The sequence below is a fragment of the Blautia coccoides genome (assembly GCF_034355335.1).
In the GTDB taxonomy this organism is placed as follows: domain Bacteria; phylum Bacillota; class Clostridia; order Lachnospirales; family Lachnospiraceae; genus Blautia; species Blautia producta.
Genome location: NZ_CP136422.1, coordinates 5,045,515 through 5,103,185, shown reverse-complemented (window position 1 = coordinate 5,103,185; position 57,671 = coordinate 5,045,515). Strand labels below are relative to the sequence as shown.

Here is a 57,671-nt window from a genome sequence, read left to right as displayed (position 1 = left end):
AAAAATTTTGGGTATCTTCCAATGACGATTCACCACTATGAGAAGTGCCATAATATGGTGAAAGCGTATCAATATAAGATTAAATATCTGAAAGAGTATTATACGATTGTCAATGAAAACTTTCCTGTTCTTCATTGGGAGATGGAATATGGCGACGACAATTATGGAGTGACCTTTGAGGCCAATGAGCTTCTTGAACTGGCGCAGAAGGTAATCCAGTTTGACGAGGATTCTCATCAGCTGCAGGAAATGAAAAAGGAAATGTATTATGTCAAGGGCCGTTTTGACATAGCTGTGGGGGAATACGCATCCGGTATCCACAATATTGAGGAGAGCATGAAGCTGGCCGAGGTATTGGAGGATAAGAAGTCTCTTCTGAATAATTTTAAGCAGATGATCTTCTATGGGATACAGGTTGAGGACCTGCAGTTGGTGAAAAAATATGTGGATGAGGGCCTGTCTCTGATCAATGTACAGGAACCGGACGAAAGAGGCGCCTTCATGAGACTGAAGGGGTGGTACCTGCTCCACGAGGGCAGATATGAGGAGGCCCGTCAAACACTCACAGAGGCCCGCCAGATATTTGAGGATTACAGTGGAAGAGATTCCCGCTATATTATGAGTATTGCCGCATGTTACAATTATATAGGAGATGCCTGCCGTGCTACCGGTGACTATCAGTCAGCGCTTTCCTATTATAAGATAGCCATAGAAAAGGGCACCGGTAAGGTGGTGACCAACGGGCTGGGACAGTTCTATTCCAATGCAGGACAGATTTATTATCTTCTGGGAAAGATAAAACTTGCGCAGGAATATCTGGAACAGGCTGTTGCGTGTTTTGAAAGACATGGGTATTACTGGGGATTGGAACGTGCGGAGGCGTATATGGCTCTTGTCCTTTTGGAAAAAGGAGAGACTGAACAGGCGAAGAAGCATTACAAAAAAGGAGTGCAGCTCTCAGAAAAGATGAATAACCCAACAACTGTGAAGGTGTTGAAGGAGATCAAGAATAAGGCGGGATTCTGATGCAAGGTTCCCGCCTTAAAAAAATAATTTAATTTAGCCTGATAACACGAAAAAATATTGTTCGTCAATGGCGGAATAATGACCGCGATACGAAGAATTTGACGATGGAAGACAATTGTCTGACAATTGCGTTTGTGAAAATTGACATTTATTGACGCTTTTTTGACACGTGGGTCTGTATAATTGCACTATAAAATATAAGGAAAAGAGGGTGCGATATGAGCAATATTGTAATTACTGGTAAAGACCTCACACTGGAACAGATTGCTTTAATTTGTCGTGAGAATGCAAAAATTGAGTTAGCCGAGGAGGCAAAACAGAACATTATCGAATCAAGAAAAGTGGTTGATGACCTTGTTGCGGAAGAGAAGGTTGTCTATGGGATCACAACTGGATTTGGTAAATTCAGCGATGTTGTAATTTCTCAGGATCAGTGCAAGGCTCTTCAGAAAAACCTGATCATCACTCATGCGGTAGGTGCTGGTGATCCATTCCCCGTTGATGTTGCAAGAGGTATTATGCTGCTTAGGATCAACAACCTGGTAAAAGGATTTTCAGGCATTCGTCTGGAGACTGTCCAGACCATGATCGATATGCTGAATAAAGGTGTTACCGCGTTTATTCCAGAGAAAGGTTCCCTTGGAGCTTCCGGAGACCTGGCACCGTTATCCCACATGGTTCTGCCCATGCTGGGCCTGGGTATGGCTTATTATGAAGGAGAACTCCTTCCGGGCGCAGAGGCTATGAAGCGTGCAGGAATTCCTACAATTGAATTGTCTGCAAAAGAAGGCCTGGCTCTGAACAACGGTACACAGGCTATGACAAGCGCCGGCTCCCTGGCACTGTACGACGCACTGCAGCTTCTGAAGGTTGCAGATATCGCGGACTCTCTGTGCTTTGAGGCTCAGAACGGTGTTGTGAGTGCTTTAGACCATCGTCTGCACGATGTTCGTCCTCATTCCGGACAGCTCGCAACAGCCAGAAACCTGTTAAGACTTCTAGACGGCAGCAAGAATACTACTGTTCAGGGTGAAATCCGTGTACAGGATGCTTATTCCCTGCGCTGCTCACCGCAGATCCACGGCGCCAGCAAGGATGCAGTGAATTATGTACTTGACCATGTAAATATTGAAATAAACTCTGTAACAGATAATCCGATCATCTTCAAAGAAGATAAGAACGGAATCTCCGGCGGTAACTTCCACGGACAGCCTATGGCATTGAGCTTTGACTTCCTGGGAATCGCAGTTTCTGAGCTGGCTAACGTATCTGAGAGACGTATTGAACGTCTGGTCAACCCGGCATATAGTGAACTGCCTGCATTCCTGACACCGCACGGCGGCGTTTGCTCCGGATTCATGATCGTTCAGTATTCCGCAGCAGCATTAGTATCTGAGAACAAAGTTCTTGCGCATCCGGCATCAGTTGACAGTATCCCGTCATCCGCTGGTCAGGAAGACCACGTATCCATGGGTACGATCGCTGCCAGAAAAGCAGGAGAGATCGCTAAGAATGTAAGACGTGTTCTGGCTATGGAACTTATGGTTGCATGCCAGGGTATTGATATGCGCGGCAATAAAGGCCTGGGCAAAGGAACACAGGCTGCTTATGACTTAGTCCGCAAAGAAGTAGCCACATTAGATGAGGACCGCGAATTATACGGTGATATCAACTATTGTGAAGCAATCATTAAGGATGGCTCTCTCGTCAAAGCGGTAGAGGAGGCCCTTGGCGGAGCTATAGAAACAAAATAAATTTTTAACTGTCCTGCGAAAAATAAAATTAAGAAAAGAGGGGTAAGTCTTAATGGGAAAGAACGAAAAGAAAGAACGTACAGTTCGGCTTCCAAATTTTATTGAAGCTATTATTCCGATTGTAGTCATGATGGCTCTGATGCTTTATGGCTTCGTAGGAGGAAGCGGATACAGTGATGCCCATATGCCGTTACTGGTATCTATCGTAGTGGCTTGTATCATCGGCTGTCTCTGCGGACACAGCTTTTCCGACATGCTGGCTGGTATGCTGGATAGGCTGAATGCTACAATGGAAGCGATACTGATTCTTTGTACAGTTGGTATCCTCGTGGCATCTTTCATTATGTCCGGTACAATTCCGGCCCTGATCTATTACGGCCTGGATTTACTGACACCTAAGCTTTTCCTGCCAATCGGCTGTATTATGTGTGCTGTTGTTGGTCTGGCATGCGGTTCTTCATGGACTGCTACTGCTACCATAGGTATTGCCTTTTTAGGTATTGGTGCAGGCCTTGGAATCAACCCTGCTATCACTGCAGGTATGATCATCTCAGGAGCTTATGTTGGAGATAAATTTTCACCGCTTTCTGATACTACAAACCTGGCAGCAGCTGTTTCTGAAACCGGCTTGTTTGACCACGTTACGGCGATGGTCTCCACCACCGGCCCAACCTTTGTGATCGCATTGATCTTATATACGATCATGGGTCTGAACATTGATACATCAGGATTCGATGCCTCTGTTGCAACAGATTTACAGGCAGCTCTGGCAGAAGGCTTTAACTTAAGCCCGATCCTGCTGCTTCCGATCGTTGTGATCGTAGTTGTTTGTATCATGAAGGTACCTGGATTGGTTGGTATATCAATCTCTGTGGGATGCGGCGTTTTGTTCGCAGCAGTTTTCCAGGGTATGCACAGTCTGGGTGAATTGTTCGACGTTCTGCACTATGGTACAACATTTGAATCTACGAATGAGTTAGCGAATGACTTGCTGAGCAGGGGTGGTATGGATCATCAGATGTGGACCATCAACCTGATCCTGCTGGCAGTTGCCTACGGCGGTGCTCTGGAGCGCTGCGGATGCGTGGATACATTGTTCGGAGGTCTGAAGAAGAGACTCCACTCTGTGGGAAGTCTGATTCTGGCTACACTTCTGACATCCTTATTCTGCGATGCTACTATGTGTGACCAGTTCCTCGGAATTGGTGTGCCGGCTCCGCTGTATGTGGACAAATATGATGAGATGGGTCTGGGCCGAAATATGTTGTCCAGGACCTTGGAGGACTGTGGTACTCTGTGGGCGGTAATGTTCCCGTGGACAGGCTGCGGTGCTTATCAGATGGGCGTTCTGGGAGTACATCCGTTCTTATACTTCCCATACGCATTCGTCAACCTGCTGAATCCGATTCTGGCTGCGCTCCTTGCATTCCTGGGCCGCAATATCTTCTGGGCTGATGGTGCCTATACGAATATTCTGGGCAAAACAAAAATGCGTAAACCGGCTGCAGCTCCTGCGGATAAACATGAGCTGGCAGTGAAGAATCTTGAAGCTCTGCGTGCAGCAGGCAAAGCACCTAAGGCACAGGCATAATTTATAACAACAGAAAACCTGAGGATTCCGTTTTCTGCTGGAGACTGAAAGGAGTATCATTGTGAGTGTTGAGCATCTTCCCTGGGACTCGTTAGAAGGACCAATTTATCATGCAAGGGATTTGAAACCCCGTAAGCCATGGGTGACATACGGCTGTTGGATTTTATCTGCCGCTTTGATCATTGGAGGTATTCTTACACCTTACCGCGTGGCCGCTGTATTTGGTGTGCTGTACATACTGACGCTTTTGATGAAAAAGGATACAGTCATTACCGAGAGGGGACTGGAAATTTTTTATCAGATGAGGATTACCACGCACTATGATTTCTGGAGTTGGAAGGAAATTATTTCGGTGATCCGAGAAGACAGAAAAACGCAGGAGCTTGTGGCTCTCCATTTTGGCAGGGGCAACAGAAGCAAACGCTTGTACTTTACAAGAGCAGATGCAAAACAGATCATGGTACTTGCAAGAAAGAAAAATTCCACAGCCGTGGTGGCAGATGCTGACCCGCGGCAGAGGGCTGGTTACAAAAAGAAGAAATAGTAACTATGAATATGTCCCGGAAATCTGTTTATAAATACGGGTTTCCAAACTATAGGGAAGGGAAAGTAAACTCCTCTTACTTTCCCGGATAAAAAGCTGCACACTTATGGATCATATAAGTGTGCAGTCTTTTTATAACCAGAGTGATGGCTGCAGATGGCTGCACCTCAGTGCCGGAATACTTAGAAGAGAAGCTTATAAAAATTTTTAAATTGGACAAAAAAAGACTGGATTTATGAGAGAATATGTGATAGAATCAGTGTAATTCAGGAGATAACTGGAGAAGCTATATACAGGAGGTATAATTATTATGAAAAAATATGTTTGCGAACCATGCGGATATGAATATGACCCTGAGGTAGGAGATCCGGAAAACGGAATCGCACCGGGAACTTCATTTGAGGAACTTCCGGAAGATTGGGTATGCCCGATCTGCGGTATGGGAAAAGAAGTATTTATTGAAGCTTAAGATGAAAATAGGAAAGGCTGCCGCATACCGCGGCAGCCTTTCTGCTTGTTCAGCCGTCAACTAATTGTCCTCCCGGCAGCTTTCTTATCTCTTCCACATCGTTGTAGCTGCTCACGATCTCTTTCAGGCGGAGAATGGATTCGGTCAGGAATTTATCCTTGTGGTAGACAAAGGAGAAACTCCGGTTCCATTCTTTGTGAGGACCGGTAAATACATGGATCTCCCCGTTCTGTATTTCCTTTTCCAGAAGACGGATGGAGATGACTGCCATACAGTTGTTGATCTGTATGGCATTTTTTATGGAATCCGGGGTGCTCTCCTCAAACACAGTATGGATATCAAGACCGTGGCGCACGATGAAATTCTCAAATAATTCCCTGGTACCGCTTCCCGGTTCCCTTTTTACAAAATCATGTCCATTCAGCTCGTTGATAAATAAGGTGTGACGGCCAAAGTAGAGGTGATTTTGGCCGCATGCCAGCACGAGCATGTCATCAATAAGGGGAATGGAGACCAAATCCCGGCTCTTCACACGTCCTTCTACGATTCCCACATCCAGCTCCATACTCAGAAGCTTTTGTTCTATGATCTGGGTATTGTTCATATAAGAATAAATATCTAGTTCAGGCCGCTCTCCCCGCAGATCACGTACTACTTTGGAGAGGAGTCCGCTTCCGAGGGTGACAGTACCGCCGATACGGATCTTCTCCCGCCGGTTTTCCTTCCTCATGCTCTCCTCCAAGCTTTCAAACTGCGTTACAAGCTGTTTGGCCGTGACATAAAGCTTTTTTCCGTCTTCAGTGATATAAAGTTTTTTGGAGAGGCGTTCAAAGAGCAGTACCTGGTAGTGGTCTTCCAGTTCCCGGATCGCCTGGCTGACTGAGGGCTGAGTGATATAGAGCTGTTCTGCGGCCATGCTCATTTTTCCTGTTTCAGCCACTGTCAGAAAAATTTTCAGATGTCTGATGGTCATAAGGTATCTCCTTTATCATAGGTAAAACTTATTAATTATATAAAATTATATTACTTTTCTTATACATGTTCAAGTGCTATACTGAACATAAAGTAAAGGAAAAAAATCCCTGAACTGTTCCGGGACCGGAAACGGGAGCCGGACTTCACGAAAAGCAAATCTAAGAAAAGAAGGTATTGGCTATGAAGGTATTGATTATTGGCGGTGTAGCCGCAGGTACAAAGGTTGCAGCAAAACTGAAGAGAGAGAACAGAGATGCAGAGGTACTGATCCTGACCAAGAGCGAGGACATTTCTTATGCGGGATGCGGCCTTCCTTATTATGTGGGTGATGTAATCCATGAGAGAAGCCAGTTGATCGTCAACACACCTCAGAAATTTACAAAGCTGACAGGCGCAGATGTTGAGACAGGCATAGAAGTGACAGCTCTTGACCGTGAAGGCAAAAAAGTTACTGCCAAAGTCCTGAAATCAGGTGAGACAAAAGAATATACATATGATAAACTGGTAATAGCAACCGGTGCGTCTCCAGTTGTGCCGCCTCTCCCGGGACTTGATATGAACAATGTATTCATGATGAGAACTCCTGATGATGCAGAGGCACTCAGAAAAGCCGCCGAGTCAGGTACCATAAAACGTGCAGTCATAGCAGGTGGTGGATTTATCGGTCTGGAAGTTGCAGAGAATCTTCAGAGCCGCGGTATCCGCACTACAGTTCTGGATATGCTTCCGCATATTATGCCGGGATTTGATCAGGAGATGGCAGAATACGCAGAGAATCATCTGGCAGACCAGGGAATCATGACACTTCTTGACACAAAGCTGGAAGGTGTGGAAGGCAATGGTACTGTTGAGAAGGTTAAGACCTCCAGAAGAGCTATCAAAGCGGATGCTCTGGTTCTTTCCCTTGGCATTCGTGCCAACACAGCATTCCTGGCTGATACAGGAATCGAGCTTGCGCCCAACAGGACAATTCTTGTAGATGACCATATGAGAACAAATGATGAGGACATCTATGCGCTTGGTGACTGCTCTATGATCACTAACCGTATGACACATCAGAGAGCTTGGTCACCTATGGGGTCCTCAGCCAATATCGAGGGCAGGATCGCGGCACAGAATATTGCCGGTGGGGATGTTTCCTATCCTGGCGTTCTGGGAACAGGCGTAGTCAAACTGCCGGGCCTGAATGCCGGCCGTACAGGGCTTACAGAGCAGGCAGCAAAGGATGCGGGACATGATGTAGTCTCCGTTGTAGCTGTTGTGGATGACAAGGCCCATTATTATCCGGGAGCAGATTCCTTCCTGGTTAAGATGATCGCTGATAAGACCACAGGTGAGTTCCTGGGTATCCAGGTTCTCGGAAAAGGCGCTGTGGATAAGATGGTGGATATCGCCGTGGTGGCTCTGAGCATGAAAGCCACAGTACATCAGTTGGAGCATCTGGACTTTGCATACGCACCGCCCTTCTCAACAGCCATCCATCCTTTTGCGCACTGCATCAACATCCTTTTGAACAAGATTTCAGGTTCTTTTGAGACCTTTACTCCTGTTGAGTTTGCAGAAGGTATGGCAGAGGGTTATAAAGTGATCGATGCATCCCTGAAACCAACTCTGGAAGGTGTGGAATTTATAAACCTGGAGGAAGTTGACGGAGAATTGGAAGGACATCCAAAGGATGAAAAACTGCTTCTTGTGTGCGCAAAAGGGAAAAGGGCATACATGCTGCAGAACCGCCTGAAATATTACGGATATACCAATACAAAGGTTCTGGAAGGCGGAAGCGCGTTCAACGGAGAAGATCTGACAGAAGACTGAGTGACCGGAGAAGATATACAACAGGAACGCATATGACAGGCAAGGCCATAAAAGATAAAAAGTTGGAGGAAAGTAGAAATGGCAACATTAACAGTGAGCAATGAAGATGAAAAAAGAGTAAAAGCCCTGGGCTTTTTGAGCAACAAGGGAACAGATAATTTTTCCGCCAGAATCATTACAAAGAACGGAAAGATCACAGCAGAACAGCAGATCTGCATCGGAGAGGCAGCAAAGCTGTTCGGCAACGGCGTTGTGACGTACACTACACGTCTTACTGTGGAGGTTCAGGGAGTTCCCTATGAGAAGATCGATGAGTTCCGTGCTTATATCCAGAAATGCGGGCTGGACACAGGCGGTACCGGTTCCAAAGTGCGTCCTGTGGTTTCCTGTAAAGGAACTACCTGCCAGTATGGTCTTTTGGATTCATTTGGACTTTCAGAGGAAATTCATGATGAGTTTTATGAAAAATGGCATGATGTAAAACTGCCTCATAAATTTAAAATCGCAGTGGGCGGATGTCCAAATAACTGTGTGAAACCGAACCTGAATGATTTAGGTATCGTTGGCCAGCTCATTCCCAACTATGATGAGGACATGTGCAGCGGATGCAAGAAGTGCGGTGTTGTGAAAGCCTGTCCCATCGACGCTGTAAAGCTCGTGGACGGAATTATGGAGCTTGACCGGGAAAAATGCATCAACTGCGGCCGTTGTATCGGTACCTGCCATTTTGATGCCATCGAAGACGGCACCTATGGATACAAGATATATCTTGGCGGAAGATGGGGAAAGAAAATAGCCATCGGAAAGCCTGTCAGCAAAATCTTTACAACCAAAGAAGAGCTTATGAGTGTGATCGAGAAAACAATCCTTCTGTACAGGGAACAGGGGAAGACAGGAGAGCGTTTTTCTGATACCATTGAGCGTCTGGGATTTGAAAATGTGGAGGCACAGCTTCTCTCTGACGAGATCCTGGAGAGAAAAGAGGAAATCCTTTCCGCTAAGCTTCACGAGGTAGGCGGAGCTACCTGTTAAAAACTGACTTTCTGCATTGACAAAAGAATTATGGATTGCTATGATTAATAGCAAAGAAACGAAGAGGGTATCTTTTACAGACACCCTCTTTTTTCTCTGCGGGCATGGCAGGGGACTGCTCTGTATGTGGAGAAGACAATGAAAACATGGGATACGGAGTAAAGGAGGCAGCAGCATGAAATTTACAAAGATGCAGGGAATCGGCAATGATTATGTGTATGTGAATTGTTTTCAGGAAACAGTGGAGAATCCTTCGGAAGCGGCAAAAAAAGTCAGTGACCGGCATTTTGGCATTGGCTCTGACGGGCTGATCCTGATCAAACCATCAGAGAAAGCGGATTTTGAGATGGAAATGTACAATGCGGACGGCAGTCAGGGGGCCATGTGCGGCAATGGAATCCGCTGTGTGGCAAAATACGTATATGACTACGGACTGACAGACAAGACAAGGATCAGTGTTGACACAAAAAGCGGTATCAAATATTTAGATCTGACAGTGAAAAACGGCAGAGTGGAATTGGTGAAAGTAAATATGGGAAAACCGGAATTTCACACAGAAAAGATACCAATGAAGCATAAAAAAGAAAAAGTCATCCGGGAACCCCTGGCTGTGAACCAGCAGATCTACGAGGTAACTGCAGTATCCATGGGCAACCCTCATGCGGTTGTGTTTATGGATGATGTGAAAGGCCTTGATATCAGAGCAATCGGTCCGTACTTTGAGAAGCATGAGGCATTTCCGGAGGGGGTCAACACAGAGTTTGTCCGGGTATTGGATGAGAAGACCGTGGAGATGCGGGTATGGGAGAGAGGCAGCGGGGAAACCTTGGCCTGTGGAACCGGGGCCTGCGCAGTGGCGGCAGCCTGCGTGATGAATGGATATACAGAGGAGGAGGTAACGGTAAAACTGCTTGGCGGTGATCTGAAGATTTTCTGGGACAGAAAAGAGGACACCATTTATATGACAGGTCCTGCGGAAGTGGTTTTTGACGGTACGATCGAGCTATGAGATTCAGCATTACAACAGAGGACAAGCGGTTTTACAGAAATGTATTGAGGCTTGTCATGCCTATGGCACTTCAGAATCTGATCAATGTGGGGGTGACCTCAACAGATGTGATCATGCTGGGGAGAGTGGGGGAAACTGCGCTTTCCGGTGTTTCCCTGGCGAACCAGGTGTATTTTATATTATCCCTGATCTTCTTCGGACTGACTTCAGGGGCATGTGTGCTGACTGCCCAGTATTGGGGAAAACAGGATACCAGGACGATCGAGAAGGTTATGGGAATGTCTTTCCGCATTGCGATCCTGTCAGCAGCGGTGTTCACGGCGCTGGCGCTGTGTGTGCCTGATTTGCTCATGCGTATTTTTACTTCAGATGAAGCGATCATCGGTGAAGGTGTGAGATACCTGCGGATCGTGGCATTTTCCTACATACTTGCGGCATTTACCAATGTATACCTGAACATTATCAGAAGTATAGAGCGGGTGGTGATCGCGACAGTAGTGTATGCAACCTCCCTGTCCGTCAATATCCTCCTCAATGCAGTTTTCATTTTTGGACTTCTGGGCGCTCCTGCGCTGGGAGCTGCGGGGGCGGCTATCGGTACTTTGTGCGCCAGAGCAGTGGAGGTTATCATTGTCATATATTATGCGTGGAAGAAAAATGATGTGGTGCGTATCCGCATAAAAGATATGCTGAAGAGATACAAGTGGCTGGAGAAGGACTTTTTCGTGTATGCGTTCCCGGTGCTTCTCAATGAATTCGCCTGGGGAGCAGGCATGGCAGCCATCTCTTCCATTGTGGGGCATCTGGGCAGCGCATCCGTGGCAGCCCACTCTGTAGCTCAGGTGTGCAGACAGCTCTCCATGGTCATAGCCTTTGGTATCTCCAATGCCACGGCCATCATGATAGGCAAGGCGATCGGGGAGAAGAAGGAGGCGCTTGCCAGGGACTACGGTAACAGGTTTGCAAAGCTGTCCCTTTTGTTCGGGGCAGCCGGCGGTATCCTGATCCTGCTCATCTCGCCCTTTGTGTGCAGTATGCTGAAGCTGACGCCTCTGGCAAAAACCTACCTTCAGGTCATGATGGTGATCATGTCCTACTATGTGGTGGGACAGTCCTTCAACTCCACACTGGTAGTAGGAGTATTCAGGGCTGGGGGCGATACCATGTTCGGACTGTTCTTGGATGTAGGGATCATGTGGCTCTGCTCTATTGCGGCAGCGGCAGTGGCGGCGTTTGTGATCCATGTCCCAATGCCGTGGGTTTACATAATTTTATGCAGTGATGAAGTGATAAAAGTACCGTTTTCCTGGAAGCGATATAAAAGTTATAAATGGCTTAATAATATTACGAGATAAAAAAGGCCGAAGCAGCAAGGCTTTCGTGGGGATATTGGATTGAATTCGTCTAGAATTTGTGCAATATTCCCACTTCCCTTTCTGTGGGAAACATGATATACTTTTTGATACAAAATCTGGTAATAACAAAAGAATAAAATAATAAGTGACACAAGATGTAGTGCTGCAATGAGGTGAAGGCAATGATTTATGTAATTAAGAAAGATGGAACAAAAGAAGAATTTGATGTACAGAAAATAGTCAGGGCAGTCAATAAATCTGCGGAAAGGATCATGTACAGCTTTACGGAGAAGGAGATTGGCTTCCTGTGCCGATATGCCACAGACAAGGCAGAGTCCCTGGGGAAAAAAGAGATCACTATCCAGGAAATGCACAATATTGTGGAGGGGGCTTTGGAACAGGTAAACCCTGCGGTTGCCAAGAGCTACCGGGATTACAGAAATTATAAGCATGATTTTATCCATATGATGGACGAGGTCTATACCAAGAGCCAGTCGATCCGCTATATCGGTGACAAGAGCAATGCCAATACGGACAGTGCGCTGGTTGCCACAAAGAGAAGTCTGATTTTCAATGAGCTGAACAAGGAGCTGTACCGGAAGTTCTTTATGAACCGCAATGAGCTGCAGGCATGTAAGGACGGATATATCTACATACATGACCAGTCCGCAAGACTGGATACCATGAACTGCTGTCTCTTTGACGTGGCCAATGTGCTGAAGGGCGGATTTGAGATGGGCAATGTCTGGTACAACGAGCCTAAGACCCTGGATACGGCATTTGACGTTATGGGAGATATTATCCTGAGCACAGCCGCCCAGCAGTACGGCGGGTTCACTGTGCCGGAGGTGGATAAGATCCTGGCGCCTTACGCGGAGAAAAGCTACAGAAAATATAAAGAAGAATTTTTAAAATATGTGGACCCGGAATGGGCACACGCGCAGGATAAAGCCGAGAAGTATGCCTACGATAAAGTACAACGTGATTTTGATCAGGGATGGCAGGGAATTGAGTATAAGCTCAATACAGTCGGTTCCTCCAGAGGTGACTATCCATTTGTGACCGTGACTCTGGGATTGGGCACGGAACGCTTTGAGAAGATGTGCAGCATTTCCCTCCTCAATGTGCACAAAGAGGGGCAGGGAAAGGCAGGACACAGGAAGCCGGTGTTGTTCCCCAAAATCGTCTTTCTCTATGATGAGGAGATCCACGGGGAAGGCGGCACCAGTGAGGATGTGTTCGAGGCAGGCATTGCGTGTTCCGCCAAGACCATGTATCCGGACTGGCTGTCCATGAGCGGAGACGGCTATATTTCCAGCATGTATAAAAAGTATAAAAAAGTCATCAGCCCTATGGGATGCCGTGCCTTTTTAAGTCCCTGGTATGAGCGCGGGGGAATGACGCCGGCAGATGATAAGGATGTGCCTGTATTTGTGGGAAGGTTTAATGTAGGTGCGGTCAGTCTGCATCTGCCTATGATCCTGGCAAAGGCAAGGGCGGAGAACCGTGATTTTTATGAGGTGCTTGATTTTTATCTGGAAATGATCCGTCAGCTTCACATCAGAACCTATGACTATCTGGGAGAGATGAAGGCGTCAACCAACCCCTTGGCATACTGTGAGGGAGGATTTTACGGAGGCAGCCTGAAGCCTTCTGACAAGATCAAACCACTTTTGAAGCCCATGACCGCATCATTCGGCATCACAGCACTCAATGAGCTGCAGGAACTGTACAACGGAAAGTCTATCCGGGAGGACGGTGCCTTTGCCCTGGAGGTCCTTCAGTATATCAATAAAAAGGTTACCCAGTTCAAGGAGGAGGATGGCAATCTGTACGCCATATACGGCACACCGGCAGAGAGTCTGTGTGGTCTTCAGGTGGAGCAGTTCAGGAAGATGTACGGCATTGTGGAGGGCGTGTCTGACCGTCCCTATGTGAGTAACAGCTTCCACTGTCACGTGACAGAGGATATCACTCCTATTGAGAAGCAGGACTGTGAGGGACGATTCTGGGAATTGTGCAATGGCGGTAAGATCCAGTACGTGCGCTATCCGATCGGATATAATACGGATGCCATTCGTGCGCTTGTGAGAAGAGCTATGGATCTGGGGTATTATGAGGGTGTAAACCTTTCCCTGGCATACTGTGATGACTGCGGTCACGAGGAGCTGGAGATGGATGTGTGTCCGGTCTGCGGTTCCACTAACCTGACGAAGATCGACAGGATGAACGGGTATCTGTCATACAGCCGTGTCCATGGGGATACCAGGCTGAACACTGCCAAGATGGCGGAGATTGCGGAACGTAAATCCATGTAAAGCATATAGATAAGTGGAAGGCTGCCCATTTAGGGCGGCCTTTTTGCTCATCTTTTGCGGTTTTGTTGTGTTTTTCCATTTCCTTTTTTTTAGAATTGTGGTACGATTAATTCGATTTTGTTTTGTGCGAAAACGGGAAAAGAGTAGCGCACAGGGGAGAGAAAGGACGGAAAAACATGAACTCTTATAATTATTTACTGGACCTGGCACTTATATTGCTGAGCACCAAGGTATTTGGGCTCCTTACAAGAAAAGTGAGGATGCCCCAGGTGGTGGGCGCACTGCTTGCAGGGCTGCTGCTCGGACCGGCCTGTTTCGGGATCTTAAAGCAGACCGAATTTATCCATGAAGTGTCTGAGATCGGTGTGATCGTGTTGATGTTCTGTGCAGGTCTGGAGACAGATATTGATGAACTGAAAAAGAGTGGTAAGGCTTCTTTTATCATCGCACTGTTTGGTGTGCTGGTTCCGCTGGCGGGAGGCTTTGGTGTGGCCTGGTTTTTCAACAGACCGGGTATGATAGCTTCCAACGCATCGGCAAGTATCATGCTGCAGAACATTTTTATCGGTGTTATCCTTACAGCCACCAGTGTGAGTATTTCTGTGGAAACCCTGAAAGAGATGGGCAAGCTGAACACTAAGGCCGGAAATGCCATTTTGGGTGCTGCCATCATTGATGATGTACTGGGAATCATTGCTCTGACTGTCATCACAAGCCTGGCGGATTCCAGCGTAAATGTGATAGTTGTATTTGCAAAGATCGTGGGATTCTTCGTGTTTGTAGGCGTGGGCGGTTATCTGCTCCACATTATCTTTAAGAAGTGGGTCAAGGGATATAAGAGGGACCTGCAGCGGTTTGTTATTATTTCCTTTGTGATCTGTCTGCTCTTTTCCTATTGTGCAGAAAAGTTTTTTGGAGTTGCGGATATTACGGGGGCATTTTTTGCAGGTCTGATCATCACCAAGACGACGCATACCAATTATATCGCAAGGCGGTTCGGGATCTTGTCATATATTCTGCTGTCTCCTGTGTTCTTTGCAAGTATTGGTATTCAGGTAGAGTTGCCGGATATGAGTCCCATGATCATTATATTTGCAGCGGTCCTGGTTATCATTGCAGTGCTGACAAAAGTCCTGGGATGCGGAGCAGGCGCCAAAGTCTGTCATTATAAGAACAAGGACTGTCTGCGCATCGGTATGGGTATGGTATCCAGGGGAGAGGTGGCTCTGATCGTGGCGGCAAAGGGCAATGCTGTGGGGCTTATGTCCTCTGCCCTTCTGGGACCGGTGGTAGTGGTGGTTGTTATCACTACGATCATATCCCCTATTTTACTTAAGCTCACTTTCAGTGAGAAGTCCGGTAAGGCAGAGTACCAGGAAAATGATTACGCAAGACTTATAGAAGAGGCCGAGGAGGCCGGTAAAAGTGATGCTTCCCGTTATATAAGCGGAGATCATCAGGCAAAATAGAAATGGAAGGAAGTACAACGGATGAAGCTGAATCAGGCGCATATATTGCAAAATTACCGCATAACCAGCGTTCAGGAGCAGGAAAAGATCCAGCGGCGCCTGGAGGCACTGGGAATTCTGGAAGGGACAAAGGTGGTGGTCCTGAACAGAAAAAGAAATGGTTCTACGATTATCAAGGTGAGAGGAACCAGATGGGCGCTTGGAAATGAGATTGCGGAAGGGATAGAAGTGGAGGAGCTGAAGGGATGAAAGAGGAAATTCGTGTAGGCTTTGCAGGCAATCCTAACTGCGGCAAGACAACTTTATTTAATGCATATACAGGGGCGAATCTGAAGGTTGCCAACTGGCCCGGTGTCACTGTTGAGAAAAAAGAAGGAGAGACATCCTACAAAGGGCAGAAGATGAGGCTTATTGACCTGCCGGGAATCTACAGTTTGACATCTTATTCCATGGAGGAGATGGTGTCCAGAAAAGTGATTCTGGGCGGTGAGGTTGATGTGATCGTAAATGTTGTGGATGCCTCTGCTTTGGAGAGAAACCTGTATCTCACACTCCAGCTATTGGAGCTTGGAAAACCGGTCATCCTGGCTTTGAACATGATGGACATTGTGGAGGAGAGGGGAATGGAGCTGGATCTCCATAGACTGCCGGAAATGCTGGGCAATATTCCCGTAGTACCGGTATCCGCCAGAAAGAGAAGCGGTTTGGATGTACTTCTCCACGCAGTGAAGCACCACTACGAGGAACCGGTGGCAGATCCGGTTGTCACATATAGCCCGGATATTGAGGAAAAGATCCTGGAGGTGTCAAAACGCATTGCAGTGGAACATCCGGACAGTGAAAATATCCGATGGCACAGCATTAAGATCCTGGAGAATGACGAACAGATATTCAAAGACCACCCCATTGACGTGTCTGACCTGCTGGACAGAGATTATGAAAAGCAGATCATCAATCAAAAATATGAGTATATAGAAAATGTTCTGGATGAATGTGTTTTCTACAAAGGAAACAGGGAATCACTGACAGAGAAGGCGGACAGGGTTTTGACCCACCCCATCTGGGGCGTTCCTGTGTTCCTGGGTATTATGGCTATGGTATTTTTCCTTACATTTACAGTGGGGGATGCCGTCAAAGGATTGTTTGAATCCTGGATGGATCTGGCCTTTACTGTGGCAAGAAGTACCCTGCAGAACTTAGGAACTGCGGACTGGCTGATATCCCTGATCGTGGACGGCATCATGACCGGTGTGGGCGGAATTCTGACCTTTCTTCCCAATATTTTTATCCTGTTTCTGGCTTTGGCTTTCCTTGAGGACAGCGGTTATATGGCACGTGTGGCTTATGTCATGGACGGGATCATGGGAAGGGTCGGGCTGTCGGGAAAGGCATTTCTTCCTATGGTGCTGGGATTTGGCTGTACAGTCCCTGCTGTTATGGCTTCCCGTACCCTGGAGAACCAGCAGGACAGGAAGAAGACCATCCTTCTGACGCCGTTTATGTCGTGTTCTGCAAGGCTTCCCATTTACGTTCTGTTCGCAGATATGTTTTTCGGAAAGTACGCCATGATCGCAGCGTTCTCCCTCTATGCCCTGGGACTTTTGATGGCCATCGCCATCGCTCTGGTGATAGGGAAGTTCTGGAAGAGTAATGAGAAGGCAACACTGCTGATCGAGCTTCCTGATTACAAGGTGCCAAATGCCAGGACGATCAGGATTTATGTGTGGGAGAAGGTAAAGGACTACTTGACAAAAGCAGGTACTACCATCTTTGTAGCTTCCATTGTCATCTGGTTTATTTTAAATTACGGTATTCATGGCATGACCACGGATGTGACACAGAGCTTTGGCGCACAGATTGGAAAAGTTCTGGCCCCCGTCCTGGTGCCTGCCGGACTGGGAACATGGCAGATCGTGGTGGCTCTGATTTCCGGCCTGTCTGCCAAGGAAGTGGTAATATCCAGCTTTTCTGTTCTCTATGGAGTCAACAATGTAAATTCTGTGCAGGGCATGGCAGTGCTCAGCGCATCTTTGGGTTCTGTGGGATTCGGAGCGCTGAATGCCTATTCCCTTATGGTATTCTGTCTGCTGTATACGCCCTGTGTGGCAACGCTGGCTACGATCAAAAGGGAGACACATTCCTGGACGTGGACGCTGAAGATGGTGCTGTTCCAGCTTCTTCTGGCTTATGCAGCCTCAGTGGTGGTGTTCCAGGTGGGAAGCCTGTTCTTGTAATGCCGTTACAGTGCACGAGATGACGGCAGCGTAATGCTGTCTGTGCAAAAAATATCACAGGGGTGTTGTACCGGGCTTTGTAAAGGAGCTTTTGTGTGCGGCACCTCTTTTGGAATATTTTGGAATAGGAGAAAATATGGCAGTGACCATTCTACTTGCCGCTGCGGTGGCAGTTTATGCCGGGTTTGTGATCTGGAAAAAGGTAAAGGATATAAAAAACGGGAAGTTCTGTAGCTGTAGCGGAAACTGCAGGGAATGCGGCAGGGGCTGCGGGGGACAGAAAAAGAACGGAGAATAAACATGAAGATTTTACTAATGGCGGTAAATGCCAAATATATACACTCCAATCTGGCAGTGTACAGTCTGCAGTCCTATGCGGCAAAGCACGGAATTTACCCGGAGACTGCAGAATATACCATTAATCAGCAGAAGGATGAAATACTGGGGGACGTATACAGGAAGAAGCCTCAGGTGCTGTGTGTGTCCTGTTATATCTGGAATATCTCTTTTGTGGAAGAAATCCTGGGGGATGTGAAGAAGATCTTGCCGGATACGGATATCTGGGTGGGCGGCCCTGAGGTCTCCTACGACGCGGAGGCTTTTTTGGAGCGGTGTCCCTGGGCCTGCGGCGTTATGTGCGGGGAAGGGGAGGAGACCTTTCTAGAGCTGGCCTCTTACTATGAGAAGAGAAAAGAGGGTGAATGCCGGGTGCCCGCAGATATTCGGGGACTTGTCTGCAGACAGGAAGGAGAAATTGTGAGGACCCCCGGGAGGCCTGTTATGGATATGGATAGACTGGTATTTCCATATGAGGATATGTCCCTGTTTTCTCACAAGATCATCTATTATGAGAGCAGCCGGGGCTGTCCTTTTTCCTGCAGCTACTGTCTGTCATCCATTGACAAGAAGCTGCGGTTCAGAAGCCTCTCTCTGGTCCTTGACGAACTGCAGTTTTTCCTGGATAAGAGGGCGCCCCAGGTCAAGTTTGTGGACCGCACGTTTAATTGCAGAAAAGAACACGCCATGGCTATCTGGACGTATCTGAGGGACCATGACAACGGTGTGACAAATTTCCATTTCGAGATTGCCGCCGATTTATTGACAGAGGAGGAGATCAGCCTCATTTCCACTATGCGGCCTGGTCTGATCCAGCTTGAGATCGGAGTGCAGTCTACCAATGAAAAGACCATCAGGGAGATAAAGAGAAAGACCAGTTTTGATAAGATTGCACAAACAGTTCAGAAGATACAGAAGGGCAGGAATGTACATCAGCATTTGGATTTGATCGCGGGCCTTCCCTATGAGGATCATGAGAGCTTCCGCCGCTCTTTTGACCAGGTATACAGCCTCAGACCCCAGCAGCTTCAGCTTGGATTTCTGAAGGTTCTCAAAGGCTCTTATATGCATGAGATGGCAGAGGCTTACGGATGTGTGTATCAGGAGACAGAACCCTACGAAGTCTTAGGAACGAGATGGATTTCCTATGGAGATATACTGAAGTTAAAAGGTGTGGAGGAGATGGTGGAGGTCTATTACAACAGCAGCCAGTTTATCCGCACAGTGAGTGCAATGGAGCGGCTGTTTCCCGACGCTTTCTCCATGTATGAAGCTTTGGCAGACTTTTACCATGAGAGGGGATACCAGGGGATTTCCCATACACGTATCCGGAGATATGAGATCCTGCTGGAGTATCTGGAGGAGAGACAGCAGGCGGATATGGAGTATTTCCGGGAGCTGATGCTGTTTGATCTGTATGCAAGGGAGAACCTGAAGACAAGACCCTCCTGGGCCTGCGATATGACCCCATATAAGAAGCACCTGCAGGCGTTTTACAAAAGAGAGGAAGAGAATCCTGTACTGCTTGGGGACTATAAGGGTTATCAGGCCAGACAGATGATGAAGATGACACATTTGGAAGTGTTTCATTATGATATACCCAACGGAGAAGATAAGAAAGGAGAGTTCCCGGTGCTTTTTGATTACCGGAAACGGGACCCGCTGACTTATGATGCTGCTGTGTATGCTGTTCAGAAAACTGCGCTTTTTGCAGAGATGTGAATAGTAAGAAAAAGGAGATGACCATGACAAAAAGGACAAGAGAGATACTTGCTAAATTGGATGAAGTTTATACAACAGAATATAAATGTTATCTGAACCATGAAAATCCGGGCCAGCTTCTCATAGCTACCATGCTCAGTGCCCAGTGTACAGATGCCAGGGTCAACATTGTGACAAAGGATTTATTTGTAAAGTATCCGGATATGCAGGCGTTTGCCAATGCGGATTTAAAAGAACTGGAACAGGATATTAAGCCGACAGGATTCTATCACAACAAGGCAAAGAATATTATAGGATGTGCGCAGATGCTCTGCGGAAAATACGGCGGTGAGGTGCCCAGCGCACTGGAAGATCTGACGCAGCTTCCAGGAGTGGGGCGTAAGACTGCCAATGTTATCCGGGGTAACATTTTCCACGAGCCCAGTGTTGTGGTAGATACCCATGTAAAACGGATTTCCAAGCGTCTGGGATTCACAAAAGAGGAAGACCCGGAAAAAATCGAGATGGAGCTTATGAAGGTTCTGCCGAAAGACCACTGGATCCTTTACAATATACAGATCATCACCTTTGGACGGCAGATCTGCTTTGCCAGGAATCCAAAATGTGAGGAATGCTTTTTGACAGAATATTGTAAGGAATATAAGAAGCGGCAAAAAAAGGAAAGGAAGCAGTAACCATAAGGAACAGCTGCAGGAAAATAAATCATATGGATGCATATATAGCTCTGGATCTGGAGACCACCGGCCTGTCCCCAAAATCTGACAGAATACTGGAAATAGGTGCCGCCAGGGTATTGAATGGAGTTGTGGAGGCGCGTTACAGTACGCTTATCAACCCGAGAATGGAGATACCAGCCAAGATCACCGAGCTGACCGGGATCACACAGGAGATGGTGAAAGAGATGCCGGAGATAAAAGAAGCAGTGCCTGAGCTTCTGGCATTTTGCGGGGATCTGCCTCTTTTGGGGCATAATATCATGTTTGACTACAGTTTTGTAAAGCACAGCACAGTGAACTGTGGGTTTGCCTTTGAAAAGGAGGGGATTGATACCCTGAAAATTTCAAGAGCACTGCTTGCCGGACTTCCGAGCCGCAGTCTGCAGAACCTCCGTGTCCACTATGCAATCCCCCAGGAAAACGCCCACAGGGCGCTGGATGATGCGCTGACAGCCCACCTTCTTTATCAGAGGCTGAGGCGCGAGTACGGGGAAGAGAATGCGGAGCTTTTTGCGCCGAAAAAATTGAATTATAAAGTGAAAAAACAGGGACCTGTGACCCCGGCACAAAAACGCCACTTGCAGGAATTAGTAAAATATCATAGAATAGAGCTTAGCATGGATGTGGAGAGTCTGACTAAAAATGAAGCCTCCAGACTGATAGATACGATATTAGGGTCTTATGGAAAGATTATGAGGTGAAACGACAATGATGAATATGAACAATAACAAGGTAAAACGCGTGGTTGCAGGCATTGTGGCAGGGATTCTGGTTCTGGCTATGGTACTTCCCATGGCATTGTCCTTTTTAAACTGACAGACAGAGAGGACAGGGAACATGAAGATAGGAAAATTACCGGAACCGGTGCTCATCCGTTCCGTTTTAAAAGAAGTACAGCATAGAAGGCCGGAGGTGCTGGTGGGGCCGGCGGTTGGCCAGGACTGCGCGGTTTTGGAGCCGGCAGAAGGGGATGTGCTGGTCTTCTCCTCTGATCCCATCACGGGTACGATCAAGGATATAGGAAGCCACAGTGTGCACATCACAGCCAATGATCTGGCAGCTTCAGGGGCGGAGCCTCTGGGAATCATGGTGACTATTCTCCTGACTCCCGAGACAGAGGAATCCCAGTTAAAAGAGATGATGCGCGGACTGGAATCAGCCTGCGAACAACTGAACATTGAGGTTATGGGCGGCCATACAGAGATCACGGATGTGGTGAAGCAGCCGCTCATTTCCATAACAGGTGTGGGAAGGATCAGGAAAGAGGAAGTTCTCACAACCTCTGCCGCAAAGCCGGGACAGGATGTTGTCATAACAAAATGGATCGGCCTGGAGGGAACATCCATTGCGGCAAAAGAGAAAGAGGAAAAGCTGTTGGAGCGCTTTGCCCCTTCTTTTGTGGAGACTGCAAAGAGATTCGATCAGTATCTCTCCGTGGTGCCCGAGGCAAAGATTGCAAAGGCCTGGGGTGTATCGGCTATGCATGATATTACAGAGGGCGGTGTATTCGGCGCGCTCTGGGAGATGGGAAGCGGTTCCGGCACAGGCCTTGACATTGATCTAAAAACGATTCCCATACGGCAGGAGACAGTGGAGGTGTGCGAAGTCCTGGGGCTGAATCCCTATATCCTCATGTCAAGCGGTTCCATGCTCATCACAACAGAGGACGGGTTCGGTCTGGTCAGAAAGCTGGAGCAGGCGGGGATACATGCTGCAGTCGTGGGAAAAGTCACAGACAGCAATGACAGGATCCTGAGAAATGGCGAGGATACCAGATATCTGGACAAACCCCAGAGTGACGAGCTTTACAAAATATATCTTGGATAGATCCGTATGCACATACACTCTGATACGCATAAAGGATAGGAACAGACAGAAAAAGAGGCGAAATAATCATGGCAAAACTGAACATTGTACTTTTTGAGCCGGAGATTCCGGCAAATACAGGGAATATCGGACGGACCTGTGTGGCCACAGGCACCAGGCTCCATCTGATCGAGCCTTTGGGATTTAAGTTGAATGAGAAGGCCATCAGGAGAGCGGGAATGGACTACTGGAAGGACCTGGATGTGACTACTTACATTAATTATCAGGACTTTCTGGAGCGCAACCCGGGGGCAAAAATCTATATGGCTACAACAAAAGGTCCTCAGACTTATGTGGATGTCCATTATGAGGAGGACTGTTACATCATGTTCGGCAAGGAGAGTGCCGGGATCCCGGAGGAGATTCTTCTGGAAAACCAGGAGACAGCCATCCGCATCCCCATGATCGGGAACATCAGGTCTTTGAATCTGGCGAATTCCGTGGCTATTGTGCTCTATGAGGCGCTGCGTCAGAATCATTTTGACCATATGCAGATGGAGGGACATCTGACTAGGTATGACTGGAAATAACAAAGGCCTGCGGCCAGATAAATGTCTTTATATTAAGTGATATGAAGCAGGGCGCAAATGGAAAAATAAATGGCTCAAATAGAAAAAGAACGGCAGACAGACGGAACCAAATGGATATAGGACGGTTCCGGCTGCCTGCCGTTTTTAATTTTTGTTTTCCGTTCCTTTGGACAGGGTAAAGATGAATTCCGTGCCCACACCTTCTGTGCTGATCACATTGATATGCTGGTTGTGGGAATTGAGGATTTCTTTGACAATGGAAAGCCCAAGTCCGGTACCTTTTCTGTCTTTTCCCCTGGAAGGATCTGTCTTGTAGAAACGGTCCCAGATCTTCGGGAGACTGCTCTTGGGTATACCACAGCCGGAATCTTTTACGGAGACAAAGACGGTTTCGTGTTTTATGGTAGTCTCCACTTTAATGATGGAGTCCGCAGGGCTGAATTTGATGGCATTGTCTATGAGGTTGTATAGAACCTGCTGTATTTTGCCCATATCCGCGGAGACGTACAGGGTCTGTCCTGTGAGCAGCAGTTCAATGGAAATGCGTTTTTCCCTGCAGATGCCCTCAAAGGCCGCGGCTGTAGTCTTGATGGTATTGTTGATATCAAAGTTTGTATATTCCAGCATCCTGCCCTTCTCATCCATATCGTTCAGTGTGAGCAGGCTCTGGGTCAGTTTGTACAGCCGGTCTGTTTCATACACCACAATGTTCAGATATTTGTTCTGAAGCTCAGGGGGGATCGTGCCGTCCAGGATGGCCTCTGTATAGCCCTTGATGGAAGTCAAAGGGGAGCGGAAGTCATGGGATACATTGGAGACAAATTTCCGCTGGTATTCCCCTGTCTTGTCAAGTTCATCGGACATGTAATTCAGAGTCAGCGCCAGATAGCCCATTTCATCCCTGGTATGTACCGGAATGTTGTGTTTTAAGTTTCCTGAGGCGAACTGGTCGGCTCCTGCTATGATCTTCTTGAGCGGACGATAGACCATGAAGGAGAAAACAGCCAGCATGAGAAGCATGACCAGAAAAAGAATCAGGATCAGGATGTAGATGATATTCATGATATCGTTTTCCTGCTCCTGCAAAATGGACATGGGAAGATGCATGGCAACATAGCCCTGAATGGACATTTTCCAGGTGACAGGCACCATGACGCTGAGATGATCCTCATCAAACGCATTATAAAAACAGCCTATCTGGTAGTAGGAACCGCTGGAATGCCCCGGATTAAAATGTTCTATGGTCCTGTTCTCATCCTCGGAAAAATCATCGGATGTACTCAACAGGATTTCTCCCTGCGGACTGATCAGCCAGATCTCGGCATCCTGATAGATGGACAGGGTCTTCAGGTTCATGGCAACACTGTCCAGGGACGCCTGCTGCTGATAATATTTGGAGGCCCTGTTCTCCGCAATGGAGGAAGCCTCCCGGTATAAATCTCCGCTGTAGACATCCTCCAGATGGTTTTCCACCAGGGAGGGGCCTATCATGGAAACCGCAAAGAATCCGATAAACCCCAGAATCAGGAAGAATGCCACAAACTTGATATAAAGCGATTTTTTCATCCGTTTTTGACCTCGAATTTATAACCAATACCCCATACGGTGCTGATGGACCAGGCGGGGTGATCCTTTATTTTTTCTCTGAGACGTTTGATATGTACGTCCACAGTTCTTGTGTCACCGATGTATTCATATCCCCAGATGTGGTCCAGGAGCTGCTCCCTGGTGAATACCTGATTGGGAGAAGCAGCCAGGAAATATAAAAGTTCCAGCTCTTTTGGCGGCATATCCACCTGTTTTCCGTAGTATACAACAGAATAGTTGGTCAGATTGATCGCCAGATCCGGATACTCCACGTATTTTCCTGAGGGCTGGTTTCCGGGAGCCACAGTGGGCTGGTATCGGCGGAGAACAGCCTTTACTCTTGCCACCAGCTCCTTGGAGTCAAAGGGCTTGATCATATAGTCATCAGCCCCTAACTCCAGTCCCAGAACCTTGTCAAAAATCTCCCCTTTTGCGGAGAGCATGATAATGGGAACATTGGATTTGTGGCGGATCTCCCGGCAGACCTGATAGCCGTCCATACCGGGAAGCATGAGATCCAGTAAAATGAGGTTGGGGCCAAAGGAGGCAAATGCCTTCAGCGCCTCCTCACCATCATTGACAATCATGGTGTCAAAGCATTCCTTGGTGAGGTACAGAGAGATAAGCTCTGCAATATTGTTGTCATCGTCAACGATTAGTATTTTCTGTTTCGCAGCCATTATATACCCCCTATGGTTTATTTCTTGAATTCTACTATGGTGACTCCGGCGTCCCCCTCGCCGAACTCAGCCAGATGATAGTCTTTTACATATTTCAGGCGTTTCAGATAGTTGTGGATCCCTTTTCTGAGGGCGCCGGTGCCCTTTCCGTGGACAACACGGACACTGTTCAGGTGTGCCAGATATGCGTCATCCAGATATTTATCCAATTCTGCCACTGCCTCATCCACGGTTTTGCCCAGGAGATTGATCTCTGTGCTGACAGAGGCGGATTTGTTCATTTTTATTTTGCCGGCTCCTGTTTTGGAGAGTGCCGGACCTGTGATGACCGGTTCATCCAGAAGCTGCAGATCAGAAATGTGCACCTTGGAGCGCAGGATACCCATCTGTACGAAAAGCATCCCTTTTGCATCGGGTTTGGAGCTTACGGTTCCCTTAACATTCATACTCAGGACCTTAACGGAGTCGCCCAGAGATAAATCCTGCGGGCGGAGTGTGGATGTTTTCTTGGGTGGTGTTTTGAGCGCCACTTTTTTGCCTGCGGAATCCATCTTTTTGCGCAGTTCGGAACGTCTCTGCTCCAGTTCCTTGGCAGAGAGAGTTTCCTTTCCGGCTTTGTTGAATACTTTCATGGTCTGGTCCGCGTATTCTTTGGCTTCCCGGAGCACACGGTGGGCCTCCTCGTTGGCCTGGGCGATGATACGCTCTTTCCGCTGTTCCAGCTTATCCTGTTTTTCTTCCAATTGTGCTTTCAGGGCCTTGATCTCTTCCTTATAGGAAGCAATCTCCTCCCGCTCCGTCTCGATGGTGATACGGCTCTGTTCCAGGCTGGTCAGCACATCCTCAAAGGATTCGTCCTCCTGGCTGATCTGCTCTTTTGCCCGGTCAATAATGTATTCCGGCAGCCCCAGTTTTCCTGAAATGGCAAAAGCGTTGCTCTTTCCGGGAATCCCTATGAGCAGCCGGTAAGTGGGACGCAGGGTCTCCACATCGAATTCACAGGAAGCGTTCTCCACGCCTGGTGTGGAGAGGGCATAGACTTTTAACTCGCTGTAGTGTGTGGTTGCCATGACACGCACACCCCGCTCATGCAGGGAGGACAGGATGGCGATGGCCAGAGCTGCGCCCTCTGTGGGGTCTGTTCCGGCGCCCAGCTCATCGAAGAGCACCAGGGAATTCTTATCCGCCTTCTCAATAAAATGCACTACATTGGTCATATGGGAGGAGAAGGTACTGAGGCTCTGCTCAATGCTCTGCTCATCCCCGATATCTGCGTATACCTCCTGGAAGACGCTGAGGCGGGAATTGTCAAAGGCAGGTATGTGAAGACCTGACTGTCCCATCAGGGTCAGAAGCCCCACAGTCTTCAGAGAGACGGTCTTGCCGCCTGTATTGGGTCCGGTGACTACCAACAGGTCAAAGGATTCACCCAGCCGCACGTCAATGGGAACAACCTGATGTTTTTCAATAAGCGGGTGGCGTGCCTTTTTGATATCAATGATCCCCTCCCGGTTGAATACCGGTTCTGAAGCATTCTGGGATTTTGCCAGCAGGGCGCGGGCAAAGATGAAGTCCAATTCCACCATGATCTTCAGATTGTCGTCTATAAGTTCCAGATTCTCAGCGGCCAATTCGCTTAAATTGGACAATACAATTTCAATTTCCTGCTGTTCTTTGATCTCCAGTTCTCTCAGGTCATTGTTTAATTTTACAACTGCCATTGGTTCCACAAAAATGGTGGAGCCGGTGGAAGACTGGTCATGGATCATGCCCGGAATCTGGCCTTTATGCTCTGCCTTTACCGGAATACAGTAACGGCCGTTTCGCATGGTGATGACAGCATCCTGCAGATAGGAGCGGGAACCGCCGTTTACAATGGAATTGAGCTGGCTGTGGATCTTGTCATTGGTATTTTTCATGGAGCGGCGCACCTGACGAAGCCCGGGGCTTGCGTCGTCCGCAATCTCCTCCTCGGAGAGGATACAGCGCCTTATCTCAGCAGACAGAGGGGTCAGGGGCTGAAGTACCTCAAACATGCCGTCCAGGGAGTCGGTGCGTTCGTCCTCATTTTCTTTTCTGGAGTATGCCTTGGCACGGTTTGTATTTTCCAGAAGGGAGCAGATAGCCAGCAGTTCTCCGGCGCCCAGGGTGCTTCCCACTTCCAAGCGCTTTAAGGAGCCGCGCACATCTTTTACTCCGCCAAAGGACAGACTGCCTTTCTGGTAGATACGAGCCAGGGCATCTGCAGTTTCCTGCTGCATAACTTCAATCCTGCCTATATCATCCAGAGGCGTCAGCTCTCGGCAGAGAGCTTTTCCCATGGAACAGGTGGCGAAGCTCTCCAGTTGTTCTATGATCTTATAATACTCCAGAGTTTTTAATGCTTTTTCATTCATACATTTCACCTTTTATAACAGTTCAGACAGACCTGTGCATGTACTGCGCCGTCTGTGCTGGGAATTCAAGTATCAGATTCATATGTCCGGTTCTGCTATGGCATACTATGGCCATAATACAGATATTCTTATTCTACCTCATAACGGGCGGAAAGAAAAGGTGCTTTTTGAATACAGGGAAAATAACTGTTATAAATAATTTATTGATGGTGAACAGCAATAATAATTTTCTGCTTCTTCATAAATTGTTCACATCTGTCTGGTAAAATAATAAAAAGTTTATTGCATCTTTTACAGAGCGGCAGGAGATGTGTTATGGATGATGGAAAAAAAGAAAATTTAAGGCACGATGATGAAAAACAGGAACAGGACACCGGAGCAGATAATTACGAGTTCCTGAAAGAGACGATCAAAGAGCGCCCTATTGATAAGAAAAAGCTGGCCAGACATGCCGGCTTTCTTGCGGCCGGCGGAATTCTGTTCGGCCTTGCGGCTGCACTGACATTTGCCTATGTGGAACCCAAGATAGAGAAAAATGTGCAGAGCAAAGAGGTTCCCTATGTAAATATTCCGGGAGACGAGGAACCCGGGACTCAGGAGGAACCGTCTTCTGAGGATAACGGGCAGGGAGAACAGCAGACAGGAGACAATGCTGGGGAGGACAGCCAGGCAGCCCAGGTGGACTCAAGAGAAATCACGCTGGATGATTATAAGAACCTGTATACAGAGATCCTCAAGCAGGCGGAAGAACCTAAAAAAGCCATGGTCACTGTGATCGGCAGCAAAAAGGATGAGGACTGGTTTCAAACACCCTATGAGAATCAGATATCCGGACTGATCGTTGCGGATAACGGGCAGGAGATGTTTATACTCACAGAATACAGGATCGTGGAGAATGTGGATCGGATACAGGTGGTATTCTGTGATGGAAGTATGGTGGATGCCAGATTCCAGAAAGCTGATAAAAATACAGGATTTGCCATTCTGAAGGTTCCTGTGTCTGATATTCCCGCGGAGACAAAGGAAAAAATCATAACAGCGCCTCTTGGAAACTCCTACGGATTAAATCAGGGCGAACCTGTTATTGCAATTGGAAGCCCAATGGGGTATAGTGATTCTGTAGCTTATGGAGTTGTGACTTCTACCACCAATTCTGTGTCAAAAGTGGACGCTGAGTATGGCATTCTCACCACGGATATTGTGGGAAGCGGGGACGGAAGCGGGATCCTTGTGAATCTGAAGGGGGAAGTTGTGGGCGTGATCGCTCAGTCTTTTGCCAAGGCTGACACAAAAAATATCATTACAGGCTTATCTATTTCCCAGACAAAGGATTTGATTGAAAACCTGTCCAATAATAAGGATATTATCTATATGGGAATCACGGGACAGACGATCACCACAGAGATTTCAGAGAAGAAAGGTATTCCCAAAGGTGTCTTTGTGGAAGGCGTTGAGGTGGATTCACCGGCCATGCAGGCCGATATCCGGAATGCGGACGTGATCGTGGAGGTCAACAAAGAGAAGGTGGAGACAGTAAAGGGCTACCAGCAGCAGCTTAAATCCTGCAAAGCCGGATCTGTCATAGAAGTCAAGGCAATGCGCCAGGGAACAGAAGGTTATGTGGAGGTCACTTTTGAAGTGACTTTAGGGGCATTATAATCGGGGACATCATAAAAAGAAAGGATTCTGTGTGAAATGGACACACAGAACCGGCGGCGGACCGGATTTTACCGCGCCGGTGGTTAAAATATGAGATTTATCAATGAACTGCATGAAGGCGAAAAGCTGGCGGGAATATATCTGTGCAAACACAAGCAGCCTGCAGTCACCAAAAACGGAAAACCCTATGAAAATGTGATTTTACAGGACAAGACAGGTACTATAGACGCGAAGATCTGGGATCCCAATTCACTGGGGATCGACGATTTTGATACTTTGGATTATGTGGATGTTGTGGGAGATGTGACCAGTTTTCAAGGCTCTCTGCAGGTGAGCATCAAGCGTGCCCGCAAGGCATCCGAGGGTGAATATGAACCCGGAAATTATCTTCCGGTCAGTGATAAAAGTGTGGAAGCTATGTACGGCGAGCTTCTGAATTTTGTTAGCGGAGTGAAAAATATTTATCTCTCACGTCTTCTGCATAGTTTTTTTGCGGAAGATGAGGCATTTATCAGAGCATTTAAAGGCAATTCCGCTGCAAAGACCGTACACCACGGGTTTATCGGAGGACTTTTGGAGCATACTCTGAGTGTAGTTAAGCTTTGCAGCTATTACTGCAGTACATATCCCATTCTCAATGAAGATCTGCTCATAACAGCAGCTATGCTTCATGATATCGGCAAGACAAAAGAACTCAGCCCGTTTCCTATGAACGATTATACGGATGACGGACAGCTTTTGGGACATATTATGATCGGAGCGGAGATGATCCATGATAAGGCCCGTGAAATTCCCGGGTTTCCGGAGAAGCTGGAGAGTGAGCTGAAGCACTGTATTTTGGCCCATCACGGTGAGCTGGAGTATGGTTCACCAAAAAAACCTGCTCTTGCGGAGGCAGTGGCACTGAACCTTGCAGATAATACGGATGCCAAGATGGAGACCTTGACGGAAATCTTCCGGGCAGCAGGAGATAATAAGGAGTGGCTGGGATATAACCGGCTGTTTGAGTCAAATCTTAGAAAGAGCGGTTGTGAGGAGTAGGAGGAAAGATAATATTTCTGACCTCGCAGTCCAGCCGGGCAGCAAAGCACTGCCTGACTGATAATAAAAAGGGGAGCGGCAGACAGCCATTGGGCAGAAGCCACTCCCTTTTTGGGCCAATGCAGACCGTGGAAATCATATGGATGGAAGGAAGCAGAGATGGAATTTAAAAAGAATGATGTGGTCACAGTGAAAATAGAGGATATGAGCCATGATGGTTCCGGAATCGGAAGAGCGGACGGATATACGCTTTTTATCAAGGATGCTGTGATCGGGGATGAAGTGGAAGCGAAAATCATGAAGACGAAAAAGAATTATGGTTTTGCGCGCCTTATGAATGTGCTTATCCCGTCTCCTGACCGGACGGAGCCGAAATGTCCAAAGGCCAGAGCATGCGGAGGATGCCAGCTCCAGTTTCTCAGTTATGAAAAACAGTTGGAGTTCAAGAGAAACAAGGTGGATGGGAACCTGCGCCATATCGGAGGATTTCAGGATTTTGCCATTGAGAAGGTAATGGGCATGGATGACCCTTGGCGATACAGAAATAAAGCCCAGTTTCCCTTTGGGAAGGATAAAGACGGCAATATTGTGACAGGATTTTATGCAGGCAGAACCCACGCCATCATTCCCAACAGGAATTGTTATCTGGGGGTAGAGGAAAATGAGAAAATCTTGGACATGATCATCTCCTATATGGAAGAAAATCATGTGGAGCCGTACAATGAGGAGACAGGAAAGGGACTTATCCGCCATGCACTGATCCGCTATGGTTTTACCACAAAAGAAATTATGGTATGCCTTATTATCAACGGGGAGAGTCTTCCGAAAAAGGAGAGACTGATCGAAAAGCTTACAAAAATTCAAGGAATGACAAGTATCACGGCGAACGTGAATAAAAAGTGGAGCAATGTGATCTTAGGGGATAAGATCATTCCGCTGTGGGGACAGGATTATATTACGGATTATATCGGAAATGTAAAATACCAGATTTCACCTCTTTCCTTTTATCAGGTCAATCCGGTGCAGACTGTGAAGATCTATGAGACGGCTCTGGAATATGCCGGTCTTACAGGAAAAGAGACAGTTTGGGATCTGTACTGTGGGATTGGAACGATTTCACTGTTTTTAGCACAGAAGGCGAAGCAGGTGTATGGAGTAGAGATCGTGCCAGCAGCTATAGAGGATGCGAAGAGGAATGCGGAGCTGAACGGGATAGAAAATGCAGAGTTTTTTGTGGGGAAGGCAGAGGAGGTTCTGCCAAGGGAGTATGAAGAAAAGGGGATTTATGCAGACGTTATCGTAGTGGATCCGCCGAGAAAGGGATGTGATGAGGCACTGCTCACAACCATGCTGGAGATGAAGCCGGAGAGGATTGTATATGTGAGCTGTGATTCTTCTACATTGGCAAGAGATTTGAAGATTTTGTGCGGTGAGGGGTATGAGTTGGGGAGAGTGGCGGTTTGTGACATGTTTCCGGCTGGGGTGCACGTTGAGACAATCGTGTTGCTTTCCAAACTTAAATCGAGCAAGCATATTGAAGTAGAATTGAAAATGGAGGAACTTGATTTAACTGCGGCGGAGAGTAAAGCCACTTATGACCAGATTAAGGAGTATGTTCTGGAAAAGGCTGGACTTAAAGTATCTAATTTGCATATCGCTCAGGTGAAAGACAAGCATGGGTTAGAGAAGAGGGAGAATTATAATCTTCCTAAATCAAATGATGCAAGACAGCCGAAATGCCCGGAGGAGAAGAAAAAGGCGATTGAGGATGCGTTGGTGTATTTTCAGATGATTTAGTATACAATGATGCTAAGAGGAGTTGGAGGTGAAATAATATGGATGGTAAAAGAATCCAGAATTACTGGTCAAATGAGATGCAAGCCATGTTGGATACTTATAAACAATTTCAAATCTTAATTCCAGCAAAAGATAGAAATGGAGCGGCACATAACGGAGAGGATGGGAGATATGTAGAAACATTAATACGAGAATACCTGAAAAGATATTTACCAAAAGATTTGGAAGTTTTGACGGGATTTGTTTTGAGACCAGCAGTAAAAACAGGATTGAGAAATAGAGTCAGAAAAAATGAAATGGACAGACATTCCACACAGTTAGATATATTAATTTATGATAGTGCTAAATATCCTATTTTTCAGAGATTTGGAGAAAATGTTATAGTTCCACCAGAAGGTGTTGTAGGTATTATTTCTGTGAAAAAGAATTTACATGAAAATGACATAGTACATGAAGCTCAAGCATTGAAGACTGCATCAAAATTATGTCGTTGTGTCGATGATAGTGGTCAGCATTTAAGGGGGCCATTTTTGGCTTTGGTGTCAATGGATGCATTTGAAAAAAAAGAGAAACATACGGAACAATGGATTTTTGAAAAATTAGAAGGAGTTTACTCTAAGAAAGATGATTATTTTGATGATCTAATAGGATATATTGGTTCGTTTAATAAATGGAGCATTTTTAAAAGACGTCCTCAGAATGGAGAAGTTGGAGAATATATATTTTTTAATCATAGTGAGGAAGAAGTACACATGGGATTTCAATTTTTGTTGACAGGAATTTTGAGTGTTTATTATGACAAGACTCGTAACTATATTTCAAGACCAGGATTTACAGCGTTTCCTTCACATAGGGCATGTGACAAAAAATTGGGTGATATAGAAGTTAGGGAAATTCGGTAATTATTTGGTAGGGAATCTTACAGGCATCTAAAGCATTTTTTGAAAAGAAAAAATGAATAAATGGTAAGGAGCGAAGTGTAATTGGATAATTATGGGGAATTTTTAATATATCAGTCAGAGGATGGCTTGACTAACATAGAAGTTAAAATACAGGATGAGACAGTGTGGCTGACACAACAGCAAATGGCGGATTTATTCCAGACATCAAGAACGAATATAGTGGAACATATAAAACACATTTATGAAGAGAGAGAACTTGATGAAAATTCAACCTGTCGGAAATTCCGACAGGTTCGAAAAGAAGGAAATCGTGAGGTGTTAAGAGAGTTACAATACTATAATCTTGATATGATTATATCCCTTGGTTATAGAGTCAAGTCCAAAATTGCCACAAATTTTCGCCGATGGGCTACCGAACGCTTAAAAGAGTATATGATAAAAGGCTTTACAATGGATGACGAAAGGCTAAAAAAACTGGGTGGTGGAAACTACTGGAAAGAGTTGTTAGATCGTATACGAGACATTCGTTCGTCTGAAAAGGTTATGTATCGCCAGGTGCTCGATTTGTATGCGACAAGTGTTGATTATAACCCCAAGAGCAGTGAATCTGTTGCATTTTTTAAAATGGTGCAAAACAAATTACACTATGCAGCACATGGACATACAGCGGCAGAAGCCATATACGAGCGTGCAGATGCAAATGAGCCTTTTATGGGATTGAAAAGTTTTTCTGGTGATTTTCCTGTATTAAAAGATATTAGTATTGCAAAGAATTATCTTAATGATGAGGAATTAAAAATTTTAAATAATATCGTGTCAGGATACTTTGATTTTGCTGAGATTCAAGCTATGCGCCATAATCCTATGTATATGGCAGATTACGTGGAGCATTTGGATAATGTGTTAAAAACCACAGGTGAAAAGGTGTTGCATGGAGCAGGAACGATTAGTCATGTGCAGGCAATTGAGAAAGCGACAAAAGAGTATAGAAAGTATCAGGCACAGAACTTGTCGCCGGTTGAAGAGGAGTATCTGGAAACCATTAAAAATATTCATAGCACAATAAAGAAAAATGGTGATAATTGATAAGGAAATATGCTGCTATGTGAATTACAAAGTTAACAAAATTTTTGAAAGAAAGTGTACATATAAGTTTGGACAACGATAATCACGTTGAGACAGTTGTACTTTTGTCCCATAAGTCGTAAGATAGCATCATTACTATGAAGGGGTAATTTGGGGAAGTTGAAGTGACTTAATGGATGAAGGAATATTTGAGATAACAGAGCAGAAAGTCCGGCTGAATCAAAAAACTTATGAAGTTTATCTTCCATTAGCGGGGGAGGAATGGATAAAATAAAAGTGATGAGAGGGTAATTATATGGAGTATAGCATTTGTCCATATTGCAAAATAGAAATATTCAAAAGAAATGATAGAAACTCTGTTGCAAATATCGCAAGCGAAGAGAAAATTTATATGGGCAAATAACAAGGTTTTGTTCTGTGGTTTTCAGAAAAATGATACCACAGAGCAAAACCTTTATTTTTTATGTGAAACAATCAAATCAGAAAGACTATACTCCAGTCCAAAAGCACAAATTTGTATATATAAAAGCAAAAATTAGTGGATTCTACACCGTCATATGGTATACTGAATGCATATCAGGAAAGAGAGGATGCAAAATATGGGAATTTGGATGAAAAGGCACTAACGGCAAGGTGTTGGTGTTTTACAAGCCTTGCTAATCAGGAAACAAAAAACTGAGGTACGATTAGGAGGCAGATCATGTCATATTTTTATTATCAAAGAAAAAAGATTTATTATACCGAAGCAGGAAAAGGAGAACCTGTGCTGTTTTTACATGGTAATACAGCATCTTCCAAGATGTTTGAATTACTCATGCCGTTATATGAGGACAGATTTCATGTGATCCTCATTGATTTTCTGGGGCATGGAAAGTCAGACCGTCTAGAAGAATTCCCGGCAGATCTTTGGATCGAAGAAGCAAGGCAGACAGTTGCACTGCTGGAACATTTGAAGCTGGGGGGGGGGGGTGAATCTGGTAGGAACCAGCGGCGGCGCCTGGGTTGCCATAAATGCAGCTTTAGAGCGTCCGGAGTTGGTCGGCAAGGTGGTAGCTGACAGCTTTGACGGAAGGACACTGGCAGATGACTTTTCAGAAAATCTGATTCAGGAGCGTAGAAGCTCCAGGACAGACCAGATGGCAGTTGAGTTTTATCGTTGGTGCCAGGGAGAGGACTGGGAGTGTATTGTGGATATGGACACGACGGCTTTGGTCAAATGCGCAGAGGAAAAGCTTCCGCTATTCACAAGACCGCTTAGCAGTCTGCAGGCTCCGCTCCTGCTTATGGGGAGTAAAGGGGACGAAATGTCCAGAGCGGATTTTCAGGAGGAGTATTGCGCAATAGCCCAAGAAACAGGAGCTGAAATTTGTGTGTTTCCAGAAGGAGCACATCCGGCGATTCTGTCTAATGCAGAACAAGCAGCAGAAGTTATAGGCATGTTTCTGAATCAGCGGTAAAAGAATTGGAAACATGACATACAGTTGGCATATTAATTGTGATAAGATATTGATGTATCAAGCTGTAGGATGAAGTGAGAAGGGGCATGGACAAATATTTAAAATAGGTGTTCATGCCCTTTCTATAGAGGAGCGAAGGGATATGAAAATGCCGGAAAAAACAGAGACTGCTATGTTTGCACCATGTGGAATGAACTGCCTGGTGTGTTACAAACACTGTTACCATAAGAGGCCATGTGCAGGCTGTCATAAGAGTGATTTGGGAAAGCCGGAACATTGCAGGAAGTGTAAAATCAAAGACTGTGCAAAAGAGCGGAAACTCACCTATTGTTTTGAATGTTCTTCTTACCCATGCAGGCAGATAAAGGCGTTGGATAAAAGCTATCGTACCCGATATCATGCCAGCCTCATAGAGAACAGCACAACTGTCCGGGAACAGGGAGTGCCGGAATTTTTAGAGAAACAGAGAGAAAAATACACTTGCCCAAAATGCGGCGGTATTATATCAATCCATGACGGCGAGTGCAGTGAATGCCAGTACAAGGTGTGGTAATGGAAAAGACAAGAAGAGAAAGCTAAACTGGAAATAAAGGAGTATTTTATTCATTATGATTGATATTAAGGATATGGGTTATAGTCCGTCTATTGCAGAAATAGGGGATTCTATTGGTTTGCCATTATTTGAAGTGTTTTGCCGGTACATGGACGAGGAATATCAGGCAGTCCGAAAAATCGAATACAGCAAAGATGTATGGGCGCGGGGCTGGAATGTTAAGTTCAGGAAAGCAGGAAAATCGTTATGTGTGGTTTATCCAAAAAACAAATATTTTACTGTGCTGGTTGTGGTGAGCAATAAAGAAAAGGAGCGTGTGGAGAATATGCTTCCATATCTTTCCGGAGAACTTCAGGAGCTATACCGTAATACGAAGGAAGGAAACGGCCAGAGATGGCTGATGATCGATCTGTATTCGGACGATGAAGTTTACCAGGATGTATTACAGCTCATCCGCATTCGCAGAGAAAGCAGATAAGGGATAGAAAGAACGGAGATTTGCCGGACAGCTTTGTGGTTTGATATAATTCGTTAAAAAACAGGTATTTATTAGGAGAAGGAATAATATGGAGACGAAATAATATGGAGACGAAGCAAGGAAGAATGATCATAATTACCGGTCCACCGGGAACCGGGAAAACGACAACAGCGTCAGTCATTGCAATGGAATCCGACTTGGAAAAGTCTGTGCACATGCATACAGATGATTTTTATCACTATCTTTGTAAGGGTGCAGTCCCCCCATATTTGCCGGAGGCAAACGAACAGAATTTGATCATTATCGAAGCTTTTCTTGAAGCGGCAAAACGATATGTGCGAGGTGGGTATGATGTCATAGTGGATGGAATTGTTGGACCATGGTTTTTGGAGCCTTGGATAAAAACCGCCCGTGAGAACTATGAAGTACACTATATTATTTTAAGGGCGGGCAAGGACGAAACAATGAAACGTGCTGTTGAACGCTCAAAATTAAGTATGGCAGTCAATATACAATTAGTAGAAACCATGTGGGGACAATTTAATCATTTAGACAGCTATGAAGCCAATGTTATAAATACAACAAATCATTCTATTGAAGAAACCGTTTCGGTAATAAAAGACAAAATTGAGAAGAAAAGCTGTCTGCTCATTTAATATATTTAAACAATATTTGGTTGTCTGGACAAAGGATATGAAAAAAATTCTTGGGATCAGCCATAATGGGATGAATCAAGCAGGAATATAGAGATGTCTTTCTGGGGATTTTTGAAGAAAACAGGAGAGCCGGCCATTTTTATGAATGCTTTGGATCCTCTCCTATTAATGTCTATTTAAAAGAGGAAACTTTCAATTTAACTAAATTAAAAACTTTGAATATAAAAGGAGAAAATGTGGAACTCAAAAAAATCGACTATAATTTTTCTGTCTGCAGGGTAAACGATTATTCTCAAACAGATTTCGACAGTGAATACTGCTTTATTGGAAAGACGGATGAGGAAAAGTCCTTAGTGTGTCTGACGGACAATGTGCCAAGTAATGCGACGGTATGCGACAATGGTTGGAAAGCGTTTAGAATACAGGGGATTTTGGATTTTTCTCTTATAGGTATTCTTTCGAGGATTTCCACTCTGCTGGCAGATAATAAAATTGGTATTTTTGCAATATCAACCTATAATACGGACTACATTCTTGTAAAACAAGAGAATTATGATAAAGCATTAGATATTCTGTTAAAAGCAGGTTATAAGATTGTTTAAGGAGTAAAATGTTCACAATACAGAGCTATGATATAAAATGCCAAAATTATTTAGTAGGATTTCTGCAGGAATGCCTGCCGCAGTCTGGCAGAAAATTAGAATTAACGGGACGCCATAAAATGTACTGCAATATCAATGATTCTTTTGAGGATTTTTGGTGTCTGTTTGATGATGAGAACATAATTGGTACAGTCGCTCTAAAGAGATTAGATGCCAGGCGCTGCGAATTAAAATCTTTATATCTTCTGGAAAAATATCATGGGATGAAATTAGGCTGTCAATTACTGCAGACAGCAATAACAAAAGCACAGCAGGACGGATATCAGGAGATACTTCTTGATACATTATCATCCAGTAAAAAGGCTATTTCTTTGTATGAAAAAGCCGGGTTTATCAGAACGGAAAGATACAATACCAATTATACGGCAGATGTGTTTATGTCATTAAAATTTGGTGAATAGCAATAAATTGTATTTTCCGTAGATATCCTGCAGGCGGTGACGCGCATCTTGCAAAAGGTAGTTTTTTATACACTCATGGAGGGGAAATTAGTTGATGAAGAAAGTTAAAATTACAGTGCTGAAAACAACATTAGACAAGGAATTAGCCGCAGAATATGGGGTAAAAGGGCTTACGGCCTGTCCTATGCTCAAAGCCGGACAGGTATTTTATGCAGACTATGCCAAACCGGAAGGGTTATGTGATGAGGCGTGGAAGGCCATTTATCAATATGTATTTGCACTGGCTCACGGAGCCGGCAGTGAGACTTTTTATTATGGAGACTGGATCAGAAAGCCAGGGGTGGCTGTCTGCAGCTGCAACGACGGGCTGAGACCTGTTATATTCAAGCTGGAAGCCACTGACATGGAAGCGCAGATTAACTATGAACCGGTGAGATAGTACCGAGGCCAGACTGCAGTTTTTGCAGTCTATGTGCATGATTTTGCTGCTATGAAGCCGAATAGCTGAATAGTAACCAGGAAACTGCCAAGTTATGAGTTAAAATATAAAATAAATATTAAATAAAGTACACATCTTCTTTTTATCTGGACTTTATGTTAGAATATAGATATTCCAAAAGAAAGAAGGTATGTCAATTATGGAAAAAGCAGTATTAGATTTTGTTGTTGAGAAAACACATGATTTAATGAATGCGGCATCATGCAGCAGTGAGGCAAAGACAGCAGCTCAGGCCTGGCTGGATGCTCTTGGAACGGAAAAAGAGGCAGAAGAGACCAAAAAATACATAGCTGAGCTGGAAGCGGATATTATGCCGATTGACGGTCTCATCGCTTTCGCAGAATCTGATGCCGGTGCACAGGTTTTCGGCGCTGATAAAGCGAAGAATGTTGCAGCACACGCCAAGGAGATCAAAGCCGCAGGAGCAAAATACTGTGACTGTCCGGCATGTGCAGCCGCAGAAGCCATACTCGAAAAGAAAGACTGCATTCTTTGATCCGAAACGCGAGAGTGTGTCTGAAAATACGTTCCGGTAATCTGTACGTCCCACTTTGCGGCATATTTGATTCCAATTCGGTCAACGCAGTCCGCTGCGCTTGCCCCATTAGAGCCAAATCTTCTGCGGATTGTGACGCACAGCATGCTGAAAGCAATTTTCAGATACACTCTGATTTTTTGACTATTTGACAATAACCTTACGTTTTGATTTTTTACGGAAAAATAAGAGGTATACAGAACTATTTCTATATGACCAGTGAATATCCTTTGTTATATATAGTGGATATCTTATTATGACTGGCAGAATATTCTATATATACAGTGATTAAAAAGTAATTAAACAGTAATTAAACAGTGAGTAATCTATGTATATTCTGCATTTATACAAAATAGAATAGAGCGTGTGATTTGTACAGCCATAGCTTTATAAATGAATGTTTTCATTTTTAAAGCTATGGCTTTGTTTATATAAACAAAAAAATACATTGACAAAAATAACTGTAACAAATATAATTACATTAATGCTATTATACTCACATATACATCAAGCGCAAAAGAGTGAGAATCATTCATTTGGGGAATAACAAAAAGGGGTGGGAAAATGAACAGCAAAAAAGAGCAGCAAAAACATCAGGTAGCCAGGACTGCAGCAGATTATATTAAAGAAGGTATGACCATTGGGCTTGGTTCTGGGACGACATCCCATTACCTGATTCAGGAAGCAGGTAAAAAATACGCTGAAGGCATTCATTTTTATGGGATCGCAACATCACGGGAGTCAGAACAACTGGCGGCGTCTCTGGGAATACCGCTGCTTGAACCGGAACAGACAGATAAGATTCATCTGGCAATTGACGGTGTGGACGAAATAGATAAGGATTTCAGAGCTGTCAAAGGCGGCGGCGGTGCACTTTTAAGAGAAAAGATTATTGCATCCTGGGCAGAAGAAGTCATCTGGATCATGGATGAGAGCAAGTTGGTTGAGCGTTTGGGGGCTTTTCCATTTCCTGTGGAGGCAGTTCCTTTTGGAATGCCCTTTGTCAAACAAAAAATTACAGATATGGGGGCAGTGCCGGTCCTGCGTATGCGGGAAGACAGACCTTATCTGACAGACAGCGGCAATTATATCCTGGATATAAAGTTTTTACAGGATACAGATATATCCCTTGCAGCAGAATGGATACACAATATGCCGGGAGTTGTGGAGACCGGATACTTTGGGCAGATGTGCAGCCGTATTGTGGTAGGTACAGAGTCTGGTGTGAAAGTTATGGAAAACCCAATTTAGCCGACTGGAAAGTCAGGCTAAAAGGGTGTACTGAAAAGCCAGTCAAAAAAGGCCGACCGGAAGATCAGACGAAAAAGGTGTACTGGAAAGCCATTCAAAAACCGACCGGAAAAATAGACGAAACAGGCTATAAAGGCGGAATATCAACACAGAACATTATCCATCAGCAAGAAAAGGAAGTTCAGGAGGCGGAAGTCATGGGAAATATAAATGGATTTATCGGCACATATGCTTCTGAAAAAAGTAAAGGTGTATACCGGTTTACATTTGACACAGACAGCGGAACTTTAGGAAGACCGGATCTGTTTTATGAAGCAAGAGACGCAAAATGGGTATCCCTGTTCCAAAGTACCATGGCGGTTCCTGTGGCAAAGGATGAACGAGCAGGCACCTGTCTTCTGGATATTTCAGAGGGAAAAGCGGAAGTCCTCGGGGAAGTATTGGAGGAAAAGCATACACCTTGTTATATTCTTCAGGATGACACATATGTATATACCGCGAACTATCACGAAGGACTGGTTATGATATATGAAAAGAGGCCGAGAGAAAGGGATGGACTGCTCCTTGTAAAAAAGATAGCCGTAGGACATTTGGCAGGATGTCATCAGATCATATTCCACGGCACACTGATGCTGGTGCCCTGCCTGATGCTTGATCGGATCCTGTGCTTTGATAGAACCGCAGATTTTGAAAAAACCGGAGAACTGATCTTTCCGGAAAACAGCGGTCCCAGGCACGGAGTATTTAACCGGGAGCACAGTAAATTCTGGGTCGTCAGCGAGCGGAGCAATGAGGTTTATTGTTTTTCAGTAAAAGGTGAGAGCTTTCATCTAATGGAGACATTGCCGATTCTGGAGACACTGCCGCTTCCGGATATGCTGCCGGTTCTGGAGCGGGAGGCATGTGCGGCTGCCGCTGTGCGTCTTTCTGATGATGAACGTTTTTTGTACATTTCCCTGCGGGGAGCAGATCAGATCGCAGTCTTAAAAGTGGATGGAGAACACATGGAACTGGTGGAAAGAGTTTCCAGTCAGGGTGAGCATCCCCGCGACTTCATACTCAGCAAGGATGGGCAGTTTCTATTGACCGTCAATCGGAACTGCGGGGGCCTTGTCAGTATGAAAAGAGACCTCGACAGCGGAAAGATAGTAAAGATAACAGGACGGGCAGAAATCTCTCAGGGGGTTTCTGTAATACTGGAATAAATAAAAGGAGGCAGATTATGCAGAAAACAGATATAGGAATCATAGGCCTGGCAGTCATGGGGAGAAGCTTGGCACTCAATATGGCAGATCACGGATTTAAAGTAGGCGGTTATAACAGAAGCAGAGAAGTGACGGAAAATGTGATAAAGGAACATCCCCATAAAAATCTGATCCCGTTTTATACATTGGAGGAACTGGTTCATTCCCAGGAACGGCCCAGAAAATTCATGATGATGGTAAAAGCAGGAAAGCCGGTAGACGCAGTGATCAGCCAGTTGGAACCTTTGCTGGAAGAGGGGGATATTCTCATTGACGGCGGGAATTCCTTTTTTGAGGATACAAGAAGGCGTACAGAAGAGCTTGGAAAAAAGGGCATCCACTACTTTGGCGTGGGAGTATCCGGAGGGGAAAAGGGTGCGCGTTTCGGCCCGTCTATTATGCCCGGAGGCAATGAACAGGCCTATCAGGAGATCGCGCCTATTCTGGAGGCAATCGCCGCGAAAGCACAGGGTGAGCCGTGCTGCGCATACATGGGACCGGACGGAGCCGGCCACTATGTAAAAATGGTGCACAATGGAATTGAATATGCAGATATGCAGCTCATTGCAGAGGCCTACCTGCTTTTAAAGTATGCAGGGGGCTTCACCAATCAGGAGCTGGCAGATGAATTCTCTGAGTGGAACAGAGGAGAATTGAAAAGCTTTCTTATCGGCATAACAGCCGGAATCTTCAGCGAAGCGGATGATTTTGAAGAGGGTCAGCTGGTGGATTACATTGTGGACAGTGCGGGGCAGAAAGGCACCGGAAGGTGGACAAGTCTGGAATCTCTGAAACAGGGGGTAAATGTCTCTATGATCACAGCCGCCTGCAATGCCAGGATCATGTCAAACCGTCTGGAGCAGCGGGCGGAAGCCAAAAAAGTGATCCCGGGGCCGAAAATCCCGGAAGGGGAACAGAAGACAGGTGTGCAGAAGGGCGAGTTCGCAAAGCTTGTCAGAGAAGGACTTTATGCGGCGAAAATTGCAGCCTATGCGCAGGGATTTGATCTGTTGTCTCATGCTTCTGTGGAATACGGATGGAATCTGGATTTTGGCAGGATCGCAGCCATATTTCGTGCAGGGTGCATTATCCAGGCAGAGTTTTTAAATGATATCACCAGAGCCTTTGAGAAGGATCCCAAGCTGAATAATCTGATACTGGACGAAATTTTCCTTGATAAGATCAGCAGAAATCAGGAGAGTCTGCGCAGAGTGCTTTCCTGCGGTATCTTGTCAGGAATCCCTATGCCGGCCATGAGCCAGGCCGCTGCATATCTGGACGCATTCAGGGGAATGCCTGTGGGAGCCAATCTGATCCAGGCACAGAGAGACTGTTTTGGTGCCCATACCTATGAACGCATTGACAGGAAAGGCACCTTCCACCATGAATGGGGGCAGGGATATGAATAAAAAACTTACGTTTACCATATTCGGGGGAACCGGTGATCTGACGTTCCGGAAACTGCTGCCGGCCCTTTACAATATGTCCGTCTCTACGAAAACGGAATCTGTCGGCCGGGTCATCATCATTGGAAGAAGGGATTATACCAGTGAACAGTACAGGGTGATAGCCAGGGACTGGGTGGAAAAATTTGCCCGTCTACCCTATAAAGAAAAGGATTATGACAGACTGGCAGCAGGTATTTTCTATTACAAGATGGATTTTACAGATGAAACCGCCTATGAACAGCTCAATGAATTTTACAGGGAGATGGAGGCCGGAAGCCATATTTTCTATTTTGCGGTAGCACCAAGGTTTTTCGCGTCCATTGTGGCAGGGCTTGCCCGGGTAGAAACGGCCTGTTATGGAAAAGTGGTCCTGGAGAAGCCCTTTGGGGAAAATCTGACGGCGGCAAAAGCGCTGAATGAAAAAATGGAGAACTTTTTTCATCCGGATAACATTTACCGGATCGACCACTATCTTGGGAAGGAGATGGTGCGGAATATACAGACCATACGGTTTGCCAACCCTATTTTTTCCGGAGTATGGGATGCAGAGCACATTGAATGTATACAGATTTCAGCCCTTGAGGAAGTGGGGGTGGAGACAAGAGGCGGATACTATGACCACAGCGGGGCCATGAAGGATATGGTGCAGAATCACTTGTTTCAGATCCTCTCTATTGTGGCTATGGAACAGCCGGGGGAACTGATGCTGGCAGGGGAGGAGATGCACAGGGAACAGATTCGTGTGCTGTCCGCGCTGCACACTCCCGAGAAGATTGAGGAAAGCCTTGTCCTGGGTCAATATAAAGGTTATAGGGAAGAAAATGCGGTGGCAGAGGACTCTATGACGGAAAGCTACGCAGCTTTGAAAGTTTTTCTGGACAATGACAGATGGAAAGGCATGCCTTTCTATATCCGTACAGGGAAGAAACTGGGGCACAGGGAGATGCAGGTCCTTGTGGTATTTAAACCTGCCGCGCCTCAGGTGCAGTCCAATATTTTGAATATTAAAATACAGCCCACAGAAGGAGTGTATCTTCAGTTCAATATTAAAAAGCCGGGTGAACAGGACGAGATCGCCCAGGCAAAAATGGATTTCTGCCAGAGCTGTTCTTTCATAAACCAGATGAACACACCGGAGGCATATGAAAGACTTTTGGGAGCCTGTGTCAGAGGGGAGCGCTTTTGGTTTTCCCAGTGGGATCAGATTGAAGCAAGCTGGAAATATGTAGATGATATAAGGAGAAGGTATCACGAAAAACATCTTCCCGTCTATGAATACGAACCGGGCAGCTATGGACCTGAGGCCGCGGAAAAAATGCTGGAGAGATCAGGCGATTCTTGGCTGAACTGACAGATGGGTATAGTGAAGATCTGTTACTATCCTTATATCCTTAGACTCAGCAGCAGAAAAACAGAACAAACAAAGAAAAGATCGGGAGAAAGCTATGGAAATAAAAAAACACAGTTTACGTGATCCACAGTTAATAAAAGAACTGGTGGATATATGGCACGCGTCTGTCCTTGCGACCCACACATTTCTGACAGAGAGGGATATTGAGAAGATTGCGGAATATGTTCCGGATGCTGTCAAAAATATTCCTACACTTATTACCGCAGAGCAGAGAGGCGTGGTGATTGGGTTTGCCGGAGTTGACGGGGAAAAACTGGAGATGTTATTTATCCACCCTGATTTCAGAGGGCAGGGAACAGGAAAACAGATCGTGGAATATCTTTTAGAAAACTGTGGAATCAAAGAGGTCTGTGTAAATGAGCAGAATCCACAGGCAAAAGGATTTTACGAGCACATGGGATTTGAAGTTTACAGAAGAACGGAAACAGATGAACAGGGCAATGCCTTTCCGATCCTGTATATGAAATACAAAAAATAATCGGATAGACAGCCGCAGCAGTATATGGCAAATTTTATATTGAGCCATATACTACTGCGGCATTTTTATTTCCAAAGCCGGGAAACAGAGGGAAAAGGCAGCACTAACTCAGGTGTCCGCCTTCAAATACAGGGGCATTGGCCCGTCCCGCGATCAGCTTTCTGTGGGCTTTGCGTATCTTTTCCTGATACGTGATCAAAAGCCCGGGAAATTCTTCCCATTGTTCCAGATCCGCGTTTTGGGACAGCTTTTCTTCCAACAGGTATGCCTGGATGACCAGATGGTAATACAACTGGGAATCCATGGAATCAGAGAGACAAATTTTGTCAAGAAGCTCTGTGACGGATTTGTATTTTTTCCAGAGCTGTCTTGTTGCTTTGGCGCGGTTGTAAGGAAAAAGAATGCAGTTTGCTATGTATCCCGCAGCGGCGCCCACAAAAATATAGCCAAGTCTGACCAGGAACATGCCGCCTACTGCCTGAAAACCAAAACTGCCCATAAAGACAGCGCCTCCAAGTGCGCCTATGGTTGAACAGGCAAAGGTTTCCCTGTAATCTGTAAAATAAAACGACAGATATCCGGAAAGCATCATGGCGGCTGTACGGCCTGTGGGGGACGGAACCAGAGAGTAGATCACTACAGATAATATACCACCGGTTATAGTTGCGAGAATACGTTTTTTCATCTTGGCGGGTACATCGTCTGCGTAGGGCAGGGAGACAGAGGCCAGGGTGAACAGCAGCCATTTGCCATGAGGAAGACCGAGGTATTGGACCAGCAGGGTAGCACAGGACAGGAGCAACGCCGTTCGTAAGGCATAGACAGCTCTCACAGGGCTTAGATCAAGAGCTGCCTGAAGGCGTACCTTTAAGGAGAGAGCGGTTTTCCTGTAATGTGTTTTATTTTGAGGGTCAGACATGTGCAGAAGTCTGTCCTGTGTATACAGCAGAGTGTTGTAAAACAGATGAGCTGTCTTACCATGCTTTTCGTCAGGAAGATCAGAAGAGGAGAGAGGCGGAAGTTCTTTTGTCTCCCTCTGGAGAAAGGCGCGGAAGGATGCAAGCCGGTCCAAAGTATACAGAAGAAGGGCAGTATCATGGTGGGACAGTTGTTCCGGCAGTTCATGGACAAGGATCAGCAGATGTTCCAGTCCGCGTCCTGCGGCTACCATGGAGAAGCTGGCATCGGAGATACACAGCACCTTTTTTCTCCGCTCATATACCGTTCTCCCCAGGCGGCAGAGCTTGCGGCGTATATCTGTCAGGTCCGGTTTTTCTTCTGTCTTTCCAAGCCGGTATGAAATGAGAAGGCAAATATCATCCAGCATTTCTGTCAGCACATCCCTGGCAGTCTCCACAACTCGTTTTCTCCCCATGATCCACTGGTACAGCATAATGGACACAGCGCCTACTGCCATGCCGAGCATTCTTTTGGGGAGCTGCTGGGCATTTACAGGAGAAATAAATACCAGGAATAAATAGGATAAAATATAAGGAAAATATATATGATTGGAATATTCATATGTATAGGCATACAAAATCAGCAATAATGTGATAAAATTAATGACAAAGGACAGGGGAGCGGGTAATGTACTGACCCAGTATGCGGCAAGTGCCATCCACACAAGTACCAGCGTCTGAACCATAAGATGGCGAAAGGGCGTAGCAGTCAGGTCCCGTACCATGGAGGCTGACATCATGATGGTAAAGATGACGCCGACAATGGAGTTTTCAGGGCCAAAAATGATTTGAAAGATATTTACGTAGAAAATGATAAAAATAAAACTCAGTGTGCTGAAACGGAAGTTATCTTTTATCACATCCGGTATGTTCCACTTGCTTTTTTGCATAGATATCTGCATCTCCTTTTTTGATTCTTTTAACAAAGCGGTTCAAATGAACAGATTGGCTTGACTAAAAATATATCTGTTATATAATAGCTTCAAGACTGTAAAGCAAATATGATAGTCATATTTTATTTACTAATTTATTAAAATAACACCTTTCAATATATTTGTCAACGGGGGAAGAAGGATGAAGACTGAAAAAATATCGGAACAATTTGTACAGAATTTACTGCTTGTAATGCCTAACTGGCACTCAAAACTGATCAAGCCTTTTAAAGATACGCTGAACCGGGAGATGAGCCTGGAGACCTACTATTGTCTGGAGACTGTGAAGATGTGCGGGGCTATTACTATGACAAAGCTGGCACAGGAACTTAAGGTTCCAAAGCAGCAGGTGACCAAACTGATCGATAAGCTCAGTGAACATCAGTTTGTAGAGCGGGTGGGAAATGAGCAGGACAGAAGATCTGTCTGGATCAGGCTTACGCCGAAGGCATCTGCATATCTGGATGAGTATTATCTTAAAAACAGGGTCTTTATACATATGCTGGAGGAGCAGCTCACAGAGGAGGAGCTGCAGAAGCTGAACAAAGCGGCACAAGTGCTGAATGAGATACTTCCCAAGCTGAAGTAGAGGGATTTCCCCTAAATGCACCTGCCGGCTGCCTGATTATACAGCAGGGTTGCTGGAGTGCAACCGTCCTGTTTGGTATAGTTGGGGAAAGAAAAGGAGGTAACACAAAATGGATGTATCAGAAAAAATACTGCAGTTAAGAAAGGCAAATGGTTTTACTCAGGAGGAGCTGGCAGAAAAGCTCAATGTCTCCAGACAGTCGGTTTCAAAATGGGAGTCGGGTCAGTCTGTACCGGAATTGGAAAAACTTGTGGCTCTCAGCGAAATCTTTCAGGTAAGCACTGACCATCTGCTGAAGCCATCAGAATTGGATCAGTTATCCATAAAGACAGAGATGCTGGAAAAGCAGCAGCAGGAACTTGCAGCGGAGAACAGGAAAAGAAGAGAAAAACAATTCTGTATCTGGAGCTGTGTCGGCATTTATCTCATAGCGGCTGCCTTGATCGTACTTCTCAGGAGCATTTCCTTTGAGAATAACTTTCTGTGGAATATCTTTCCGGGCTTTACGCTGCCGTTCATTGTACTGGCAGCAGCCACAGCCGGCGCCATTATAGTTTGTCTGCGTCATAGAAACAGGCATGACTCAGAGGCATATAAGTAACAGACAGCTCCATTTTAACAGGCAGGTTCTGCGATTCATACTGAATTGGCAAAACCTGCTTTTTATATATGGATTTTTAAGAACAAAGAAAACGTCTGTAACTATTTTATAAGTACAGGTACTAATTTATAGAGGGGAGTGAGAAAATGCAGGAATTTCAGGAACTATATGAAAAATACAGCCAGTACGTCTATCACTTTATGCTGAAGCTCACTAATTCCAATCCGGATCTTGCAGATGAGCTGACCCAGGAGACTTTTTTTCAAGTCTATCTCTCTCTTCCAAAATATAAAGGAGATTCCAGCATACTCACGTGGATCTGTGGCATTGCAAAAAATGTCTGCCGCAGGCATTACAAAAAGAATCCCATCACAGTAGAGTTTGAAAAAATAGAATTTGAATTTTTAAGGGATGGGGAATTTATCACCATGGAGGAGAAAGCGGAACAGAAGGACATGTTCCTGCGCATTGTACAGGAAATCATGAAATTGAAGGAAAAGTACAGAGATGTGCTGATCTACCGACTTTTTTTGGATATGTCGTTTCATGAGATAGCAGAGATAATGGGGATAAAAGAAAACTCAGCTAAGGTGATTTATCACCGTGGGAAAAACATGATTCGGGGGAGAATGGAGGAATATAAGAATGAGTGAGAAAGGTTTCTGTCCTGCAGTGAGGGATCTGCTGCCGCTCTATGAAGACGGGGCTTTGAGTCAGGAAACAGAGGAATGGATCTCCATGCATTTGAGGGAATGCGCGGAGTGCAGGAAATATTATGAGGATATGAAGGCGGAGGACACCAAGTGCGGGGAGCAGGCAGATGAGAGGGTGCGTTACCGGAAAATAGCAAAGCGGATCCATCACAGGCGCATAGGAGCTGTTTGTCTTGTTATTTTCTTATGTGTGCTCATTTTTGTGACTGCTTCAAGCATGTTCCAGAGAGCTGTTGTGTCAGGTGATTGTATGGCTCCTACGATCAGGGATCAGGAGCACTACATACTGAATAAGTGGGCATATAAGGCGGAGGTTCCCCGCCGCAGAGATATACTTGTATATGAGAGAGACGGCATTTATTATATCACCAGAGTGGCAGGGCTGCCGGGAGAGTGTGTGGAAGTAAAGCGGGGAAAGGTGTACATAGACGGCAGTTTATACGAGGAATGCGGGACATACCCGGAGAGCTTTTTTGTGGAACAGACAGAACTGGGCAGTGATGAATATTTTGTACTGGAGGATAATCTGAAAGCGGCAGATGACAAAGAGCATATCGTAAAGAAACGTGACATTAAGGGAAAAGTCATGGTCACACATTGAGAGGTGCAGATGAAAGAGATCATAAAATTAGAAAAGATTACAAAGGAGTATAATCATAAATTAATACTGGATCAGGTTGGCCTGTCTATATATGAAGGGCAGTCCATGGTGTTTACAGGACATAACGGGAGCGGTAAGAGTACCCTGCTAAAAATAATCTCCGGGCTGGTTAAGCCTTCCAGCGGGAAGGTGGTTTACAGAGATAAACTGCTGTTCCATTATGTGCCGGAACGTTTTCCGAAAATGAATCTCACTCCATGGCAGTATCTGAAACGAATGGGTCAGATGGATGGGATTCCGCCCAAAATCCTGGCAAAAAGATGTGAAAAACTGTTCTCGGATTTTTTCCTTGCAGACATGGTCAATATACCTATGAAGGATTTGTCAAAAGGCACCCTTCAGAAAATCGGCGTAATACAGGCTCTGCTGAGGACACCACAAGTTCTGCTGCTGGACGAGCCGCTGTCTGGACAGGATATGGACTCCCAGATGGTTTTTATAGAAAAAATGAATGAACTGAGAAAAGAAAAAGTGACACTTCTCATGTCCTGCCATGAAAAATATCTGATCAAGAGCATTTCAGACACAGTAATGGCAGTGGGAGATGGACAAGTGAAACAAGTTGACATAACTACAGAGCTTTACAGCAAAGAATACATCCTGTGGTTTGAAAAACAGGAAAATGCTTCTCTGCCGGAACAATACCGGGCATGTATTCAGCCCATGGGAGAAGGCTGCAGGGCAAGGATTCAGGAAAATGAGAGCAGCCGGATGATACTGGAGATGATCCGGCATGGGTGGAAATTAAGGGGGATGAGTGATGCGGGAGTTTAACGGATCAGTGAGATATCAGATACAGCAGTATTTCAGCACAAGCAGGTTAGTGATGCCGTTGGCTGTCCTGTTGGTTTTATTGTACAGTATTTATTCTTCCAAGCCGGTGGGTGTGATCGATAGCCTGACGGTGTCCAGCGTTTTTATATTTCTGGTGATGGTGTGGATCGGAGCCACTGCCTGTGATATGGAAAACGCCGTATCTGAACAGATCCTGATACTGAGGATGCAAAGCGCAGTGAAATATTACATCAGCCATACAGTATTTCTGTTCCTGATGGGAATGATGGTCAGTTTGATTGGAATTCTCTTTCCGGTCATAATGGATCTCTGCAGCCAGGGGCAGCTTTTTGATAGGCCGCTTCGTATTGCTGACCTGCTCTGGGGGTTCTTCATCATGTCTTTGAGTGGATTTTCAGGCAGCTCTCTGGGAGAAATTTCACATCCCAGGATAAACAGGAGTAGAAAGACAGCGGTCATATTTACTTTCCTGCTGGCAGTGACAGCAGTGACAAAGGCAGCCATACTGGAAATGATTCCTGTACTGGCTGTTATTTTATGGGTGATTCCTCCAATATCAGATGTGACGGCTTTATTCGCGGGTGAGACCTATTTTTCTGCAGATAAATGCAGTACAGCGTTAATTATTCTTCTGATATCTGGTATGATTTGGACAGCAGTAAAAATCATGGGATTGAAGAAAAAGGGATTTTAGGCGCAGAAAAGGGAGGACAAGATGAAGGGATTTGAAAGAGAGGACAGGCTGTTTTCGCTCTGCGGGCTGAACTGCGGGTTGTGTCCCATGCAGATAGGCGGGTACTGTCCCGGGTGCGGAGGCGGCGAGGGGAATCAGTCCTGTGCCATTGCCAGATGCAGCTTAGAGCGTGACAGGGTGGAATACTGTTTTCAATGCGGGGACTATCCCTGCAGCAGATATGAGGGAGTGGACGAATACGACAGTTTTATTACACACCGCAATAGAAAAAAAGATATGCTCAAGGCACAAGAGGCGGGAAGTGCAGCCTATGTGAGAGAACAGGCAGAGAAAGCGGAGATTTTGAGATATCTTCTGGAGCACTACAATGACGGGAGAAAGAAAAATTTCTACTGTGTGGCAGTGAATCTTTTGGAGCTGGAGGATATCAGAAATGTTATGAGGCAGATCGCAGAACAGAAAAAGATGAGGAAAGAATCAGGGAAAGCAACAGAGGAACTGTCAGAAAAAGAGAGAGCTGCCTTCGCATCAGAGCTTTTTCGGGCTGCAGCCGCTGAGCGGGGAATAGAATTGAAATTAAAGAAAAAACCGGCCAAAAAGAAGTGAGAAGTTACAGAGACAGGCCGGCCGGAGATAGAAAGAAGCAGCAGACTATTGGCATTTTTCAGGGAATTTGGTAGAATAGGAGAAGTGTAACCATTCAGCAGATCCCGGCATTGTGCAAAGGGCAGGAATTCCGGTATGTTATAAACGGCAAAAGAGAAGGGAGAGCGTAAATGATTCGTTATGTTGAGTTAGAGGATACGGCAGACTGCCTGGCTTTGATGGAGCTTGTGAAGGAGGATTTTGCCGGCTATAAAGAGCAGGAGTTTACAGAGGCCCTGCACAGAGCAGCACAAAATAAGGAGGCGCTTCTGGATGAGGAGGAGGGTACGGCAGCGGGGCTTCTGCTGTTCTCACATGAGGAAAAGGAGCTTACTCTTTTGGCGGTACATCCCCAATACAGGAAGAGAAACATTGCAAAAAACCTTATCCGCACAATGAAATCCAGGTTTGAAAAGGGTGAAGATATCCATGTGATCACATTTCGGGAGGGGGACCCAAAGGGAATTGCGGCGAGAAAGTGTTACGCTTCCTGTGGATTTACAGAGGGTGAAGAACTGGTTGTTTTTGATTATCCCTGCCAAAAGCTTTTGTGCAGGATATAGAGATACAAAGGAAGGAGGCGGAGAGGATGAAGCACAGTTATATATTCGATTCCCTGTGCTGGAAGGCAGAGGGAACTTACTATGATGAAAATGGCAGCAGTTTTCCCCTCAGAGGCGAAGTGGAGATTATCCACACCGGGGAAAAATGGTCTTTGGACGGTTTTATGGAGGTGGAATACAGCATTCCGGTACGGTTTACTAATACTTATGAGATCAGTAGTTCGGAAAAAAGGCATACATTGAACTGGAAGTCCTATAATCCTGCACTGGGAGTTCTCAGAGGAAGTTTTGAGGTGATCGGTGACTGTATCATTTCCCATTATAAATCTGAGGATGGTATGTATTCCGGAACAGAGACGCTGTTTTACAAAGATGAGAAGCATTATTATAACGCGGGAGTATCCTTTTGCAATGGTAAGAAGATGTCCTCCTGGACAGCCGCTCTGAGTGCTGTATGAGGGGAAGGGAAGAGAACATGACAGGAAAGAAAAAGAGGATATTCAGAGCATTCCGTGCGGCATTTCCCTATACCATACCTATTTTTGCAGGGTTCTGGTTTGTAGGGCTGACGTATGGGATATATATGAATGTATCAGGGTTCAGCTTTTGGTATCCTATGCTTATGAGCCTGACGATCTTCGCAGGTTCCATAGAATTTGTGGTGGTCAATATGCTGCTGGGAGCCTTTAACCCCCTTCAGGCCTTGGTGATGACCCTGATGATAAATGCCCGGCATTTATTTTACGGCATTTCCATGCTGGATAAATACAGAAATAAAGGATGGAAAAAAGGATTTCTGATTTTTGGAATGTGCGATGAGAGCTTTACCATCAATTATACAGCAAAGATACCGGAGGATGTGGATGAGGGCTGGTTTATGTTTTTTGTGACACTGCTGAACTATCTCTACTGGTTTTCCGGAGCCACTCTCGGAGGGATATTCGGTTCTCTTCTGAAATTTAATACAGAAGGGCTTGACTTTGTCATGACAGCTATGTTTGTAGTTATCTTTATGGAGCAGTAGCTGAAAGAGAAGAATCATGTGAGTTCCCTGCTGGGGCTTGGCCTGTCTCTTCTCTGTCTGCTGGCCTTTGGCGCGGAGAATTTTATGATCCCTGCTATGCTGGCTGTGATCGGCGTGCTGACACTGCTTCGGAAACCTATTGAGAAAGAAAGCGGGGAGGTTTGTCAATGACTCTTACACAACAGATCATAACCATAGGAATGGTGGTGCTTGGAACTATGCTCACACGTTTTCTGCCCTTTCTGCTCTTTCCGGCCGGAAAACCAACTCCGAAATACATACAGTATCTTGGCAAGGTGCTGCCTGCGTCTGTCTTTGGACTTTTAGTCATCTATTGCCTTAAAAATGTCAGTGTTTTTACAGGCAGCCACGGGATACCGGAACTTTTGGCCATTATACTGGTCATTGCTCTGCACCTCTGGAAACGGCAGATGCTGTTGTCCATAGCGGGAGGCACTATATTTTATATGATTTTAGTACAGACGATTTTTTAACAGAAGGTATTGGCTCATCCATTCTGTTACACCCTATACTGTAGACAAAAAAGCTTCTCTTTGGGGAAGCTTTTTTGCTGCGCTGCCGGAGGGAGCCGTTTTTCAAAACCATGCAGTCGGAATAGGGCCTTAAAAATAAATTAATATTTGTTCATTATTCCTTATGCTATAATAAAATCATTAAACTGTTCAGTACCTTTACTGCTGTGGGCAAAAAAACATGCAAATCCGCTGAATAGTTACAAATTATCACAGAATGATACAAAGTAATATAGAAATCAAATAATACAGAAATCAAATAATACAGAAATCAAGTAATATAGAAATGAAATAATATGGTAAACAGGAGGTATTCATGGCAGAAGGAAGGAAAGCCGTGTTTTTATTATTACTCTGTTTGCTTGTCTGCTGCGCCGGGGGATGTCAAAGAGACAGAAAAAGTGCAGGAGAAAGCGTAAGCAAAGTGTGTAAGACCAGTATATTTTCCTGGGAAGAGGAATATTTGCTGCCGGATATGGAGGATGAGATAAAAAAGGCTGTGGAGACGCTGGAGTGTGGGGCTGTTTATCAACAGATACCGTCAGATACGGATATGGATGTGATAAAAGATTATCTGAAAAGGCGTAAGGAATCCGGCCAGGATGTCTATTATCTGGCAGGAGATTCCCGGTGGGCGATTCAGAAGGACGCAGAGGCAATGCTTCAGGCTGTTGAGACAGTGAAGAAATGGAATAAAGAAGTGAGCACGGAAGGGGGATTTTCCGGGATCGTATGGGATGTGGAGCCATATCTCCTGGAACGGTGGGACACCGATCCGGTTACAGTGATGGCACAGTTTGTGCAGAATGCTGCAAAAGCCTATGAGGCGGCAAAGGAGCAGAACCTTCTGGTAATCCTGTGTATCCCCAATTTTTACGACTCCATGGGCATGGAACAGTCATTGGAAAAACTGGTCCGGTCAGGCTGTGACGCTGTGGCTGTGATGAACTATGATAAAACGGATGAGGCGGGACAGATTTTTGAGGAGGCGGCTATTGCGGAGAAATACGGAAAGGGTATCATCCATATTACGGAAATGCAAAGGCCGGGCACCCATGAGCTGGAACCGAAAAATACCTATTACGAGGACGGCATTGAAGCAGTACAGAAAAGCTGGAACCATCTCAGGGAAGAAATTCCGAATAAAAATCTGGGATTTTCCTGGCATTACCTGAAACCGATATTGGAACTGCTGGATTCGGATACACGTTGAGAGAAGGGAGAAGATCATGAGAGAGGTACTGCGCCAGGAGAAAAAATATTTGATGTCCTATGAACAGTTCAGAAAATTGGACAATACTTTTGAGAAGGTCCTGCACCCGGACCCCCACAACGGGGTAATGGGATATGCTGTCCGGAGCCTGTATTTTGACACACTGCAGGAAAGGGATTTTTATGAGAAGGAAGACGGGCTGGAGATCCGAAGAAAGATCCGCCTGAGAACCTATGATCCCGCTTCTGATTTTGCTATGTTGGAGATGAAGCAGAAACAGGGGGATAATCAGAAAAAAAGGTCCCTGCGCGTATCAAGGGAGGATGCCATAGAGCTGTCTCAGGGCAGATACGGATGTCTGCTGGGATATGAGGACCCTTTTGCGAAGGAATGCTATGGACTTATGACCATGATGCTCTACCGTCCAAAATCCATTGTGGAGTACCAGAGGAAAGCCTATATAGCAAGTGAGAATAAGACACGGATCACTTTTGATTTTGATATCAAAGCAACGGAGAGTGATTTCCGCATTTTTGCACCGGATTTAAATCAGAATCCTGTGATGGATAAATATCTGGTGGTGATGGAAGTGAAATACAGCGGTTTTATGTTGAGCTATATTAAGAAGATGGTTAGTCTGGAGGGGAAAAGCCCCCTCTCCGTGAGCAAATACAGTCTGTCAAGAAGCGCAAGCCTTCACTTTTTATTTTAAGCTATTATTTAGTTTACAACTGCCGGACTGAAGGAAGAGAGGAAAAACGAAAATGAAAAATTATATTTATTCCATGTTTGAGGAGACAGGTTCCCTGAATACAGAGCAGATCATTTTGAACATACTGGTGGCGGTTATTCTGGGCGGTGTTATTTATCTGTCCTATTATTTCACCCATGCAGGGGGAGTGTATTCAAAAAAATTTAATGTTTCCCTTATCACGCTAACAACTCTGACCGCGACTGTCATGACGGTCATTGGAAATAACATAGCGCTGTCCCTTGGTATGGTAGGTGCGCTCTCCATTGTAAGATTCAGGACGGCCATCAAGGATTCACGGGATACCACTTATATTTTCTGGACCATCATTGTGGGAATCTGCTGTGGAGTGGGTGATTATGTGGTGGCCTGTGTGGGAAGCGGAGTTGTCTTTCTTGTTCTGCTGGTGCTCGGCAGAGTAAAAAATGACAACAGGATTCTTCTCATCATACGGGGAGCCAGGAATATGGAGCGCCGGATCGAGGCCATTGTCTTTGACTATTTTGAGGCAAAAGCCATGCTTCGGGTCAAGAATACCAGCCGGGAATCCATTGAACTTATATACGAGATGCCCAGAAAGACATATCTGATATCCAATAAAAAAGAAAAGAGCATTGCGGAAATGCTGTACGAACTGGAATCTATTGAATACGTCAACATTGTAACTCAGAATGATGAGATCAGCGGGTAACGAAAATGAAAAGTAAATGGGTATACGTGGGAGCAGTCCTGCTGTCACTGCTTGCCGTGCTGGGAACAGCGAAGTTCATTGAGCCGGAGAATGTGAGGGTGCAGCAGCATCTGTCTTACAACACGGAGGTGAAGGATACGAATCTGTCCATTGAGCCATCCTCCTTTTCCTCCCATCTTCCGGTTGTCAGCATTGAGACAGAGGGGCAGACCATACCGGGCAGACCGGAGACGGGCCAGAAGGTAAGCCAGGTGAAAAATACCTTTATCCGGGCAGAGATGAAGATCATTGAAAATCAAGGGGAGCTGAACACACTGAAAGACACTCCCCAGATAGAGTCAGACATACAGATACGTGTCAGGGGAAATTCCTCCAGACGGTTTGATAAGGCCGGATATCTGTTCAAGTTTATTGATGAGGACGGCATAGATCAGGGATATGAGGTCATGGGAATGGAAAAAGACAGCACCTGGGTGCTGCATGGTCCTTTTCTTGATAAGACACTTATGCGGAATTATATGTGGTACAATCTCTCAGGACAGATCATGGAGTGGGCACCGGATGTACGCTTCTGTGAGGTGTTTCTAAACGGCGGATACCAGGGTGTATATGTGATGGAGGAGCAGATCAGCGTTGGAGAGGGCAGAATAGAGGTGACGGAGTATGACGGAAAGTCTAATATGTCCAGCTATATTGTCTGCGTGGACAGAGAGAGTGTCAATGACGTGGATTATCTTGACAACTTCACGGAGTATACAAGGCGCATGACAAGTAAGGTGGAGGTCAAATATCCCGGAGCAAAAAAACTGACACCGGAAATAACGGATCACATCAGCCGGGATTTTTCCAAATTTGAGAAGTCCCTATACTCCTATGACTATAAATCAAAGCGCTATGGCTATGGGGATTTTATAGATATAGATAATTTTGTGGATTATTATATTATCAATGAGGTGACGCAGAATACAGATGCAGGTATTTACTCAACATACTTTTATAAGGACATAACGGGAAAACTGAAGATGTCGGTCTGGGATTTTAATAACTGCTGTGATAACTATATGGAATACCAGCAGTCCATGGCAGGTTTCTTCATGCAGAACAGAACCTGGTTTTTTATGCTCTCCAAGGATGAGAAGTTTACCGGGAAGGTGATCGACCGGTACAGGCAGCTCAGAAAAGGGATACTCAGTGATGACAATGTAAAGACATACATGGCAGAGGTGCAGGAATATCTGGGGTGTGCCATAGACCGGAATTTTCAGGTATGGGGATATACATTTGAAGCGCAGAATGACTTGCTGCAGGGCGAGGGGCGCCAGATC

Annotated in this window: 56 protein-coding genes and 2 pseudogenes (2 of these 58 only partly in view); 53 read left to right on the top strand and 5 right to left on the bottom strand. The window is 45.6% G+C overall.

Annotated elements, in window-relative coordinates; translation table 11 throughout:
- From BLCOC_RS22965 to rd, 5 genes are all read left to right on the top strand, one after another.
- Positions 1-1,026, top strand: the final stretch of a protein-coding gene (locus BLCOC_RS22965) for a tetratricopeptide repeat protein (protein WP_115623466.1). Its footprint begins 1,839 nt before the window's first position; only the last 1,026 of its 2,865 coding nucleotides appear in the window; its start codon lies beyond the left edge, outside the window; its stop codon occupies positions 1,024-1,026.
- A gap of 218 nt (positions 1,027-1,244) precedes the next feature.
- A complete protein-coding gene (gene hutH / locus BLCOC_RS22960; protein ID WP_115623465.1) occupies positions 1,245-2,780 on the top strand; it encodes a histidine ammonia-lyase in 1,536 nt (511 codons plus the stop codon).
- 52 nt (positions 2,781-2,832) lie between these two features.
- Positions 2,833-4,371 carry a Na+/H+ antiporter NhaC gene (nhaC, locus tag BLCOC_RS22955; protein WP_115623464.1) on the top strand — a complete coding sequence of 513 codons (1,539 nt, stop codon included), beginning with the start codon at positions 2,833-2,835 and terminating at the stop codon, positions 4,369-4,371.
- A gap of 61 nt (positions 4,372-4,432) precedes the next feature.
- Positions 4,433-4,915 (top strand): hypothetical protein, encoded by a 483-nt coding sequence (locus tag BLCOC_RS22950; RefSeq protein ID WP_115623463.1) that lies wholly within the window; start codon positions 4,433-4,435, stop codon positions 4,913-4,915.
- Positions 4,916-5,225: 310 nt separating this feature from the next.
- Positions 5,226-5,384: a rubredoxin gene (gene rd, locus BLCOC_RS22945; protein ID WP_018592969.1), complete on the top strand. Its 159-nt coding sequence runs from the start codon at positions 5,226-5,228 to the stop codon at positions 5,382-5,384.
- Between the two features lie 49 nt (positions 5,385-5,433).
- Here the strand turns inward: rd and BLCOC_RS22940 are convergent, their stop codons facing one another.
- The gene (locus BLCOC_RS22940; RefSeq protein ID WP_115623462.1) at positions 5,434-6,357 is read right to left on the bottom strand and encodes a LysR family transcriptional regulator; all 924 of its coding nucleotides are present in this window, start codon (positions 6,355-6,357) and stop codon (positions 5,434-5,436) included.
- A 182-nt stretch (positions 6,358-6,539) separates the two neighbouring features.
- Here BLCOC_RS22940 and BLCOC_RS22935 point away from each other — a divergent pair, with 182 nt between their 5' ends.
- The 14 genes from BLCOC_RS22935 to BLCOC_RS22870 all read left to right on the top strand — a co-directional run bounded on the left by BLCOC_RS22935 (position 6,540) and on the right by BLCOC_RS22870 (position 22,761).
- Positions 6,540-8,174: an FAD-dependent oxidoreductase gene (locus BLCOC_RS22935; RefSeq protein ID WP_115623461.1), complete on the top strand. Its 1,635-nt coding sequence runs from the start codon at positions 6,540-6,542 to the stop codon at positions 8,172-8,174.
- Positions 8,175-8,252: 78 nt separating this feature from the next.
- Entirely contained in the window at positions 8,253-9,206 is a 954-nt protein-coding gene (locus BLCOC_RS22930; protein WP_018592966.1) for a 4Fe-4S binding protein, read from the top strand.
- 175 nt (positions 9,207-9,381) lie between these two features.
- Positions 9,382-10,215 carry a diaminopimelate epimerase gene (gene dapF, locus BLCOC_RS22925; protein WP_115623460.1) on the top strand — a complete coding sequence of 278 codons (834 nt, stop codon included), beginning with the start codon at positions 9,382-9,384 and terminating at the stop codon, positions 10,213-10,215.
- Positions 10,212-11,570 (top strand): MATE family efflux transporter, encoded by a 1,359-nt coding sequence (locus BLCOC_RS22920; protein ID WP_115623459.1) that lies wholly within the window; start codon positions 10,212-10,214, stop codon positions 11,568-11,570. Before dapF ends, BLCOC_RS22920 begins: the two co-directional genes overlap by 4 nt.
- Before the next feature lie 182 nt (positions 11,571-11,752).
- A complete protein-coding gene (nrdD, locus tag BLCOC_RS22915) occupies positions 11,753-13,888 on the top strand; it encodes an anaerobic ribonucleoside-triphosphate reductase (RefSeq protein ID WP_115623458.1) in 2,136 nt (711 codons plus the stop codon).
- 176 nt (positions 13,889-14,064) lie between these two features.
- Positions 14,065-15,357, top strand: a complete 1,293-nt coding sequence (locus BLCOC_RS22910) for a cation:proton antiporter (protein ID WP_115623457.1) — start codon at positions 14,065-14,067, stop codon at positions 15,355-15,357.
- Positions 15,358-15,378: 21 nt separating this feature from the next.
- A complete protein-coding gene (locus BLCOC_RS22905) occupies positions 15,379-15,606 on the top strand; it encodes a FeoA family protein (protein ID WP_018592961.1) in 228 nt (75 codons plus the stop codon).
- Positions 15,603-17,591, top strand: a complete 1,989-nt coding sequence (feoB, locus tag BLCOC_RS22900; protein ID WP_115623456.1) for a ferrous iron transport protein B — start codon at positions 15,603-15,605, stop codon at positions 17,589-17,591. The genes BLCOC_RS22905 and feoB overlap by 4 nt, the downstream gene beginning before the upstream one ends.
- A gap of 136 nt (positions 17,592-17,727) precedes the next feature.
- Positions 17,728-17,889 carry a FeoB-associated Cys-rich membrane protein gene (locus tag BLCOC_RS22895; RefSeq protein WP_115623455.1) on the top strand — a complete coding sequence of 54 codons (162 nt, stop codon included), beginning with the start codon at positions 17,728-17,730 and terminating at the stop codon, positions 17,887-17,889.
- Between the two features lie 2 nt (positions 17,890-17,891).
- The gene (locus BLCOC_RS22890; RefSeq protein WP_115623454.1) at positions 17,892-19,649 is read left to right on the top strand and encodes a B12-binding domain-containing radical SAM protein; all 1,758 of its coding nucleotides are present in this window, start codon (positions 17,892-17,894) and stop codon (positions 19,647-19,649) included.
- 23 nt (positions 19,650-19,672) lie between these two features.
- Positions 19,673-20,323 (top strand): endonuclease III, encoded by a 651-nt coding sequence (nth, locus tag BLCOC_RS22885; protein WP_115623453.1) that lies wholly within the window; start codon positions 19,673-19,675, stop codon positions 20,321-20,323.
- A 32-nt stretch (positions 20,324-20,355) separates the two neighbouring features.
- Positions 20,356-21,066, top strand: a complete 711-nt coding sequence (locus tag BLCOC_RS22880) for a 3'-5' exonuclease (protein WP_115623452.1) — start codon at positions 20,356-20,358, stop codon at positions 21,064-21,066.
- Between the two features lie 136 nt (positions 21,067-21,202).
- The gene (locus BLCOC_RS22875) at positions 21,203-22,192 is read left to right on the top strand and encodes an AIR synthase family protein (RefSeq protein WP_115623451.1); all 990 of its coding nucleotides are present in this window, start codon (positions 21,203-21,205) and stop codon (positions 22,190-22,192) included.
- Positions 22,193-22,260: 68 nt separating this feature from the next.
- Positions 22,261-22,761: a tRNA (cytidine(34)-2'-O)-methyltransferase gene (locus tag BLCOC_RS22870; protein WP_029467847.1), complete on the top strand. Its 501-nt coding sequence runs from the start codon at positions 22,261-22,263 to the stop codon at positions 22,759-22,761.
- A 144-nt stretch (positions 22,762-22,905) separates the two neighbouring features.
- Here BLCOC_RS22870 and BLCOC_RS22865 read toward each other — a convergent pair whose 3' ends face one another.
- Genes BLCOC_RS22865 through BLCOC_RS22855 form a run of 3 tightly spaced genes read right to left on the bottom strand, consistent with a single transcriptional unit; the run spans position 22,906 to position 27,424 of the window.
- Positions 22,906-24,327: a HAMP domain-containing sensor histidine kinase gene (locus BLCOC_RS22865; protein WP_018592952.1), complete on the bottom strand. Its 1,422-nt coding sequence runs from the start codon at positions 24,325-24,327 to the stop codon at positions 22,906-22,908.
- Positions 24,324-25,028, bottom strand: coding sequence for a response regulator transcription factor (locus BLCOC_RS22860; RefSeq protein ID WP_018592951.1), 705 nt, complete (start codon positions 25,026-25,028; stop codon positions 24,324-24,326). Before BLCOC_RS22860 ends, BLCOC_RS22865 begins: the two co-directional genes overlap by 4 nt.
- Before the next feature lie 17 nt (positions 25,029-25,045).
- Positions 25,046-27,424: an endonuclease MutS2 gene (locus BLCOC_RS22855; RefSeq protein ID WP_115623450.1), complete on the bottom strand. Its 2,379-nt coding sequence runs from the start codon at positions 27,422-27,424 to the stop codon at positions 25,046-25,048.
- Positions 27,425-27,739: 315 nt separating this feature from the next.
- On the opposite strand from BLCOC_RS22855, the gene BLCOC_RS22850 reads away from it, so the two are divergent.
- The 19 genes and pseudogenes from BLCOC_RS22850 (at position 27,740) to BLCOC_RS22760 (ending at position 44,982) form a co-directional block, all read left to right on the top strand.
- On the top strand, positions 27,740-29,083 hold the full coding sequence (locus BLCOC_RS22850) for a S1C family serine protease (protein WP_174717626.1): 1,344 nt from the start codon (positions 27,740-27,742) through the stop codon (positions 29,081-29,083).
- 90 nt (positions 29,084-29,173) lie between these two features.
- On the top strand, positions 29,174-30,124 hold the full coding sequence (locus BLCOC_RS22845) for a 3'-5' exoribonuclease YhaM family protein (RefSeq protein ID WP_029467850.1): 951 nt from the start codon (positions 29,174-29,176) through the stop codon (positions 30,122-30,124).
- 159 nt (positions 30,125-30,283) lie between these two features.
- Complete coding sequence (rlmD, locus tag BLCOC_RS22840) at positions 30,284-31,921, top strand: 23S rRNA (uracil(1939)-C(5))-methyltransferase RlmD (RefSeq protein WP_115623449.1); 1,638 nt, start codon at positions 30,284-30,286, stop codon at positions 31,919-31,921.
- A gap of 38 nt (positions 31,922-31,959) precedes the next feature.
- Positions 31,960-32,823 carry a DUF6602 domain-containing protein gene (locus tag BLCOC_RS22835; RefSeq protein ID WP_029467852.1) on the top strand — a complete coding sequence of 288 codons (864 nt, stop codon included), beginning with the start codon at positions 31,960-31,962 and terminating at the stop codon, positions 32,821-32,823.
- Positions 32,824-32,904: 81 nt separating this feature from the next.
- Complete coding sequence (locus BLCOC_RS22830) at positions 32,905-33,909, top strand: virulence RhuM family protein (protein ID WP_115623448.1); 1,005 nt, start codon at positions 32,905-32,907, stop codon at positions 33,907-33,909.
- 700 nt (positions 33,910-34,609) lie between these two features.
- Positions 34,610-35,366 (top strand): annotated as a pseudogene (locus BLCOC_RS27680) (alpha/beta fold hydrolase).
- Positions 35,367-35,508: 142 nt separating this feature from the next.
- Positions 35,509-35,919, top strand: coding sequence for a DUF3795 domain-containing protein (locus BLCOC_RS22820; protein WP_115623447.1), 411 nt, complete (start codon positions 35,509-35,511; stop codon positions 35,917-35,919).
- A gap of 55 nt (positions 35,920-35,974) precedes the next feature.
- Positions 35,975-36,397 (top strand): DUF3788 domain-containing protein, encoded by a 423-nt coding sequence (locus tag BLCOC_RS22815; protein ID WP_018592939.1) that lies wholly within the window; start codon positions 35,975-35,977, stop codon positions 36,395-36,397.
- A gap of 104 nt (positions 36,398-36,501) precedes the next feature.
- The gene (locus tag BLCOC_RS22810) at positions 36,502-37,053 is read left to right on the top strand and encodes an AAA family ATPase (RefSeq protein ID WP_018592938.1); all 552 of its coding nucleotides are present in this window, start codon (positions 36,502-36,504) and stop codon (positions 37,051-37,053) included.
- Between the two features lie 236 nt (positions 37,054-37,289).
- Positions 37,290-37,655 (top strand): ACT domain-containing protein, encoded by a 366-nt coding sequence (locus tag BLCOC_RS22805; RefSeq protein WP_026255237.1) that lies wholly within the window; start codon positions 37,290-37,292, stop codon positions 37,653-37,655.
- Positions 37,656-37,663: 8 nt separating this feature from the next.
- The gene (locus BLCOC_RS22800; protein ID WP_029467857.1) at positions 37,664-38,116 is read left to right on the top strand and encodes a GNAT family N-acetyltransferase; all 453 of its coding nucleotides are present in this window, start codon (positions 37,664-37,666) and stop codon (positions 38,114-38,116) included.
- A 94-nt stretch (positions 38,117-38,210) separates the two neighbouring features.
- Positions 38,211-38,555: a TIGR04076 family protein gene (locus BLCOC_RS22795; RefSeq protein WP_115623446.1), complete on the top strand. Its 345-nt coding sequence runs from the start codon at positions 38,211-38,213 to the stop codon at positions 38,553-38,555.
- Positions 38,556-38,754: 199 nt separating this feature from the next.
- Positions 38,755-39,111, top strand: a complete 357-nt coding sequence (locus BLCOC_RS27445; protein ID WP_029467859.1) for a hypothetical protein — start codon at positions 38,755-38,757, stop codon at positions 39,109-39,111.
- On the top strand, positions 39,063-39,302 hold the full coding sequence (locus tag BLCOC_RS27675) for a DUF6783 domain-containing protein (RefSeq protein WP_334293987.1): 240 nt from the start codon (positions 39,063-39,065) through the stop codon (positions 39,300-39,302). The genes BLCOC_RS27445 and BLCOC_RS27675 overlap by 49 nt, the downstream gene beginning before the upstream one ends.
- 412 nt (positions 39,303-39,714) lie before the next feature.
- Complete coding sequence (rpiA, locus tag BLCOC_RS22780; RefSeq protein ID WP_115623444.1) at positions 39,715-40,401, top strand: ribose-5-phosphate isomerase RpiA; 687 nt, start codon at positions 39,715-39,717, stop codon at positions 40,399-40,401.
- 197 nt (positions 40,402-40,598) lie between these two features.
- Positions 40,599-41,606: a beta-propeller fold lactonase family protein gene (locus BLCOC_RS22775; protein WP_115625472.1), complete on the top strand. Its 1,008-nt coding sequence runs from the start codon at positions 40,599-40,601 to the stop codon at positions 41,604-41,606.
- Between the two features lie 17 nt (positions 41,607-41,623).
- The gene (gene gndA / locus BLCOC_RS22770) at positions 41,624-43,054 is read left to right on the top strand and encodes an NADP-dependent phosphogluconate dehydrogenase (RefSeq protein WP_115623443.1); all 1,431 of its coding nucleotides are present in this window, start codon (positions 41,624-41,626) and stop codon (positions 43,052-43,054) included.
- The gene (gene zwf, locus BLCOC_RS22765; RefSeq protein WP_115623442.1) at positions 43,047-44,444 is read left to right on the top strand and encodes a glucose-6-phosphate dehydrogenase; all 1,398 of its coding nucleotides are present in this window, start codon (positions 43,047-43,049) and stop codon (positions 44,442-44,444) included. The genes gndA and zwf overlap by 8 nt, the downstream gene beginning before the upstream one ends.
- A gap of 94 nt (positions 44,445-44,538) precedes the next feature.
- Positions 44,539-44,982: a GNAT family N-acetyltransferase gene (locus BLCOC_RS22760; RefSeq protein ID WP_018592928.1), complete on the top strand. Its 444-nt coding sequence runs from the start codon at positions 44,539-44,541 to the stop codon at positions 44,980-44,982.
- A 103-nt stretch (positions 44,983-45,085) separates the two neighbouring features.
- Here BLCOC_RS22760 and BLCOC_RS22755 read toward each other — a convergent pair whose 3' ends face one another.
- Complete coding sequence (locus BLCOC_RS22755; RefSeq protein WP_115623441.1) at positions 45,086-46,831, bottom strand: FUSC family protein; 1,746 nt, start codon at positions 46,829-46,831, stop codon at positions 45,086-45,088.
- A 184-nt stretch (positions 46,832-47,015) separates the two neighbouring features.
- Between BLCOC_RS22755 and BLCOC_RS22750 the strand changes: the two genes are divergently transcribed.
- The 15 genes and pseudogenes from BLCOC_RS22750 to BLCOC_RS22680 all read left to right on the top strand — a co-directional run.
- Positions 47,016-47,462, top strand: coding sequence for a MarR family winged helix-turn-helix transcriptional regulator (locus BLCOC_RS22750; protein WP_018592926.1), 447 nt, complete (start codon positions 47,016-47,018; stop codon positions 47,460-47,462).
- Positions 47,463-47,571: 109 nt separating this feature from the next.
- Positions 47,572-48,063: a helix-turn-helix domain-containing protein gene (locus BLCOC_RS22745; RefSeq protein ID WP_029467865.1), complete on the top strand. Its 492-nt coding sequence runs from the start codon at positions 47,572-47,574 to the stop codon at positions 48,061-48,063.
- Between the two features lie 146 nt (positions 48,064-48,209).
- The gene (locus tag BLCOC_RS22740; protein WP_115623440.1) at positions 48,210-48,716 is read left to right on the top strand and encodes an RNA polymerase sigma factor; all 507 of its coding nucleotides are present in this window, start codon (positions 48,210-48,212) and stop codon (positions 48,714-48,716) included.
- Complete coding sequence (gene lepB, locus BLCOC_RS22735) at positions 48,709-49,377, top strand: signal peptidase I (protein WP_029467866.1); 669 nt, start codon at positions 48,709-48,711, stop codon at positions 49,375-49,377. Before BLCOC_RS22740 ends, lepB begins: the two co-directional genes overlap by 8 nt.
- A 9-nt stretch (positions 49,378-49,386) precedes the next feature.
- A complete protein-coding gene (locus BLCOC_RS22730; RefSeq protein WP_115623439.1) occupies positions 49,387-50,211 on the top strand; it encodes an ATP-binding cassette domain-containing protein in 825 nt (274 codons plus the stop codon).
- Positions 50,198-50,926 (top strand): hypothetical protein, encoded by a 729-nt coding sequence (locus tag BLCOC_RS22725; RefSeq protein WP_115623438.1) that lies wholly within the window; start codon positions 50,198-50,200, stop codon positions 50,924-50,926. The genes BLCOC_RS22730 and BLCOC_RS22725 overlap by 14 nt, the downstream gene beginning before the upstream one ends.
- Before the next feature lie 21 nt (positions 50,927-50,947).
- Entirely contained in the window at positions 50,948-51,532 is a 585-nt protein-coding gene (locus tag BLCOC_RS22720) for a DUF3795 domain-containing protein (protein WP_115623437.1), read from the top strand.
- Between the two features lie 170 nt (positions 51,533-51,702).
- On the top strand, positions 51,703-52,134 hold the full coding sequence (locus BLCOC_RS22715) for a GNAT family N-acetyltransferase (RefSeq protein WP_115623436.1): 432 nt from the start codon (positions 51,703-51,705) through the stop codon (positions 52,132-52,134).
- 26 nt (positions 52,135-52,160) lie between these two features.
- The gene (locus tag BLCOC_RS22710) at positions 52,161-52,592 is read left to right on the top strand and encodes a hypothetical protein (RefSeq protein ID WP_044953401.1); all 432 of its coding nucleotides are present in this window, start codon (positions 52,161-52,163) and stop codon (positions 52,590-52,592) included.
- Positions 52,589-53,329, top strand: a pseudogene (gene azlC, locus BLCOC_RS22705) (azaleucine resistance protein AzlC). Before BLCOC_RS22710 ends, azlC begins: the two are co-directional and overlap by 4 nt.
- On the top strand, positions 53,326-53,652 hold the full coding sequence (locus tag BLCOC_RS22700) for a branched-chain amino acid transporter permease (RefSeq protein WP_018592912.1): 327 nt from the start codon (positions 53,326-53,328) through the stop codon (positions 53,650-53,652). The pseudogene azlC and the gene BLCOC_RS22700 overlap by 4 nt, the downstream one beginning before the upstream one ends.
- A gap of 355 nt (positions 53,653-54,007) precedes the next feature.
- Positions 54,008-54,904 (top strand): hypothetical protein, encoded by an 897-nt coding sequence (locus BLCOC_RS22695; protein WP_115623435.1) that lies wholly within the window; start codon positions 54,008-54,010, stop codon positions 54,902-54,904.
- Between the two features lie 16 nt (positions 54,905-54,920).
- Complete coding sequence (locus tag BLCOC_RS22690) at positions 54,921-55,616, top strand: polyphosphate polymerase domain-containing protein (protein ID WP_115623434.1); 696 nt, start codon at positions 54,921-54,923, stop codon at positions 55,614-55,616.
- Positions 55,617-55,668: 52 nt separating this feature from the next.
- Positions 55,669-56,346: a DUF4956 domain-containing protein gene (locus BLCOC_RS22685; RefSeq protein WP_018592909.1), complete on the top strand. Its 678-nt coding sequence runs from the start codon at positions 55,669-55,671 to the stop codon at positions 56,344-56,346.
- Positions 56,347-56,351: 5 nt separating this feature from the next.
- Positions 56,352-57,671, top strand: the 5' portion of a protein-coding gene (locus tag BLCOC_RS22680; RefSeq protein WP_115623433.1) for a CotH kinase family protein. 129 nt of this gene lie beyond the right edge of the window; the window shows 1,320 of its 1,449 coding nt (coding positions 1-1,320); it begins with the start codon at positions 56,352-56,354; its stop codon lies beyond the right edge, outside the window.

Excerpts from the sequence above, each read along its gene's own strand:
- hutH (WP_115623465.1), top strand. The coding sequence starts at position 1,245 with ATGAGCAATATTGTAATTACTGGTAAAGACCTCACACTGGAACAGATT.
- nhaC (WP_115623464.1), top strand. The coding sequence starts at position 2,833 with ATGGGAAAGAACGAAAAGAAAGAACGTACAGTTCGGCTTCCAAATTTT.
- rd (WP_018592969.1), top strand. The coding sequence starts at position 5,226 with ATGAAAAAATATGTTTGCGAACCATGCGGATATGAATATGACCCTGAG.
- BLCOC_RS22940 (WP_115623462.1), bottom strand. The coding sequence starts at position 6,357 with ATGACCATCAGACATCTGAAAATTTTTCTGACAGTGGCTGAAACAGGA.
- BLCOC_RS22935 (WP_115623461.1), top strand. The coding sequence starts at position 6,540 with ATGAAGGTATTGATTATTGGCGGTGTAGCCGCAGGTACAAAGGTTGCA.
- BLCOC_RS22930 (WP_018592966.1), top strand. The coding sequence starts at position 8,253 with ATGGCAACATTAACAGTGAGCAATGAAGATGAAAAAAGAGTAAAAGCC.
- dapF (WP_115623460.1), top strand. The coding sequence starts at position 9,382 with ATGAAATTTACAAAGATGCAGGGAATCGGCAATGATTATGTGTATGTG.
- BLCOC_RS22920 (WP_115623459.1), top strand. The coding sequence starts at position 10,212 with ATGAGATTCAGCATTACAACAGAGGACAAGCGGTTTTACAGAAATGTA.
- nrdD (WP_115623458.1), top strand. The coding sequence starts at position 11,753 with ATGATTTATGTAATTAAGAAAGATGGAACAAAAGAAGAATTTGATGTA.
- BLCOC_RS22910 (WP_115623457.1), top strand. The coding sequence starts at position 14,065 with ATGAACTCTTATAATTATTTACTGGACCTGGCACTTATATTGCTGAGC.
- BLCOC_RS22905 (WP_018592961.1), top strand. The coding sequence starts at position 15,379 with ATGAAGCTGAATCAGGCGCATATATTGCAAAATTACCGCATAACCAGC.
- feoB (WP_115623456.1), top strand. The coding sequence starts at position 15,603 with ATGAAAGAGGAAATTCGTGTAGGCTTTGCAGGCAATCCTAACTGCGGC.
- BLCOC_RS22895 (WP_115623455.1), top strand. The coding sequence starts at position 17,728 with ATGGCAGTGACCATTCTACTTGCCGCTGCGGTGGCAGTTTATGCCGGG.
- BLCOC_RS22890 (WP_115623454.1), top strand. The coding sequence starts at position 17,892 with ATGAAGATTTTACTAATGGCGGTAAATGCCAAATATATACACTCCAAT.
- nth (WP_115623453.1), top strand. The coding sequence starts at position 19,673 with ATGACAAAAAGGACAAGAGAGATACTTGCTAAATTGGATGAAGTTTAT.
- BLCOC_RS22880 (WP_115623452.1), top strand. The coding sequence starts at position 20,356 with ATGGATGCATATATAGCTCTGGATCTGGAGACCACCGGCCTGTCCCCA.
- BLCOC_RS22875 (WP_115623451.1), top strand. The coding sequence starts at position 21,203 with ATGAAGATAGGAAAATTACCGGAACCGGTGCTCATCCGTTCCGTTTTA.
- BLCOC_RS22870 (WP_029467847.1), top strand. The coding sequence starts at position 22,261 with ATGGCAAAACTGAACATTGTACTTTTTGAGCCGGAGATTCCGGCAAAT.
- BLCOC_RS22865 (WP_018592952.1), bottom strand. The coding sequence starts at position 24,327 with ATGAAAAAATCGCTTTATATCAAGTTTGTGGCATTCTTCCTGATTCTG.
- BLCOC_RS22860 (WP_018592951.1), bottom strand. The coding sequence starts at position 25,028 with ATGGCTGCGAAACAGAAAATACTAATCGTTGACGATGACAACAATATT.
- BLCOC_RS22855 (WP_115623450.1), bottom strand. The coding sequence starts at position 27,424 with ATGAATGAAAAAGCATTAAAAACTCTGGAGTATTATAAGATCATAGAA.
- BLCOC_RS22850 (WP_174717626.1), top strand. The coding sequence starts at position 27,740 with ATGGATGATGGAAAAAAAGAAAATTTAAGGCACGATGATGAAAAACAG.
- BLCOC_RS22845 (WP_029467850.1), top strand. The coding sequence starts at position 29,174 with ATGAGATTTATCAATGAACTGCATGAAGGCGAAAAGCTGGCGGGAATA.
- rlmD (WP_115623449.1), top strand. The coding sequence starts at position 30,284 with ATGGAATTTAAAAAGAATGATGTGGTCACAGTGAAAATAGAGGATATG.
- BLCOC_RS22835 (WP_029467852.1), top strand. The coding sequence starts at position 31,960 with ATGGATGGTAAAAGAATCCAGAATTACTGGTCAAATGAGATGCAAGCC.
- BLCOC_RS22820 (WP_115623447.1), top strand. The coding sequence starts at position 35,509 with ATGAAAATGCCGGAAAAAACAGAGACTGCTATGTTTGCACCATGTGGA.
- BLCOC_RS22815 (WP_018592939.1), top strand. The coding sequence starts at position 35,975 with ATGATTGATATTAAGGATATGGGTTATAGTCCGTCTATTGCAGAAATA.
- BLCOC_RS22810 (WP_018592938.1), top strand. The coding sequence starts at position 36,502 with ATGGAGACGAAGCAAGGAAGAATGATCATAATTACCGGTCCACCGGGA.
- BLCOC_RS22800 (WP_029467857.1), top strand. The coding sequence starts at position 37,664 with ATGTTCACAATACAGAGCTATGATATAAAATGCCAAAATTATTTAGTA.
- BLCOC_RS22795 (WP_115623446.1), top strand. The coding sequence starts at position 38,211 with ATGAAGAAAGTTAAAATTACAGTGCTGAAAACAACATTAGACAAGGAA.
- BLCOC_RS27445 (WP_029467859.1), top strand. The coding sequence starts at position 38,755 with ATGGAAAAAGCAGTATTAGATTTTGTTGTTGAGAAAACACATGATTTA.
- BLCOC_RS27675 (WP_334293987.1), top strand. The coding sequence starts at position 39,063 with ATGTGCAGCCGCAGAAGCCATACTCGAAAAGAAAGACTGCATTCTTTG.
- rpiA (WP_115623444.1), top strand. The coding sequence starts at position 39,715 with ATGAACAGCAAAAAAGAGCAGCAAAAACATCAGGTAGCCAGGACTGCA.
- BLCOC_RS22775 (WP_115625472.1), top strand. The coding sequence starts at position 40,599 with ATGGGAAATATAAATGGATTTATCGGCACATATGCTTCTGAAAAAAGT.
- gndA (WP_115623443.1), top strand. The coding sequence starts at position 41,624 with ATGCAGAAAACAGATATAGGAATCATAGGCCTGGCAGTCATGGGGAGA.
- zwf (WP_115623442.1), top strand. The coding sequence starts at position 43,047 with ATGAATAAAAAACTTACGTTTACCATATTCGGGGGAACCGGTGATCTG.
- BLCOC_RS22760 (WP_018592928.1), top strand. The coding sequence starts at position 44,539 with ATGGAAATAAAAAAACACAGTTTACGTGATCCACAGTTAATAAAAGAA.
- BLCOC_RS22755 (WP_115623441.1), bottom strand. The coding sequence starts at position 46,831 with ATGCAAAAAAGCAAGTGGAACATACCGGATGTGATAAAAGATAACTTC.
- BLCOC_RS22750 (WP_018592926.1), top strand. The coding sequence starts at position 47,016 with ATGAAGACTGAAAAAATATCGGAACAATTTGTACAGAATTTACTGCTT.
- BLCOC_RS22745 (WP_029467865.1), top strand. The coding sequence starts at position 47,572 with ATGGATGTATCAGAAAAAATACTGCAGTTAAGAAAGGCAAATGGTTTT.
- BLCOC_RS22740 (WP_115623440.1), top strand. The coding sequence starts at position 48,210 with ATGCAGGAATTTCAGGAACTATATGAAAAATACAGCCAGTACGTCTAT.
- lepB (WP_029467866.1), top strand. The coding sequence starts at position 48,709 with ATGAGTGAGAAAGGTTTCTGTCCTGCAGTGAGGGATCTGCTGCCGCTC.
- BLCOC_RS22730 (WP_115623439.1), top strand. The coding sequence starts at position 49,387 with ATGAAAGAGATCATAAAATTAGAAAAGATTACAAAGGAGTATAATCAT.
- BLCOC_RS22725 (WP_115623438.1), top strand. The coding sequence starts at position 50,198 with ATGCGGGAGTTTAACGGATCAGTGAGATATCAGATACAGCAGTATTTC.
- BLCOC_RS22720 (WP_115623437.1), top strand. The coding sequence starts at position 50,948 with ATGAAGGGATTTGAAAGAGAGGACAGGCTGTTTTCGCTCTGCGGGCTG.
- BLCOC_RS22715 (WP_115623436.1), top strand. The coding sequence starts at position 51,703 with ATGATTCGTTATGTTGAGTTAGAGGATACGGCAGACTGCCTGGCTTTG.
- BLCOC_RS22710 (WP_044953401.1), top strand. The coding sequence starts at position 52,161 with ATGAAGCACAGTTATATATTCGATTCCCTGTGCTGGAAGGCAGAGGGA.
- BLCOC_RS22700 (WP_018592912.1), top strand. The coding sequence starts at position 53,326 with ATGACTCTTACACAACAGATCATAACCATAGGAATGGTGGTGCTTGGA.
- BLCOC_RS22695 (WP_115623435.1), top strand. The coding sequence starts at position 54,008 with ATGGCAGAAGGAAGGAAAGCCGTGTTTTTATTATTACTCTGTTTGCTT.
- BLCOC_RS22690 (WP_115623434.1), top strand. The coding sequence starts at position 54,921 with ATGAGAGAGGTACTGCGCCAGGAGAAAAAATATTTGATGTCCTATGAA.
- BLCOC_RS22685 (WP_018592909.1), top strand. The coding sequence starts at position 55,669 with ATGAAAAATTATATTTATTCCATGTTTGAGGAGACAGGTTCCCTGAAT.